Genomic DNA, 56,593 nt, shown 5'->3' with positions numbered 1-56,593 from the left:
CGCTGACGGACAAGGTGGCCTCGCGCCCGCTGGTGATCGTGCCGCCGTGCATCAACAAGCTCTACATCCTCGATCTGCAGCCCGAGAACTCGTTCGTGCGTTATGCCGCGGAGCAGGGGCAGACGGTGTTTCTCGTGTCCTGGCGCAACGCCGACGCCAGCTGCGGCCAGCTGACCTGGGACGACTACATCGAGCAGGGTGCGATCAAGGCGCTCGCGGTGGCGCGCGAGGTCAGCGGCGCCGACAAGGTCAACGCGGTCGGCTGGTGCGTCGGCGGCACCATCCTCTCGACCGCGCTCGCGGTGCTGGCCGCGCGCGGCGATGAGTCCGTGGCCAGCCTGACGCTGCTGACGACGCTGCTCGACTTCCGCGAGGCCGGCGACCTGGGCGTCTTCATCGACGAGCAGGGCATTCAGGCGCGCGAGAACTCGATCGGCAAGGGCGGCATCTACGCCGGCGCCGAGCTGGGCTTCGTGTTCCAGACCCTGCGCGCCAACGACCTGATCTGGCCCAACGTCATCAACAACTACCTGAAGGGCAAGTCGCCCGAGGCCTTCGACCTGCTGTACTGGAACGCCGACACGACCAACCTGCCCGGACCGATGTACGCCTGGTACCTGCGCAACATGTACCTCGAGAACAACCTGCGTGTACCGAACGAGCTGACGATGTGCGGCACGCCGGTTGATCTGGGCCGCATCACGGTGCCCAGCTTCGTGCTGGCGACCAAGGAAGACCACATCGTGCCGTGGCGCTCGGCCTACTACACCACGCAGCTGGTCGGCGGCAAGGCGCAGTTCGTGCTCGGTGCGAGCGGGCACATCGCCGGCGTCATCAACCCGGCGTCGAAGAACAAGCGCAGCTACTGGAGCGGCGGCCAGCAGGGCGACGACGCCGAGGCATGGCTGGCCGGCGCGACAGAGACCCCCGGAAGCTGGTGGACGCACTGGATGCAGTGGCTGCAAGCGCAGACCGGTAAGCCCGTGCCCGCGCGCAAGCGGCTCGGTAACGCGAAGTACAAGCCGATCGAGTCGGCGCCGGGTCGCTACGTCAAGGTCCGAGCCTCCCGAGGTGTCCATGAACTACGAAAACATCCTCACCGCCGAGCACGGCCACGGCGCCTTGCGCACCGGTGTCATCACGCTGCACCGCCCGAAGCAGTTCAATGCGCTGAACGACGCGCTGATGGACGAGCTAGGCGCGGCGCTGAAGGCCTACGACGCCGACGACGGCATCGGCTGCATCGTCGTCACCGGCAGCGAGAAGGCCTTCGCCGCCGGCGCCGACGTCGCGGCGATGGCGAAGTTCGACCACATGCACGTCTACAAGACGGGCTACATCACGCGCAACTGGGAAACGCTGGCGACGATCCGCAAGCCGGTGATCGCCGCAGTGGCCGGCTTCGCGCTCGGCGGCGGCTGCGAGGTGGCGATGATGTGCGACTTCATCATCGCCGCTGACAACGCGAAGTTCGGCCAACCCGAGATCAAGCTCGGCGTCATCCCCGGCGCCGGCGGCACCCAGCGCCTGCCGCGCGCGGTGGGCAAGGCCAAGGCGATGGACATGGTGCTGACCTCGCGCATGATGGACGCCGCCGAGGCCGAGCGCGCCGGGCTGGTCTCGCGCGTCGTGCCGGCCGACAAGCTGCAGGGCGAAGCGCTGGCCGCGGCCGAAGTTATCTGCTCGTTGAGCCTGCCCAGCGTGATGATGGCCAAGGAGGCCGTCAACCGCGCCTTCGAGGCGCCGCTCGGCGAAGGCATCCGCTTCGAACGGCGCCTGTTCCACTCCCTGTTCGGCACCGCGGACCAGCAGGAGGGCATGGCGGCCTTCCTCGGCAAGCGCAAGCCGACGTTCCGGCATCGCTGAAGCCGCGTCGCGCTCGCAGCTCCCTCGCGTTATGCACAGCGCCCAAACCGATCACAGCCACGATGGCAAGCTGGCCCGCGGCAGCGGAGTAAGCTATGTCGCGCTTTCCTTTCGTGGCTGAATTTCCGACGACATGCCCCCCCGCACGCACTCCCGCCTGTCCCTAGCCCGGACCCTGAAACTGCACCAGCTCGCCGTTTTCGACAAGGTCATCGAGGCCGGATCGTTCGTCGCCGCGTCCCGCACTCTGGCGATGACGCAGCCGGCGGTCACCAAGTCGATCCACGAGCTGGAGCGCCACCTCGGCGAGCCGCTGTTCGTGCGCGGCAAGCGCGGCGTCGCGCTCACCACCTTCGGCACGCTGTTCGAACACCATGCGAAGTCGATGCTCGCCGAGGTGCACCGGTTGGCCGACGGTGTCAACTCGTGGCAGACCGGTGCATCGGGGCAGGTCGTCGTCGGCACGCTGCTCACCGCATCGACGACTCTGCTGCCGGAAGCGATCGCCCGGCTGCGCGAGGCTGCTTCCGACGTGGCGATCGAAGTGCGGCTCGGAACGAACGCGTCGTTGTTTCCGCTGCTGGCGAACGGCGAGCTGGACCTCGTCGTCGGCTTTTTGCCGAGGCCGGTTGGTCTGGCCGGACCCCGCAACAACCGTGTCCGACTGACGCACGCGAAGCTGTACGACGAGGCGCTGTGCGCCGTAGTCCACCAGAACCATCCGATGATGCGCAGGCGCAAGCTGAGCCTTCGCGATCTGCATGACCTGGAGTGGATCCTCCCGACACCGGATTCGGTGGCGTACGATACCGCGTGCGCGATGTTCGAGGCGGAGGGCCTCGCGCTGCCTTCGTCTGTCGTGCATTCGGTGTCGGTTCTCACCAACATCGGTCTGCTGGCCAAGCGTCCGATGGTGGCTCTGATGCCCCGCTCGGCGGTCGAGCCGTTCGTCGAGTCCGGCACGGTGTCAGTGCTGCCGTTGGGCGCGCTCGGCAGCTTCGGGACGGTCGGCTACACGTTGCGAGCCGATCGCGACCAGCGCGGGGCGATGCAGCTCTTCCTCGTCGCGCTGAAGGAGGCCAGCCTGGAGGCTAGCCGCTATGCGGTCGGCGGCGTTGCGGCAAAGGTGCGGCGACGCGAGCGTGTCAAGCCACCGCATCCTCACCTTCCTGCGTGACAGCGAGGTCAATCAACGACACAGGCGGTTGCGTGCGCTGGGCCGTCCGTCGGTCCCGTCGAGATGCCTTGCAACAGCGGATGGAACCCCTGCCACCTCGGCGGTGGCTCGACGGTGCGTCTCTGCCCCTTTATGCACGTTCGGCTTTGGCGCCCGACGAAGACCTCAGCAGATCGAGAGCAACGTCGACGATCATGTCCTCCTGGCCACCGACCATCTTTCGCGCACCCAGTTCGACCAGGATGTCCACGGCCTTGAGGCCGTACTTCCTGGCCGCAGCCTCTGCATGGCGCAGGAAGCTCGAATACACGCCAGCATATCCAAGTGCGAGCGTCTCACGGTCTACGCGTACAGGACGATCTTGCAGCGGCCGCACGAGGTCGTCGGCTGCGTCCATCAGCATATACAGATCCGTTCCGTGATTCCAACCCTGCCGTTCCGCGGCAGCGATGAACGCTTCGAGAGGCGCATTGCCTGCACCCGCCCCCATCCCGGTCAGGCTGGCGTCGATGCGGTCGCACCCTTCTTCGACGGCGATCATGGAGTTGGCGACACCGAGGCTGAGGTTGTGGTGAGCGTGGATGCCGGTCTGCGTTTCGGGTTTCAGCACGTCTTTGAACGCGCGGAAGCGGTCGCGCACGTCGCACATCCCCAGCGCACCGCCGGAGTCGACGACATAGACACAGGTCGCGCCATAGCTCTCCATGAGCCGTGCCTGCTCTGCGAGCTTCCTGGGCGTTGTCATGTGGCTCATCATCAGGAAACCGACGGGGTCCATGCCAAGCTCGCGCGCATATTCCAGATGCTGGCGTGAAACATCCGCCTCCGTGCAATGCGTTGCGACGCGCACAATCCGAGCCCCCGCATCAAAAGCGTTGCGAAGATCGTGTGTCGTGCCGATGCCGGGCAGCAGAAGCGTCGCGACCTTCGCCGATTTGACGGTCTCCGCCACCGCCGAGATCCACTCGACGTCCGTATGTGCTCCGAAGCCATAGTTGAAGCTCGAGCCCTCCAGCCCGTCGCCATGGGCGACTTCGATGCTGTCAACGCCAGCGGCATCCAGTGCGGCCGAAATGGCCTTGACGTGCGCGATGCTGTACTGATGGCGGATCGCGTGACTACCGTCGCGAAGCGTCACATCGCTGATATGGAGCTTTTTCCCCACCCCTTGAATGCCATTGCTCACGTCTTCTCCTTCAAACCGCGGGCGATGCCGCTGGCGATACGTCTTTGGGCCATCATGTCTCCGCAAGCAAGCGCGGCCGAAGTCATGATGTCAAGGTTGCCGGCATAGGACGGCAGATAGTGCGCGGCCCCTTCTACTTCCAGATAGACCGAGGTCTTGAGGCCATGGCGCAGACCGAGCTTCGGCACCTTGATCGGCTGGTCCCGAGGGGTCACGTCAAACTGCACCCGTTGCTTTAATCTGTAGCCCGGCACATAAGCTTGGACGCTGGCGACCATCTTCAGGATGCTCGCCTCCACTTCTGCCTCGTCGGCCAATTCGGAGAGGACGAATACAGTGTCCCGCATGATCAGTGGAGGCTCGGCGGGATTCAGCACGATGATGGCCTTGCCCTGCTCGGCGCCGCCCAACTTTTCGATGGCCGCCTTTGTCGTCTCCGTGAACTCGTCGATATTGGCGCGAGTGCCGGGTCCGGCGCTCTTGCTGGAAATCGACGCCACGATCTCGGCGTAGTGGACGTTCGCGATCCGTGAAACGGCTGCGACGATGGGGATGGTCGCCTGCCCGCCGCATGTCACCATGTTCATGTTGCTGGCGTTCTCGGCCTCGAGATTGATGGCAGGAATAACGTACGGCCCGATCGCCGCCGGCGTCAGATCGATCACCTGGATGCCATGCGTCGCGAGGACTTCGTTGTGACGCTTGTGTGCACTTGCGGAAGTGGCATCGAACACGATGTCGATACTGTCGAAGACGTCCATCTTCAGCAGTCCGTCCAGTCCTTCGGCCGTGGTGGCAACGCCGAGGCGGTTTGCACGCGCCAATCCGTCGGATCCAGCGTCCACCCCAACCATCGCACCCATCTCAAGATGCTTGCTGTTGCGCATGACCTTGATCATGAGGTCGGTGCCGATGTTGCCGGGACCGATGATCGCGGCCTTCAGTTTTCTTGTCACAGTGATTCCTTCAGTTTGCTAGCAGCATGGCCGTTGCCTTGGCCAGGGAGGTCTGCGGCGAATCGACAGCGTGTCCATCGCCAGTCAATGAATCGTCGGCAGATTCGTCCACCACGACGTGAACCTGGTGCACGGGGACCTCGAGAATCTCAGCCATCGTGCGCGACACGCAGTCGATCAGCATTAGCTTGGTGCGTGGAGACCGATCGCCGGAGAGCTTGAGCACGGCTGTATTCATGGTCTATTCCCTGACATGAAAGCCGGCACTGCCCATGCCCTCGACTTCGATGGCGACGTATTGACCGGCTTTGATCCACTCCGCCGGCGTCGCGCCGCCAGCCATGACGATCCAACCCGCCTGAAGCGGCTCGCCCGCCGCCGCAGACAGTCGCGCCGCCGCGACAAGCGAGCGAAGCGGGTGACCGAGAATGGCTGCAGTCGATCCGATCTGGACAGTGCGCCCGTCAATGTTCATCGTCAGCCCCAGATTGCTGAAGTCTTGCCGCGGATCGCTCCAGGCCCCCACTACAAAACCGCTGGATGACGCGTTGTCCGCGATCACGTCAGACAAGCTGAACTTGAAATCGCGGTAACGCGAATCGATGATCTCCAACGCCGGAGCCACCGCCTCAACAGCCGCCAATGCTTCGACGGCCGTGACGTTTCCGGCGAGGTCTTTCTTCAGAACAAAAGCGATCTCCGGCTCGACCCTCGGATGGACAAAGCGAGAGTGCTTCACCGTAGAACCCTCTTCGATCTGCATGGCGCTCGAAAGTCGTCCCCAGATCACGTCGTCGATGCCCATCTGGATCATCTTCGCGCGGCTGGTAAAACCCATCTTGACGCCGACTCGGCGCTCGCCTCGCTGGACGCGACGCGCAATGGACGCCGCCTGGATCGCATAGGCATCCTCCGGCGACAACCGGCCGTCGGGATCGATCTGCCGAACCGGTCTAGCGGCGTGCGCCGCGTCGTCCAGCAGTTCCGCGAAATTCTGGATATGACTCATTGCTGCTCCTTGTCGCTGTTCGATGCTTCGAAGACGGCCTTGACACTTCCCAGACCATGGATCCGCGTCTCGAAAACATCTCCGGGCGAGACCGGAACCAACGGGCCCAAGGCACCGGAAAGCACCAGGTCTCCGGCGCGCAGCGGTTGCCCAAGCAATACCATGGTCCGTGCAAGCCAGACGACCGCATTAATCGGATTTCCGAGGCAGGCTGCACCGGCACCGACGGAGACTGGCTCGCCGCGTAGGTTCATGACCATGCCGCACAGGCGCAGGTCGATTTCGGCAAGGCGCCTCGGCGTACTGCCAAGGACATAGGCGCCAGAGGACGCGTTGTCCGCAACGGTATCGACGAACTTGATGTTCCAGTTGGCAATGCGGCTGCCAACAATCTCCAGCGCGGGTAAGGCGTACTCGATCGCACCCATCACATCGATCTGGGACGGCATCGCCGTGTTCAGGTCGCGTCCGAGCACGAAGGCGACCTCCGCTTCGATCTTCGGCTGCTGCAACGCCGACAGTGGCACCGGCTCTCCGTCACCGTAGCCCATGTCTTCGAAGAGCACCCCGAAGTCGGGCTGGTCGACGCCCAGTTGCGCCTGCACGGCGCGCGCGGTAAGACCGATCTTCCGGCCGACGATGCGATGCCCGCCGGCAACGCGGTGCTCCATGTTGATGCGCTGGATCTCGTAGGCATCTCTCGCAGTCATGCCCGGATAGCTGTCGCGCAGCGGAGCGATGTAGTGTCCGGACGCAGTCGCGTCTCGCAGCGACTGCGCCGCGTCGGATAGTTGATCAGGTGTCACTTGAGGCCTTCCATGATTTGGGTCACGCTTCGGTGAGTTCGCTTGACAAAGAAAAGAATTGCTCCGCGTTCCCGGAGAGCATTCCGCAACGGTCGAAGTCGGAAAGAACATCAGCTTCCTCGATCAGCGTCCTTATGCGGGCCTCGCCCAGGGGGAACGGATAGTCAGAGCCGAGGAGGATGCGATTCGCGCCGTGCACCTCGGTCAGCAAGCGCAGCGAACCATGATCGAATACCGCGCTGTCGACATAGAAGCGATCGACGTAGGAAGACGGAAGCTTCGGGCAGTTCTCGCGAACGATGTCACGCTGCCTCCATGCGTTGTCGACCCTGCCCAGCAGGAATGCGAATGCCCCTCCGCCATGTGCGAAGCAGATCTTCAGTGAAGCGGGAATGCGCTCCAGAGCCCCTGAAAGGATCAGGGAAAGCATGCTCAGTTGCGTCTCGGCCGGCATGGCGACCAACCAGGGCAACATCCACTTCCTCATCCGCCCGTCGCCCATCATGTCCCAAGGATGGACGAGGACCGGTATGCCTTCATGGGCGCAGTGCGTCAGGAACGCAACCAGCTGCTCGTCGTCCATGTCCCGATCGCCCAAGTGGTTTCCGATCTGCACGCCCACGTGTCCTGCCCGCGTGGCGCGCGTTGCCTCGAGGCAAGCCAGCTCGAGGTCCTGCAGGGGAACTTGCGCCAGAACCTTGAGCCGCGACGGATCGGCGCTGGCGAACCCGAGCGCGTGGTCGTTCATGCGCGCGCACCAGTCGGCGGCCACGCGGCGCTCGGCGCCATAGCCGAACATGATGGGCGTCGCGCAGCTGATCTGAGTTTCGACGCCTTGCCGGTCGAGGTCCTCGAGACGGGCATGCGCATCCCACAGCACGCGATCGACGGGTCGAAACGGCTGAGCGCCTTGCATGATCTGGCCGTGATCGCCGCCTGCGTCGATGCGCAACCATGGGCCCGACTGGGCGTCGAGCAGCCGTGCCTCCTCACGCGTCAGGCGCGGGAAGTGATGCGCATGCATGTCGATCTTCTTGAGCGTCTTCATGAGAAAGTTTCTCTCCATGTGGGCTATTCGAGCGCGTGGTTGCTGGTGAGCGTGCGGTGCCATGACGTCGCATCGCGTCCGGGATGAACCTCGCCGCAATGCGAACAAGTGCGGTGTGCCAGGTCCGATTCATAGAAGCGTTCGTACGTCGGGGGCAAGTCCGCGACGATGCTCCGCAACTGAACCTCATAGCGCTGCACCAGGTGAGCACAGCGCGCGCAGTTCCACTGAAAGGCGTCAATGTCAGTGTTCGGACGCTGACGCTCGATGACGAGACACATGCTCCCTACCTCCGGTCGTTGGGGGGAGTGCAGCACGTGAGGAGCCATCAGGAACATGTCGCCTTCTTTGAGATCGACGCGCTCGTACTTCCCCCGATCGAGAATCAGCAGGTACGCATTGCCCTTGAACTGATAGAAGAACTCCTCCATCGGGTCGTCGTGGAAGTCACTTCGCTTGTTCGGGCCGCCAACGACCGTGACGAGGAAGTCGCTGTCCTTCCAGATCTGCTGGTTGCCGACCGGCGGCTTCAGCAGATGGGCGTTGTCGTCGATCCAGCGTTGGAAGTTGAGGGGGCGTCCGTATTTGTACATTGGGTGACCTCGTGTGGGCGTGTGACTCGGAAACTTGTTGCGGTGGAAAGCGGCTTCCAGGCGACGACCTGGATCTCGATTAGCAAATGCGGATGTCGGTCGCGACGAACTCGCCGTTCACGTGGTTCATCGTGACGCCGGGCGAGGCGGGGAGCTGGCGTGTGTTTGCATCGTTGAGGATCTCTCGGTGGCCCGCGATCCAACGGATGGGAATGCGGCGGAAAGAAACTTTAATCACGCGAACTGAAACTGGATAATCAAACTCTTGCGATCGTCTATAAGCGTTCTTCATGCCTAGACGCCCTGCGTTGCCTGAACAACGAGGGCAGCCAGCCGCAGGCAGCCGCCAAATTTCTTGAAACTGGCTGTCCGGTCGGGCTTTCGCAGGAACGACCGACCTGGCCAGCTATTAGCGTCTGGAATGTTCAGCTATTGAATTTTCATTTCCGTTCGCTCTGATGAACTCTTAAGCTTCCGCCGAACTGTCATAAATGCAGAGGCCGAAGATGAATTCAGACGAACCTCAAGCACCGGGCGAAGGTGCCACTTCCCTGCCGTCCGGCCCCCACAAGGCCGAGTTGCTGCAGGCGGTATACGACCTCTTGGCGTTCATTGGCGATCAGCCCTTGGGTCCCGAGCTCGAGGCACGGCTCAATGACCACTACGGACCTCGGTCGGAGCGCTATGCGGAGCTCTTGAAGCTCCTTCGCCTTGGGATCGAGGAGGAGTGGGCGTGTTACAGCGAGATCACCGGCCCCGACTATCGCCGTGGCCGCATCGCGGAGGCCTCTGCGCTAACGCACGGCTTCACGGTGGAAAGTGGACGACTCAGCAATGTCCTGGGCAACTACCACCGACATCCTCGCGGCGAAATCAACATGATCGGGCCCGTCGATGCCACCGGGAAGTTCTGCGGAAATGGGGCCGGCTGGAAGGTCTTTCCTCCGAACAGCTCGCACTTCCCAACTGTCACTGGCGGCACGGTGACCATGTTGTTCTTCCTGCCAGGCGGCGAGATCGAATACACGGAGCCGCCTGCTCCGTAGACCTCCCCCGCGTCTCCTGCCCGGTGCTACCGGGACGAACTGCCCCTTGTCACATGCACTGCGGATGGCTCCGCAGGCCTTCACACGCCCATCAGGACCACAAAGAGACCAACATGAAGCCCAAGATTCTCGCCTTTGCCGGTAGTGCGCGTAGCGCCTCTTACAACAAGATGCTTGCCGCAGTGGCAGCCGCACACGGGCGCGCAATAGGCGCCGATGTGACGTTGATCGACTTGCGAGACTTCCCGATGCCGATCTACGACGGCGATGTCGAAGCGGCATCCGGCCTTCCCGCCGCCGCGCTCAGATTTCGTGAGCTGCTGGTCGAGCATGATGGTTTGCTGGTGGCATCGCCGGAGCACAACGGCTCTGTGACCGCCCTGCTCAAGAATACGCTCGACTGGGCTTCGCGTCCCGCCGGTGGCATCGACGGCCTCGCCCTTTTTCGCGGCAAGACGGTGGGATTGATGGCCGCATCGCTCAGTCCTTTCGGCGGCTTGCGCTCGGTCACACACCTGCGAGGGATCCTGAGCAAGTTGGGCGCGAATGTATTGGCGGATGAAGTGCTTGTGGCCGGGGCACAGGGGGCCTTCGACGAGACGGGGGGCTTGACCAACGAGCTCTCGAACAAGCTGACCGCGCAGTTGGTGGCCACGCTTGCCGCGAACGTTCGGAGGATGCATGCACCATGAGCGCACTGTACGAATCGGCGCTACAGCCTCCAGTTCGGTTTCATGCTGTTCCTCCTGGCGGCCGGGTTGACGCTGGTGTTCGGCATCATGGACACGATCAACCTGGCGCATGACTCCCTCTGCATGTTCGGCGCCTACTTGACTGCGACCCTTGTCAATGCAACAGGTTCGCTCCCGATCTCCATTCCCATCAGCCCCGTCACGAGAGTCGGGCCTCTTGTGTACGTCTCTAGTTGGGTTCGAAGAGAGCACCGGCGAACTGGCCCGGGTGGGTATGGAATCAATTGCGGGGTCCGCGCTGAAGCCAAGCAGATCAACCGCGCATGGGACGAGTCTTCGCGGGCATCGAGTTTTAGCTAGCAGTTTGAGGTCCGGCGCTTGCTTCATATGCGAAGGGCACTCTTCGCGTGAGCGGCGTACCGAGCTGCAATACCTGTCGCATCGCGCCAGCGCTCATCAGCGTCGCACCTCTGGTCATTCACTTTCGAGAGCTTCCCCATGTCTGCACTTTTCGAGGCGACCGCACTGGTCGTACCATTTGAAAACCTGAGGATGACCGACGTCGAGGCGGTTGGCGGCAAGAACGCCAGCCTCGGCGAAATGATCTCGCAGTTGCCGCAGGGCGTGCGGGTGCCGACCGGTTTCGCGACCACGGCGCACGCGTTCCGCCAGTTTTTGGCGCACGACGGCCTAGCCGACCAGATCAGCAAGCGCCTGGCTGCGCTGGACACCGAAGACGTGCGCGCGCTGGCCGCGGCCGGCGCTGAAATCCGCGCCATGGTCGAGGCCCAGCCGTTCCCGGCCGACCTGCAAAAGGCCATCGGCGAGGCCTTTGCCTCGCTGGGCGCCGGTAACCCGGCTGCCTCGTTCGCCGTGCGTTCCTCGGCCACCGCGGAAGACCTGCCCGACGCCTCGTTCGCCGGTCAGCAGGAAACCTTCCTGAACGTGGTCGGCATCGACGAGGTGCTACGCAAGATGAAGGAGGTGTTCGCCTCCCTCTACAACGACCGCGCCATCAGCTACCGCGTGCACAAGGGCTTCGAGCACGACGTGGTCGCGCTGTCGGCCGGCGTGCAGCGCATGGTGCGCTCCGACCTTGGCGCCGCCGGCGTGATGTTCACCATTGACACCGAGTCGGGCTTCGACCAGGTGGTGTTCATCACCTCGAGCTACGGCCTAGGCGAGACGGTGGTGCAGGGCTCCGTCAACCCCGATGAGTTCTATGTGCACAAGCCGACCCTCCGTGCCGGCAAGCGCGCGGTGATTCGCCGCAATCTCGGCTCCAAGCTGATCCAGATGGAATTCGCCACAGCGGCAGAAAAGGCTGCCAGCGGCAAGCTGGTCAAGACCACCGACGTCAAGGCCGATCAGCGTAACCGCTACTCACTGAGCGACGCTGACGTCGAGCAACTGGCCCGCTACGCGCTGGTGATCGAAGAGCATTACGGACGCCCGATGGACATCGAGTGGGGCAAGGACGGCACCGACGGCCAGCTGTACGTCCTGCAGGCGCGTCCCGAAACCGTGAAGAGCCAACAGCAAGGCCAGGCCGTGCAGCGCTACAAGCTGCTGGGCAAGGGCGCCGTGCTGGCCGAGGGCCGTGCTATCGGTCAAAAGATCGGCGCCGGTACCGTGCGTATCGTGCGCAGCATCAGCGAGATGGATCAGGTGCAGGCCGGCGACGTGCTGGTCACCGACATGACCGACCCCAACTGGGAACCGGTGATGAAGCGCGCCGCCGCCATCGTCACCAACCGCGGCGGGCGCACCTGCCACGCGGCCATCATTGCGCGTGAACTGGGCATTCCGGCCGTGGTCGGCTGCGGGGACGCCACCGACCTGCTGAAGGACGGCACGCTCGTCACCGTGAGTTGCGCTGAGGGCGACACCGGCTTCATCTACGACGGACTGCTCGAAATCGAAGTCACCGAAGTCCAGCGCGGCGAAATGCCGCCGATCGATGTGAAGATCATGATGAACGTCGGCAATCCCCAGTTGGCGTTCGACTTTGCCCAGCTGCCGAATCAGGGCGTGGGCCTGGCTCGCCTGGAATTCATCATCAACAACAACATCGGGGTGCACCCGAAGGCGATCCTCGACTATCCGAACGTCGACGCCGACCTCAAGAAGGCGGTTGAGTCGGTGGCGCGGGGTCATGCATCGCCGCGCGCCTTCTACGTCGACAAGGTGGCGGAAGGCATCGCGACCATCGCGGCGGCGTTCTGGCCCAAGCCGGTGATCGTGCGGCTGTCCGACTTCAAGTCCAATGAGTACCGCAAGCTGATCGGCGGCAGTCGCTACGAGCCCGAGGAAGAAAACCCGATGTTGGGCTTCCGCGGGGCGGCGCGCTACCTCAGTGAGGACTTCGGCGAAGCATTCGCTATGGAATGCGAGGCGCTCAAGCGAGTGCGCAACGAAATGGGGCTGACTAACGTCCAGATCATGGTTCCCTTCGTGCGCACGCTGGGCCAAGCCGAACGTGTGACCGGCCTCTTGGCCGAGCACGGGCTCAAGCGCGGTGAGAACGAGCTCAAGCTGATCATGATGTGCGAGGTGCCTAGCAACGCGGTTCTGCCGGATGAGTTCCTGGAATACTTCGACGGCTTCTCGATCGGCTCCAACGATCTGACCCAGCTCACGCTCGGTCTCGATCGCGATTCGGGCCTGGAACTGCTCGCGGCGGACTTCGATGAGCGCGATCCGGCGGTGAAGGCCTTGCTAGGCCGCGTCATCAACGCTTGCAAGTCGCAGGGCAAATACGTGGGCATTTGCGGTCAGGGCCCCAGCGACCACCCGGACTTTGCGCTGTGGCTGGCGGAGCAGGGCATCGAATCGATCTCGCTGAACCCGGACAGCGTGATCGACACCTGGCAGCAGCTCGGGCCGCATTGAATTTCAAGAGAAGAGCGAGCGATGAAGCACGTCTCGATGGAAAACTCACCAACATGCAAAAGTACTGGCTCATCACGGGCAGCATAGGTCCGCGGCCGTGAAGTGTAATAAAGATGTGCTTTAAAAGTAGTAAAGTTGTGCTCGCTGCGCATGTACCCAGCCCGCCCCGAAAGCCACGGTCGTTTCGGCCCGCCTAATTCGGTACAATGTTGTCACCACTCCTTCCTTTGCCGGGTTGTTCAATTGACCTAGGCTTTGGACGAAAAGACCGCCTTCGGGCGGTTTTTTCATGGCCAGACGCTTTTGCTTCGAGCTCCGCGAGTTCGGATGAACTTCGACACCACTTCAGCGTAGCAACTCCGGCAGTAGCGCGACGACTCCCCGTCGCCTGATCATGGCCGCCACGAGTTCACGGCTCCGACGCTCAATGAACACCATCGACCGAGGGAGCATCGAGATAACCTCGCGCGGGCTGTTGACCTGCTGTCGAACATCGAATCCGCTCAACCACCGCACGATGCCAGTGGGCGGATGCAGCGGCTCGCAAGCGAGTGCGGCCGGATGTCGGCAGCCCCACCAATGCATCGCCGCGAGCAACCACGCTGCGGCGTCCGCATGGTCTGGCAACACCTTGATCGTCGCGCTGTGCAGATCGAACCGACGTGTTGCCCGTGCGATCGCGCGCCGATGCGTATGCGACAACCGTGCGCGCGACCTGCGCAGCAGCAGTCGCATGAGGCGCGCGCAATCGCCAAGCAACTCCGGCGTGCTCAACTGTGGAGAAGCATCCAGAGCGATTGTCCGCGACGTCGTCACATGCTCCTTCGAGGCACGGCCCCGTCGCCTTGGGGGTCGTGCCACGCGGCGCCAGTGATGAACGAGCTTCGCGCGTTCGCCCATCATGGATTGAACGGGCGCGGGCACACTGCGCGCAGCACCGGCCACGCGGTACCGCGACTGCGCGAGACCGGTTTGCACCCAGAGCGCCTGCGTGATCGTGCTCGCGTGCGCGACCTCGCGTACCGCGGTAGGCGGCACGAGGATGGGGAGCACCATTGCTACACCTGCAGCGGTACGGTTTGCTGCGCGACCACGTAGCCGGACTCCTGAACTGCGCGCTCCCAATGCAATGGCCCGAGTTCCAGGGACGTGGCGTCCCACTGCACGCCGTTGATCAGCATCGACTCGACCGCTCGCGTGAAGTAGTCCATCGGAATCTCGGCCATGCCGTGCAGCTGTGCGGCCGCGTGCGCATGGACGAAGGCGTTCCACAGCGCCCCGGCCGAGTGCTCCAGCCGCAGGCCTGCGTCGTAGGCCAGGGGATAGAAGAACGCAGTGAATGTGTCGCCGGTCACCTCCGGATATCGGCTCAGGTCGTAGCTGGCCAGGCAGGTGGCCGCCTCGGCGGCGTTGGTGATGCCCCGGAAATGCAACTGCTCGATCATGAAGCGCGCCACAATCTGTTCATCGCCAGCCAGTTGGTAGCGTGCCTTGTGTTCCATCAAGTGGGGTTGACCCACCAGGAAGGTGAGCAGCCGGAATCCGTGGTGAGCGAGTTGGTCGTGTACATCGCGCAGCCATTCCAGCGCGTGCCTGGACATTCGCTGCGCCTCGTCGCATAGCAACACCACTATATGGCCCGAGCGCATCTGCAACTGCTCGCTGAGTCGGCGGATCAGCGCGAGGCGCTTCTCCGCAATCGTCCTGCCCTGCGGTTCCCTCAACCCGGTGGCCCCGAGCAGGGTGCTGAAGAATGGACCCTCGAAGTCGCTGCGATGGTGCTCACAGGACATCCGAAGCACCAGGATGTCGGGGCGCTGCCTGGCCAGATGAAGCGCCACGTAGTCGATCGCGTGCGTCTTGCCCATGCGCGGGCGGGCGTGGATAAGAGCCCCGGGAATGAGCACTCGAATGCAGTGTTCAACCAGATCGACAAACGACTCGATGGCGGCGGTGGCCACGCGGTAATGTCGACGGACCAACGGATGGTTGTGGACCGACAGCGGGGCGAGGGTGGACGAAGGGATCGCGGTGGCAGGCGGCGGATCACTGCCTCTGCGATCCCTGCCATCCTTGCCACCTGCGCCGCCACGGCGCACGCGTGTCGCGCTGATTCGTGCCTGTGACGCGACCGGCTCAGTCGCGGATATCTTCTGGTTCATGCCTTGCTCCTTGCGGGCGTGAGCACATCGGCGTGGCCCGCCATGGCCGGCGTGGTCGGGCCCGGCCAGCGCCCCCGCGGCGCACCTGCGCCAACGTTCAGCGTGCGTAGCCGCGCTCGATGCGCAGCCGCTTGCCCCTGACCGGCCCGACAACCAACTGCGAAGAGGCGGGGTCGGGTAGCGCGTCGGCCAATGGCGTCGGCGTGGGAATGGCAGCTGCCTTTGCCTTCGCGCTCGCGGTTTTGCGCTCACGCTGCACCTGAGCGATGTCGCTGGCCGAGCGTCGGCGTTTGCCCGCGTCCTTGCGCCGCAGGGCCAGGAAGGCCTCGATGGGGCTGTCACCCGTGCCGAATTCCAACTGCCGTCTGCGCTTGGCCTTGAAGACCTCCTGGCGCACCCACAGCGAATGTGGCTCGTAGCGCCACGGACCGCTGGCCAGCAGATCGTCGATGATCTGTCCGTCCTCGGTGCTGGCGTGTACCTTCCGCAGATCACTCTCGTCGTAGTGGATGCGCAGGCGTTGCCCGATGAGGCCGCTGCGCCGTGCCAGCCATTCGCTGGTATAGCGCACGTGGAAGAAGGTGATGTAGGGCCGCTCGCCGCGGCCCAAGTTGCCGTGTACGCGGCACAGCACCGGATCGTGTAGCAGTTCGGGGCGCTCGCGCAGCATCTGGGGAATCAACCGCGGTCGCACGGGCTCCCGGCCGATGCCCAGCACATGGCGTTGCATCATTTCCAGCGGCGTGAGACCGCCCAGCCCCGCATGCGGCGTGCCGTGGTAGTTCCACACGGTCAAGTCCAGCAGCTCCTCCAGCTCCTGGGTGGTGACGATCAACCGCAGCGTGTCCTTGGGATCGCGCAATCGCTTCAGGGCGGCTTGGGCCGACCCGCGGCCGGGCAGGGCGCCCGGCAGTCGCCGCGAGAGCGTGGCGGTGACCGTGCCGAAGAACCGTTCGATGAAAGGGCGATCGTCCGGCTGATACGCAGGACCGAAGTCGGCGGCGCAGCCGAGTGCCTCGCACACCACGTCCAGGCTGGTGGCTGCCAGGTGGGCCCGGGCATTGTCCAGACGGATCTGACGCCAGCACGCGTAGCGCGTCTGCTCCAAGGCTTGCGACACGAAGCCGCCCGAGGGCAGCAGGCTCAGGCCCGGTAGCGTCAGTTCCGGCGCGCTGGCGGGTGTGACGGCACGCCGGAAGGTGGCGATCGCTTCGAAGCGGCTGCACTCCCGCTTGAACGACAGCGTATAGCCCAGGATGCAGCGGGTGGCGACGTCGATGATGGCCAGCAGCCACACCCGTTCGGTCTCGAAGCTTTGCTCGCCGCCCAGCGGATCGCAGTCGATGACCCTCAGCCGCACATCCATCTTGTGGGCGTCGAACTCGACCGTGTCGAAGGCGTCGCTGGCACCGCGCTCGGGCAGCTGACGCAGCGCCGACGCCGGCTTCGCGCGGGCCACCGCCACGCGCGCGGCGAGATCGAAATCATCCTGCAGCCAAGCCCGCAGCGTGCGTCCGAGCGAGCGTATGGCCTTGTCCTCCTGGTTCAGTGGGTAGTCGCCCGCGCCGAGGCCGAGCTCCCTGCACGCTTGCTGGAACCGGGCCGCCACGCCCTTGACACCAGTCATGCGACCGCGTTCGCCGGGGTGCAGGACCACGTTGCCTGCCTCGAGTTCACCACGCAACTGGACCTTCAGACTCGAGTGTCGCAGCAGCAATTGGGCAAAGGCTCCCGCGTTGCCGCCCGTCTTGTGCCCCAGAACGAGAGGGGCCTTGCTGCGCACATAGGATCGAACCCGGACGTGCGGTGCCAATGCGCGGTAGCCCCAGAGCCTGCCGTCCGGGTGCGCTTGCTGCGCCCTGAACACGAGCCGTTGGACGGTGTAACCATGAACACCGTACGCCTCGGCGATGCCCAGCAAGGTGTCACCGCGAGCGTAGGCTTCGACCGCCAGTTTGCGCCGTTGAAACACCGTGCGCTGTTCTTCCGGGAGCGCGCTGCCGTCCAGAACCGGCCATTCGGCAAGGCGCAGGGAGCGGGGGCCGCTCGACAGATCGGCAGAGGTCATCGCAATTTCTCAAGGGCGTTTGAAGCGGGTGGCGCCGCTCAGGGGCGCGACGACCAAATCGGGGCACTCGATGCGTCCGCCAGCCAACAGGGCAAAGAGCGATGCCTCGACGCTCGTCGCGTCGTTCGCCGCGAAACGCTCCAGCACGTCGTCGAGCGTCTTCTGCTGTCCCAGGAAGACAACGATGGATTGCTCGAGCAGCGGGTCGCGAAAGCGCCGGTGGCTCACCAGGTAGGGCACGATGCGCGACCAGTTGGCGATCGGAATGGACCACGTCGTCAGGTCTTCCTGACGCACCATTCGTACCGTCTGTTTGTACAGGATGGCAGGCAGGGCAGGGGTGTCGTGCAACGAAGCATCGTCATCACCGTCCAATCGCCTCCTGTCTTCGATGAACCAGAACTCGCCGGAGGGGACGTTGCGAAGTCGGACCCAGAAGTCGATGACTGCGCTGCCCGGCCCGCCGACAAGAGCAGGGCGCTCGGTAAACGAATCGATCGCAGGATTGGCTTCAATCACCAGCCAAGTACGAAAGGCGTCGTAGTTGCCCAAGCTCAGGCGGCGCCCGATCTTCGGGCTGAACACCTCGATGCGTCGGCGCCAGCCACCCCGAGCCAAGGGCAACGGGCGGCTGAATGCGGGCACGCTACCGGAGTGGTTTGCCATCGTAGTAAAGATGTGCATGCGCGCAACACGCGCGAAAGACTCAACATTACTACCGCGCTCCAGCAAAGCACAACATTGCTACTGAAAATTGCGAAGTAATGTTGTGCTCGCTGTCAATCGGCGGCGCGCCAAACCATTGATTTCATTGAGTTTTGCTAAGGAGCAACAAACACACTATTACTACTCCTCACGGCAGCGCGCCCGCCGCGCCAGCGCGGCACTCCCGTGCCGCTTGCGGATCACCGCCTCGAGTTCGTCGCGCTCTTGGTTGGTCAGCTTCATTCTGTGCATGCTCTCCAATATGGAGCATACACAGCCAATTTCAATGATTCAGTGGACTAGTCAGAAAAAATGGAGCTCATCAATTGCTGCCGCAGCTGAAACTTCTGTATCTTCCCGGTTGAGGTTTTTGGCAACGATCCGATCACAACCTTTTTGGGAACCTTGAAACGAGCCAGCTTTGTGCGGCAATGTTCTATCAGTTCGGTCTCGCTGGCAGAGACTCCGTCGACAAGTTCAATGAATGCGCAGGGTGACTCTCCCCATCGGGGATCAGGCTGAGCTACGACTGCAGCGAGCCGCACACCAGGGTGGGTGTAAAGAGCGTCTTCGAGCTCAAGGGAGTTGATGTTTTCACCACCCGAGATGATCACGTCTTTGGAGCGATCACGGATCTGAACGTAGCCGTCCGGACACAACACAGCTAAATCGCCCGAGTGGAACCAACCGCCCTCAAAGGCCTCTTGGGTTGCCTCGGGATTCTTCAGATAACCTTTCATAGTCATGTTTCCCCGAAACATGATTTCTCCGATGGTTTCTCCGTCCATGGGAACAGGCAGCATGGTCATAGGATCCAGAACGGCCATACCTTCCTGAACTGTGTACCGAACGCCCTGGCGGCTCTTGCGCTTGACCAGATCATGCAACCCCAACGATTTCCATTCAACCTGTTCGGCACACACTGCGGAAGGACCGAAGACTTCCGTCAGCCCATAGATTTGAGTGATCTCGATCCCCATTTTCTGCAAGGCTTCGATAACTGGGGCGGGAGCTGGTGCACCGCCAATCAGCCCGCAGACAGCGTGCCGGATACCCCGTTTCTCCTCGTCCGGCGCAAAAGCCAGCATGGCATGAACAACCGGAGCCCCGCAGTAGTGCGTGACTCGATGCTCTCGGATCGCGGACAGGATGGTGGAGGCTTCGACTTTCCGCATACAGACGCTGGTGCCCGCGTTGGCGGCCAACGTCCAGGCAAAGCCCCACCCGTTGCAATGAAACAGCGGCAAGGTCCAGAGAAATACGGCATGCCTTGGCATACCCCAGTCAATCATGTTTGAAAGAGAAACCAGGTAGGCGCCGCGGTGGTGGTACACCACTCCTTTGGGATTGCCGGTGGTGCCCGACGTGTAGTTGAGGGCAATAGACTGCCACTCATCCTCAATTTTGTATCCCTGCCATGTTGGGTCTCCGCCGGCCAGGAACTGCTCGAAGTCACTTTGTCCTAGACGATGTCCTCCAACGAATGATGGATCCACGATGTCGATCACGATGGGCTTTTCCTTCAGCAGGTCCAGTGCCGAACCGACCACATCGGCGTACTCCGTATCCGTAATCAGAACCTTCGCTTCCCCATGCTGGAGCATGAACGATAGGGTGGCCGGATCGAGCCGTACGTTGAGGGTATTGAGTACAGCACCACACATGGGAACGCCGAAATGTAGTTCCAACATTTCGGGCGTATTGGCCGCCACAACAGCCACAGTATCACCCGCACCTATTCCGGCCGCCGCCAGAGCCGAGGCGATGCGACGGCTCCGATCCAGTAGCGTCTTCCAGGACACCCGACGGTCTCCATAGATGATGGCGGTGCGATCTGGATAAACCTCAGCGGTTCGCAACAAGAAGGAGAGGGGAGTCAGCGGGACAAAATTGACTGACGTTTTCTCAAGCACATCGGATGTGCCATTTGGTGATTTCATATCGCTTAGGCTTCGGATCGGATGAGGTTCAGCGCAGGATGGTCCTGGAAATGATCATCCTTTGGATTTCAGATGTTCCCTCGACGATCTCCAAGACTTTTGCATCTCCAAAGGCACGCGACACCGGGTACTCGGTCATGATGCCGTTGCCGCCATGAATCTGCACCGCTTGGTGAGCTGCCTCCATGGCTTTCTCGGTGGCAAAGAGCTTGGCCATCGAAGCCTGCAAGTCGTTGGGACGCCCCTCGTCCTTGGCGACGGCAGCGTCGTAGAGCATGAGTCTGGCTGCATGAGCGTTAGTGGCCATGTCGGCCACCTTGAACTGCAGCGACTGAAACTGGTTGAGCTGTTTGCCGAAGGCTGTGCGTTCGCTCATGTATTTCACAGAGCGTTCGAGTGAGCCTTGCAGAATGCCCAAACCCAGGATGCCGATCAGGATGCGCCCAGTGCTGACCTGCGCCAGCGTCTGCTTCAGCCCCGATCCGACCTCACCCAACAAATGATCAGCCGGAATGGTGCAGTTCTGGAAAAAGAGCTCGCTGGTTGAAGACCCACGCCAGCCAATTTTATGGAGCTTCCTTCCGGTGCTAAAACCCGGCGCATCGTTTGGAACAATGAAATTGGAAAGCTCTTTACGCCCATCAGGGCGCGTGCCCGTGACTGCAGCGATCACCAGCGGGCCGGTGATGCGTGAGCCCGAGTTGCTGATAAAAGTCTTCGAACCATTGATTACCCACTGCCCGTTCTCCAGAACCGCCCGCGTTTGGATGTTGGCAGCATCAGAGCCTGCATTTGGCTCCGTTAAACCGATACATCCCACCTGACTTCCGTCCAGGATGGGACGCAGATAGCGCTGTTTCTGTGCTTCTGTTCCGAAGTTGTTGAGCAGACTGGCCGCTGTCGAGTTGGCCATGATGGAGACAGCCACTGCGCAATCGACGCGGGCAATCTCCTCCAGCACGATGGCGAATCCGAGCCAATCGCCACCGCCACCGTCGTAGGCTTCTGGGTAGGGAAGGCCGATATAACCCAGCTCACCCGCCTTCTTCCATATCTCATAGGGAAATTCCTCGTCTTCCCACAGGGTGTGGGAGTGCGGTGCAACTTCCTGCTCGGCAAAGCGGCGCACCGCTTCACGGATGGTTTCGTGATACTCGCTGACTTGGTACATGTCTCTTGTCCTTAGTAAGATTCTTCGAGCATCTGCCTGTAGTCGTCCACGGTGGCCACCCGCGGATTGGTCGCGTGGCAGTGATCCTTCATGGCTGCAGCGGCAATGTCGGCCAGCACCGAGCGAGGCACCCCCATCGCGCCGAGACCACGCGGCATGCCGATCCGCGAGTTGAGCAGTTCGATGTGTTCGGCGGGATCGGCACCGACGGCCAAACCCATTGACTGGACCAATGCTGCCTGCTTGGATTCAGTGACGCTTTTGTTGAAGCGCAGAACGGCGGGCAGCAACACCGCGTTCAACGTGCCGTGGTGGAGCGAAACGCCAGGGACCGCACCCAGGGGATGCGACAAGGCGTGCACCGCGCCAAGGCCCTTCTGAAAGGCCAGCGCTCCCTCCATTGCAGCCACCATCATGTTCCAGCGGGCATCGCGGTCTGAGCCGTCACGGGTGGCCTTTTCGATGTTGCCAATACCCCGGCGCAGACCATCGAGGGCGATCGCCTCCGCTGGCGGGTTGATGGCGGGTGCCAGAAAAGTCTCGATGCAGTGGGCAATGGCGTCCATGCCAGTGGCGGCGGTGAGCATGGGGGGCAGCCCCATAGTCAGATCTGGGTCGCAGATGGCCACCTTGGGCAGCAGGAAAGGGCTGAGCAAACCCAGCTTGCGGCCCGAATTCATGACGATGACGCTGCCGCGGCCTACTTCGCTGCCGGTTCCCGCTGTCGTGGGTATCGCCACCAGGGGGGCGACACGCTCGGAGATGCGTGATGCACCGCCCTCAACGGCTGCATAGGTCTGGAGGGGATCGGGGTGCGTGGCGAGGAGAGCGGTCGCCTTGCCCAGGTCGATTGAGGAACCGCCTCCGATGGCGATGATTCCGTCGCATTCGCTGTTGACGAACATTTTTGTTGCGGCGACCACGGCCGCTTCTGTCGGGTTCGGAGGAGTGTCTTCGTAGATGCTGAACGCAACGGTATCGCCCAGCGATTCGAGTACTTTGTCCAGGATGCCTGCGGCGCGAATGCCTTTGTCGGTCACGATCAGCGGGCGCTGGATGCCCAGACGGTGAAGCTCCGCACTCAGAAGCTTGATGGCGCCATGGTCAAGTTGTACGGTGGTCAGATAGTTGATGGTGGCCATGTGGTACCTGTGTAGGTCTGTGTCTTGAGTCAGTTGAATGTGGTGGCGCCCAACAGGGCGCCACCGGTGAGGTGGTCAGGGGCGGAAGAGTTGGGCATCCATCAGCCGCAAAGGCGTGGTCACACGGACGGGTGGGAATGCCATGAGGTCCAGCACCTGAGTCTGGACGTCAATGCCCGGTGCCACTTCCTCCAGCACAAGGCCATCAGGTGCGACCGAGAAGACCGCGCGTTCGGTGACGATCCAGGCCTTCTGGCCCCGCTCCATGACGTTGCGTCGGAGCGGGTAGGTGATTTCATCGACCTGCTCGACGAACTTGCGCACCTTGCCTTCGCGCTCGACAGACAAGGTCCCCGCAGAAGCCTCCGCCGCCAGTCCTGCAGTGGTGAAGGTTCCCGTGAAAATCAGTTCACGCGCGTTGTAGGCGATATCGATGAACCCGCCGGGTCCCGGATTGGCAGCGCCGAACCGACTGACATTGATGTTGCCGGAGCTGTCGATCTGGGCGAAAGCCAGCACAGCCATTGGGCAATTCCCACCATCGATGAAGTCGAACTGAGCAGGGCCGTCGATGAGGGCTTCCGGGTATTTATTGGCCGAGAACTGCCAGCCACTCATCACGACACCGCCGAAAGGACCATGCTCTGTGGTGAAGCTGTAGTCTTGCAGGCCTCCATCCTCAAACGCTCCATCTTCCAACATCACGGCGGGTACATCCGAGGACGCACCGAATCCGAAGATGCTGACCTCTCCTTTTCGGATGTACTGTGCGGCACGGCGGGCAATGACTTTGTCGGGCCCTGGCGCGAGTCGGTTCGGCTTCTGGCCGCTGAACAGTTGCCCCCCGAGGTAGGTGTCGTCGTGGCGTACGTCGGTGGTCATCATCGCGTTGGGCTCGACCACGATACGATCCACCAATTCGCCAGGAATGCGCACCGCATGCACGGAGCGTGCATTACGGGGAACGAGTTTGCGAACCTGGGCAATGACCGTGCCGCCCGATGCTTTCACAGCCAGGGCCATGGCCAGCGCACACGAGACCAAGGGTTCGTCCTCGAAGCTCAGGTTGCCATGCTCGTCGGCGCTGGTGGCTCGAATGAACGCCACGTCCAGAGGCCAAGTCGGGTAGAACAAGTATTCCTTGCCGTCCAGTTCCTTGACTTTGACCAGGTCATCTTGGGCACGGGCCGTGTATTTGCCGCCTTGCTGCCGGGGATCGATGTAAGAACCGATGCCTATCGCCGTCAGGTAGCCCGGGCTGCGCCTGGCTACTTCCCGCAGCCAGTGCATGGTGGCCCCTATCGGCCAACAGTAGGCCTCGATCAGGTTCTCCTTGATCAGACGCATTACCTCCGGCCGCTGTCCTGTGGCTGGATTCACGGCATTGATGAAATTGCCGGATACGATGCGCTTCATCAGTCCCTCAATGGCCACATGGTCCATGCCACGGATGTGCATGCCATCCCCGACGCTGACCGGAAAGTAGAAGGTCAGGTCGCGTGGCGTGCCGGTTTCGCGAAAGCGATGGGCCAGAGCCTGAAACAGTGCGTCGGGTGTCAGCCAGCCGATCACCCCGACACTGGCGATGCTCTGCCCAGGTCGGATGTCACCCACCGCCTGCGCGGCGGTACAAATTTTTCTCATGGCAGTTCTCTCAACGTCGCTGGACTTAGGCCTGAAAGTGGATGATGTGGGTCCCCACGCAGACCGTCTCGCCACGCTGGTTGATCAACGTGGCTTCCGCCCATAGCCGCCGTTTTTCGTCATCGGCCCGTGCGATGCGGTAGTTGACCGTCAAGGTATCGCCGATGCGCACGGGTTTGGTGAAGCGCACGTTGTCGTAGCCGTAGGACACCGCTGGTCGTTTGACCATATCGAGGTATTTGGTGACTGCGCCCGCAATGAAGCCCACCATCATGGCGCCTTGAGCGATGCGACCACCGAAGCCCATGCGTTTGCAGTACTCCTCGTCCATGTGGTTTGGGTGGTTGTCTCCGCTGATGCCGGCGAATGCATAGATGTCGTATTCGCCCAGCGTGCGCGTGTAGCTGGTACTGGTGCCTATGAGAGTGGATACCGATCCTTCATGGGGAAATTTCAAATCAGACATGGTGGCCTCTAGCGTGAGTAAAGAAAAATTTCGATTGCGATGAACTCAGGCCTGGGTCGGCTCGAGCGTGCCAGCGAGCGCCAGCAGGCTTTCAAAAAGGAAGTAGTCGCCCCAGATCAATTCGTTTTCCATCGCGACCCTGTTGCGCTTGTTGAAGCACCCGGCGGTGAGGATGCCGGGCTGCCGCAGATCCATCGGCGACACCGGGGTGAGGTAGTGCACGGCGAGCCGCTCGATTGCGGTCTCCGCAGCCTGGCGATATGCCGTTGCTCTGTTTGGGATCAATGCAGCGAGCTTGAGCAGGCTGGCGGCGGCAATCGCCGTGGCCGATGTGTCCCGGTTGGTGTTTGGAATGGAAGGGTCGTCGAAGTCCCAGAAGGCCACACCGTCTGCCGGTACGTGCGCCAACCACCAGTCCGCGACCCGAATGGCATCGGCCTCGAACGTTTTTTCACCCAGCGATAGCGCCTGCGCCAAGCCGAGCATGGCCCAAGCTTGGGCGCGTCCCCAAGTACTGCTGTCGTGAATGCCCTTGTGCGTGTAGCGCTTGATCAGGGAACCGTTTTCAGGATGGAATGTGGCCGACTGGCACACCGACCCGTCGTCGCGCACGCACAAGGCGATGTGCTGACGCAAGTGCTGGCGACCTATCTCTGCACTGTTCAACGTCGGCTCGTGGCTCAGCAACAGGGCTGCCGTACCAGGCAATGCATCAATGTTGGCTTCATGAGTACCGACGCTGGAGGCCTCCTCGGCCTCCAGTCCCAGCGGTATAAGTCGCGCCCGGGGGTTGTACATATCGACAAGGCTCCGGGTACCGGCCGAGGCCAGTGCCTGCGCCTCCTTGTCGGCCAGGAGGGTCGCGCCCAAGTGCGCGCCATACCAGAACAGGAATCCTTTGAAAACGGAATTGGACGACACGCGGGGGGCCAACAGGGCGGACCAGCGTCTGGCGCCCTCGATGTATCGGGCTTGCTCCGTGTGAAGAGCCGCAAGCCAGAGCTGGCCGACCCAGAATCCGCCTGTCCAATCGCCACCCGGGCTGCGCACCCAGGTGCCATCCTCAGGATTTCCATAGTGAGGGAACCCCTCGTGTTGCTGCGCCAAGGTGGCGTCAATGCGTTGGCACATACGCGCGATCGCGTTGTCAACCGTGGTTTTATCCATGCTTTTTTGTCTCCAATCTGAGGGCTCTATGGAATGTCCGGCGTGTTTTTATTGCCGGACCGTGGGTTCTCTGGAGGGCATCGTATGGAGCTCATTACTATGTGTCCAATATATAATTAGTCAATTTTTGAGACCAAATACGTATCAATATGGACCTGCGACACCTGCGCTATTTCGTTGCCGTTGCCGAGGAGTTGAGCTTTACAAAAGCAGCCGAGCGTCTGCACAAGGCCCAGCCTCCAGTCAGCCAGCAAATCCGCCAGTTGGAAGAAGAGATCGGCGTGACCCTGCTCTTGCGCACAAGGCGCCATGTCGAACTGACCGAAGCAGGTCGAGTCTTCCTTGATCAGGCCCGACAGATCCTCCGGTCCACCGACACTGCGGTGGTGCAGGCCCAGCGAGCGCAGCGTGGAGAAATCGGGCGCATCACGGTGGGTTTCTTCGAGCACATGTCCTATACCTTGCTGCCCCCAATACTGCTGGCGTACCGTGAGCGCTTCCCTGCCGTGGAAGTTCAGCTGAGGTGGTTCCCCGTGATCAGCCAGGCGGAAGCCTTGCGCCGCGGTGACATAGATATTGCATTTCTGCGCACGGTGCCCGACATGAGCGATGTCACCTGGGAAACCATTCTGGAGGAGCCTTTTGTGCTCGCGGTCCCCTCCAACCATGCGCTGGCCGGCGCGGAGTCCGTGTCCCTGAAGAGCTGCGCCCAGGAGCAGTTCATCATGTACATAGAGTCATTGGCGCCGGACTTTCGCGCCGCACACATGCGTATGTGTGCCTCAGCGGGTTTCGTGCCGAAGGTGGCTTCGGAGGTAGGTCAGGTCTACACCCTCCTGGGCCTGGTCAGCTCTGGTGCCGGCATCGGCTTCGTCCCGGCGTCGGTGCAGAAGCTGCATTTTGATCTCGTGAAGTACAAGCCCATCCAGGGCAAGCCTGTGACTTACGAAGTGCTTCTGGGCTGGAGTCAGCGCAATCCCACGCCACTCATGAAGGCGTTTGTCGAGACGGCGAAATCGGTGTTGTGAGATGCCCCAATCGGTGGGCATCTCAGCTACCCACATGTTTGGCTGCCTCTTGCCGCTCAATTCGGCAACATGACTTTGCCATCGACCACGCGAGGAATGGCCAGCACATTCACATCGGACAATGCGGCAGGCAACAGGTCGACGGCAAAGTTCTGGTAGCACACCGGGCGGAGAAAGCGATCGATCGCGGCGCTCCCGACAGAGGTGGATCCGCTGTCAGTGGTGGCAGGAAACGGGCCGCCATGCACCATCGCGTGGCTCACCTCGACCCCCGTAGGAAACCCGTTGACGAGAATTCGGCCCACCTTGTCTTCCAGCAATGGCAACAGTCGTCGAGCCAGTGGCACATCTCCAGAGTCCATCTGGAGGGTAGCCGTGAGTTGGCCCTCCAGGCATCCCAGCAAATCCTCCATCTCGTCAATGTCCTGACAACGAACGAGCATCGAACTTGGCCCGAAAACTTCGTCCCTCAACTCAGCGTGACCAAGAAAGCTGGCCGCGTCAGTCGCAAAGAAATGTGCGCTAGCGTCACATCCGCCCGAAGTCGCCTGACCCATGGCGATCGTCTCGACACGCTCGTGCTCAGCTAGGAGCTTCACACCCGCTGCATACGCAGCGGCGATTCCTGGCGTGAGCATGACGCCGACTACCTTGTTGCGCAAAGACTGGGCCGTTGCATCCACGAACTGATCGAGTTCAGGCCCTTCGATTGCGATGACGATACCGAGATTGGTGCAGAACTGGCCTACGCCCAAGGTCAGGGAGTCCGCAAATGCTTGGCCGATACTCTCGGCATGAGCTGACAAGGCTCGCGGCAACAGGACCACCGGGTTGATGCTGCTCATTTCGGCGTACACCGGGATCGGGACATCGCGCGCGGCAGCCCGCCGAGACAGCGCCAGACCGCCGGCGCGGGACCCCGTGAATCCCACTGCGCGAATGGCCTGGTGATCCACCAGGGCCTCGCCCACCGCATTGCCGACACCTTGGATCAACGAAAAAGTCCCTTCTGGCAAACCACATTCGGCCACCGCCGCCTGCACGGCGCGTCCCACCAGTTCTGAGGTTCCGGGGTGAGCACCATGCGCCTTAACGACGACAGGACAGCCCGCGGCGAGGGCCGCTGCGGTGTCGCCCCCGGCCACGGAAAAGGCAAGGGGAAAATTGCTTGCTCCAAAGACTGCCACTGGACCCAGCGCCACATGGCACTTGCGCAGATCGGGCCGAGGGAGTGGAGTGCGGTCGGGTAGCGGCGAATCGAGTGTGGCACCCAGCCAGTGACCCATTCGAACTACGCGCGCAAAGTGACGTAACTGGCCCGTGGTGCGGCCACGCTCACCTTCCAGTCGTGCCGTGGGCAAGGCTGTTTCCAGCGCAGCGCGCTCGATGAGCGAGTCACCGAGTTCCTCGATGCGACGTGCGATCGTTTCAAGAAAATGCGCTCGCTGATGGGGTGTAGTGGCCCGGTAGATCGGGAAGGCCGCCGCTGCCAGCCTGCAGGCGCGGTCCACATCGCCTACTCCACCGGAGCCAAACACCGGGTCGATTTCCACGTTCAAGGCCGGTGAAAAGGCCCTGAACTCCTCGCTCTTCCCCTGAGTCGAGACGGCTCCAATGAGCATGCTTCCTGTGATTTCCATCATTGTTCCTGAACTGCTGCCCCGGCGGACCACCGAAGAGCAATGTGCTGATGCCGGCTTTCGCAGACAACTCGTCCTACCTGATCGGCGGGGATCTTGCCTACCGCGATCCTTCGGGATGGCGGAGGAGACTACGGCGCTTACTTGACAAGCGGACAGTTGCCTTCGGTCATTGGGCGGAAGGCTTCGTTCGCCGGGATGGTGGCGACGTGTTTGTAGAAATCACCGGCATAGCGCGACTCAGAAGGTTTCTTCACTTCAAACAGATAGAGCGGGTGAATCTTGCGACCATCCTGCCGGATGCTGCCTTTGCCAAAAAGTTTGTCCTCGGTTGGTGCGGCTTTCATGTGTGCTACTACGGCTGCGCCGTCACCATCGGCCTTCAGGGCCGCAACCGACTTAAGGTAGTGGATCACCGCGGAATAGACGCCGGCCTGCGCCATGGTCGGGAACTTACCTTTGTTGGCGGCTGCGAACTCTTTGCCGAACTTTCGGTTCTCCTCGGTCATGTCCCAATACCAGGATTCGCTCAGCACCAGTCCTTGGGCCGCTTTCAGGCCCAGCGCCTGAACGTCGCTGATAAAAACAAGCAGGCCAGCAAGCTTTTGTCCACCTTCGGTGATGCCGAATTCTGAGGCCTGCTTGACTGCACCTATGGTGTCACCCCCGGCATTGGCTAGGCCAATGACCTTTGCCTTGGAAGCCTGTGCCTGCAGCAGGTAGGAAGAGAAATCGGTGCCGGGGAACGGGTGACGTACTTTGCCGAGTACCTTCCCCCCGTTCTTGACCACGACACTCTCTGTATCCCGTTCAAGCGCGTGGCCGAACGCATAGTCGGCCGTCACGAAGTACCAGCTGTCGCCGCCCGTCTTGACAACCGCCTGACCGGTGCCGTTGGCAAGAGCCCAAGTATCGTAGGCCCAGTGGATCGAGTTCGGTGTGCAGGCCTTCCCGGTCAGGTCGGATGTACCTCCTCCGGATACGATCAGGACCTTGTTCTTTTCTTTGACGATCTCGTTGATGGCGAGAATCACCGAAGAGGTGGGTACATCGAAGATGGCATCGACTTTGTCCACATCCAGCCAGCGGCGCGTGATGCTCGCTCCGACATCGGGCTTGTTCTGGTGGTCTGCGGAAACGATCTCAACCTTCAGACCGTGTTTTTCTGGGCCGAAATCTTCTACCGCCTTTTTGGCCGCCCAGATTGACCCCAGGCCAGACAGGTCGGCATAGACCCCCGTCTGATCGTTCAACACACCAATGCGAACGACTCCCTCGGTGATCTGGGCGTGCGCCGCTTGGGTGGCCATCAGGGCCGACAGGACCAGCAGTTTGAATCGGGATTTTTTCAGCATGTCTATCTCCTTTGGGGTGGGTTGAAAACGCAGAAGGCCTTTACCCGAGGCTGAATTGCCTGGGTTTGGCTGGGGGACGGAATCGGAAGGGGTTCTGACGAACCTCTCAGGGGTGGGCGACGACTCAGCGTTTTGCCTGGGCTGGTATCGTGGTGGTCGAAGTGACCGGTGATCCGGGTCCACCCTCTGGTGGCCGCTTGGTTTTGCCCTCGCGCGCGCCCACCACGTTTTTGTACAGGGCAGACAGTTCGCCGGCGATGCCGCGGCGGAAGAGCAGGACGCAAAGCACAAAGATGCTGCCAATGATTACGGTGATCATCGAGCCCACTTTGTCTGCAAGTGTGTTCTGCAGGATGACCACTATGGCAGCGCCAATCAAGGGCCCAAATACAGTGCCGAGTCCACCCAGCAAAGTCATCAGAACCACTTCGCCCGAGGTGTGCCAATGGGCGTCGGTCAGGGTTGCGAACTGGAATACCATGGCCTTGGTCCCACCAGCCAGACCGGACAGTCCTGCCGAAAGCACGAACGCCATCAGCTTGTATCGATTCACGTCGTAGCCGAGCGAGATGGCTCGCGCTTCATTCTCCCGGATCGCTTTAAGAATCTCTCCGAAGGGCGAGTGGATGATCCGGCGGATCATCCAAAAGCCAAACACGAAGATTCCGAAGACGAAGTAGTACATGTTGACATCGGAGGAGAGGTCAACCAGGCCCAGGAGTCTGCCCCGCGGAATGTTGTGCATGCCATCCTCACCTCCCGTGAAAGGGGCCTGGAGGAACACGAAGTACATCATTTGCGAGAGCGCCAGAGTGATCATGGCGAAGTAGATGCCCTGGCGACGGATGGCCAGCGACCCGAACACGAGCCCCAGGCCTGCAGCCGCGAACACTGCGACCAGAATTGCGATCTCCGGCGGCAGTCCCCAGGCCTTGGTGCTGTAGCCAACCACATAGGCGGAGGTGCCGAGAAACACCGCATGGCCGAAGGACAGCAGGCCGGTGTAACCGATCAGCAAATTGAATGCACAGGCAAAGAGCCCAAAACACAGCACCTTCATGATCATCGTCGGGTAGACGAGGAAAGGCGCCGCCAAGCCGATCAACAACAAGGCGCCGTAGCCCAAGAAACGTCTTTTCATCTTTGACTCACTTTTCCTTGCCAAATAGACCGGTTGGCCGAAACATCAGAACGATGGCCATGATCACGAAGACCACGGTGGCCGACGCTTCCGGGTAAAACACCTTGGTGAGTCCTTCGACCACACCGAGACTCACGCCAGTGACGATCGCACCCAGAATGGATCCCATGCCACCAATGACCACGACTGCGAAGACGGTGATGATCAGGTTCGATCCCATCAACGGGCTGAGCTGTCCAGTGGGCGCAGCCAGCACACCGGCAAAACCTGCGAGTCCAACCCCGAAACCGTAGGTCAGCATGACCATGACCGGCACATTTATGCCGAACGCCTGGGTAATCTTTGGGTTCTCTGTGGCCGCGCGCAGATACGCCCCCAGTCGGGTCCTTTCAATCACGAACCATGTAAGGAGGCATACAGTGAGGGATGACACCACCACCCATAGCCGGTACTTGGGCAAGAACATGAAGCCTAGGTTGATGCCACCTGCAATTTCATCCGGCACCGAAAAGGGTTGTCCCGATACGCCGTACAGGTGTCGAAAAAAGCCTTCGATGATCAGCGCGAGACCGAAGGTCAACAGCAGGCCATAGAGGTGATCCAGCTTGTAGAGCCACTGCAGTAGGCTGCGCTCAATCGCAATTCCGAAGAGCCCCACCAGAAGAGGGGCCGTGAGCAAGGACCACCAGTAGCTGATGCCCAAGTACTCCATTCCCATCCATGCAACAAACGCGCCCATCATGAACAAGGCGCCGTGCGCAAAATTAATGATGTTGAGCATGCCAAAAATTACTGCAAGCCCCAGGCTCAGGATGGCGTAGAAGGAGCCGTTTACGAGCCCCAGAATCACCTGCCCCGTTAGGGCCTGTATCGGTATGCCAAATAGTGATGTCATCATGTCTCCTTCGCAAACTCAGACGCCCAGGAGGTCCTGGAGCACGTGTTGCTTCTCATTGATTTCGTGCTGATGGATCTCTGCGGCAATCTGACCGTGCTCAATCACATACATGCGGTCGGCCAGCGGTGCGGCAAAGCGAAAGTTTTGCTCGACGAGGAGAATCGTGTAGCCCTTGGTCTTGAGGTCACGGATGACTTGGGCCAGCTTTTGTACGATCACAGGAGCCAAGCCTTCCGAGATTTCGTCCAGCAGCAGCAGCCGGGCGCCGGTGCGCAGGATGCGCGCCATGGCCAGCATTTGCTGCTCCCCGCCGGAAAGCCGGGTACCCTGGCTGTGGCGGCGCTCGTACAAATTGGGGAACATGGCGTAGATCTCGTCGAGGTTCATGCCCCCGCTCGCCACCCGCGGTGGTAACAGCAGGTTCTCTTCACAGGACAGGCTCGCATAGATCGCTCGCTCCTCGGGGCAAAAGCCGACCCCCAGTCTCGCGATATGGTGGGGCGCCATGTCAATAACTTCGCGGCCGTCAAGCATGATTGAGCCTGTTCGCTTGCCGGTCAGTCCCATGATCGATCGCAGCGTAGTAGTTCGACCCGCTCCATTGCGACCCAAAAGGGTCACGCACTCGCCCTGATTCACCCTCAAGTCAAGGCCGTGCAAAATGTGGGATTCGCCGTAAAAGGTGTGCAGATCAGTGATCCGCAGGTATTCATTGATCATGATCAGTGTCTTTCCTAGGAACCAAGCGCTGCCTCGGGGCTACCCATGTAGGCCTCGATCACAAGCGAATTGGTGGACACCTCGGCATAGGTTCCTTGTGCGAGCACGCTGCCGCGGGCCAGCACCGTGATGGCATCGCTGATGCCGGACACCACCTTCATGTTGTGTTCGACCATGAGAATGGTTCGGTTGGCAGCGACCTTTTTGATCAACTGCATCACGCGTTCGACGTCCTCGTGTCCCATGCCCTGGGTCGGCTCGTCCAAGAGCATCAGTTCAGGATCCAGTGCAAGCGTGGTCGCGATCTCCAGTGCTCGTTTGCGTCCATAGGGCATTTCTGCGGTGACCATGTCCGCAAAGTCTGCCAAGCCCACGTGACCCAACAGTTCCATCGCGCGGTCGTTCAGCGTATTCAGGATATCTGGGGAGCGCCAGAAGTGAGATGAGACGCCGAGCTTGCGCTGAAGCGCGATGCGCACGTTCTCCATCACGGTGAGATGAGGGAATACCGCGGATATCTGAAACGAGCGAATAACCCCACGTCGAGCAATTTGTGCAGGCTCGTCTCGGGTGATCTCGACACCGTTGAAATGAATGGTCCCGCGGGTGGGCGACAGGAACTTGGTCAAGAGATTGAAGCAAGTGGTCTTGCCCGCCCCATTGGGACCGATCAGCGCGTGAATGTGGCCTCGCTGAACGCCGAGGTTAACGTCGCTCACGGCAACGAAGCCTTTGAATTCTTTTGTGAGCCCAGAGGTCCTGAGTATGAAATCCTGTGTCATGGTCCGAGCGATGTCTCCGCTTGTTGTGGGCGGAGAATAGGATTCGCTAAGACATACGTCCAATATCTTATTGATCTTATTTTGAGATGTTTTTCGTATAAGTTCGACTGCTTCCCTGCTACGTTGTGCGCTTGGCGGGCTGACGCTTTCAACCGCTAACCTATCTACAAGGACTTCCCCCTTTGTCAAGAGCCGGCTGTTGATTTTGTTTTCGGTGTCATTGCTTTCATTCCGGTGTTAATGCTCGGGTGAAGGTGCGAGGCGACAGAGAACAGACTGCACATCTACAAACGGCCTTGTTGCACCCCGGCGGGTGCGGACCCAGATATGAACCGCTCAGCCGGGCTCCATTCTTTGCTCGGGGTTGGGCACTATTGCCGCCGCGTCGGGATAGTCGAGTTCGCCGGCTGCCGGTCTGACCTGTCAATGCATCTTCGAGAGCACGTCTTCGGTGGAAGAATCGAACGTGGTTGTCGGGTTGATTGATCGGAATTGCACAGCCTCTTCAGCAGGCCATGCAGCTTGTCTGAGTGGGCGCAGCGCTCGGCTGCGCCGGTTGTTTGGCGATTGGTTTGACGCTGACGTGTTTCGGGTCGAAGCCTTGATCGCGCGTCATCACCGCCCACAGAATGCGCGCGTTCTTGTTGGCCATGGCCACGCAGGCCTCCAGTGCGTTTGTGGAGTCGACGGTCAACCAGCTGATCGACAAGCGCATGTCCAAGCCACAGCAGATGCGCTGGGATCCTCGCAGCGCGCACCTGCTGCTGCAGGTACGGGTGCGTGTCGTCGACGGGCAACTGCGCGATGACTTCGCGCGCTGGTATCCAGGATTTCCTTCGAATGACTCAACGCTGTCGCTCTCGGCGTGACCCCACCAAATCCCCAGCAGCGCCGAGCCGAAATTCTGCGCCTGCCGGCGGTGCCCGGGGAGCAAAGCGCCACAAAATACTGAGATGGACCCTGCGCCACCCCGATACGAAACTGAGCGGCTCATCAACCGCTTTGCATTGGAGGTTCGCGATGGACATTGCCATTCTGGGCATTGACTTGGCCAAGCGCGTGTTTCAGCTTCACGGCGCAGACCGCAGAGGTCATGTCCTGCATCGCTCCAAGGTCACGCGCGATGGTTTCGTGCAGGCCGTGCGCTCATTGCGCCCGCGCCTCGTGGCTATATGGAGGCGTGCAGCTCCGCTCACCACTGGGCTCGATGCTTCCGAGCGATGGGCATCGAAGTGCGGCTGATCAGCCCGCAGTACGTCTCGCCGTTTGTCAAGACCAACAAGAACGACCGCAACGATGCGCAAGCGATCGTAGAGGCAGCAAGCCGCCCGACGATGACCTTCGTTACCGTGAAGTCCCTCGAGCAGCAGGACATGCAGGCGGTGCACCGCGTGCGTGAGTTGCTTGTCCATCAACGCACAGCGCTGATCAATCAAGTCAGGGGCCTGCTTGGCGAACGCGGGGTGACGATGGCAAAGTCCCCTGAAGCATTCAAGCGCGCGGTGCCGCAGGTGCTGAGCTCTTGCGAAGGCGAGGTCACCAGCATCTGCCAGGCAATGGTCCTGGAACTCAGCCAGCAGATTCAGGCGCTGGAAGATCGAATCAAACGCGCCGAGACGTGGATCAAGTCGTTCATGAAGTGCTCAGCGCTGTGCAAGAAGATCGCCGTCGTCGGTGGCGTCGGGCCGATCACAGCAACCGCGGTGGTCGCGGCAGTTGGCGAGGCCAAGGAGTTTCGCAACGGCCGACATCTGTCGGCCTGGCTCGGGCTGGTTCCGCGCCAGTACTCGTCGGGCGGCAAATCGCAGCTCAAGGGCATCAGCAAGAGGGGCGACACCTACGTTCGCACCTTGCTCATTCACGGAGCGCGCACGGTACTGCGCTACGTGGTGGGAAAGACCGATGCCCAGAGCCGATGGCTGCAAGACCTGATCGCTCGCCGTGGCTACAACCGCGCGGCCGTGGCGCTGGCCAACAAGAATGCGCGGGTGATCCAGGCGCTGCTGAGCAGCGACACGCCCTACCGCCCGAGCACCGCGACGCTCTGAGCCATCGACTGTCGTAACGCACATTGTTCAGCAGGGAGGAATCACCCACCACTGGTTTGCGAAGCTTTCGGAAGTGATGACAAAACTGGTTGACCCAACATCCTGAAGCCTGCTTTTGGTGCCGGCTGCTCCCTCGGGCTCAAGCCGACAAAATGCTAAGGACGGGGTGTGCGGATCTCATCGAGGCTGCGGGCATGTTTCGACGCGCCCACCGGCAAGCCGTATACATGCATGCAGACCGTTTTGACTTCATTGAAAAGAGCCTTGCAATCGGCGCAGGGTCCATACATGCACGAAAACCGAGATCTCCCCTCGATGACGTGGGCCGCACGCCGATGTCGCCGCACATTGGAGGCGAATCCCGGCGGCTGGACGGATCAAGCCTCCACGGCGGCTGCTTGCGCCTTCGGTGTTGCCGTTGTCGACAGCATCGCGGAGAGCCGGCCGTGGATGATCGCTTCAGCTTCAGCCATGATGCGATCGATGAGTTCCTTCACCGTTGGGATGTCATGGATCAGCCTAACGACCATGCCGCAACTCCAAGCACCGACGTCCATCTCGCCGTCGATCATGACCTTCGGATAGACCCCAGCGACCTGGGGTTGTCGTGCTTTTCGTGCATGTATGGACCCTGCGCCTTTTGCAAGCTCTTTTCGGTGACGTCAAACGGTCTGCATGCATGTATGCGGCTTGCCGGTGGGCGCGTCGAAACATGCCCGCAGCCTCGATGAGATCCGCACGCCCTGTCCTCAGTAAATTGACGGCTTGAGCCCGAAGGCGCAGCCGGCACGAAAAGCAGGTTTGTGGGCGTTGGTCCAACCAGTTCTGTCATCACTTCTGAAAGCTTCGCAAACCAGTGCTGGGTGTGATTCCCTCCCTGAACGATATGAGGGGCTTGCCGACCTCTCGACCAGCTCAGCGCACTGCGGCGCTCGGGCGGTATGGCGTGTCGCTGCTCAATAGGGCCTGGATCACCCGCGCATTCTTGTTGGCGAGCGCCACGGCCGCGCGGTTGTAGCCGCGTCGCGCGATCAGGTCCTGCAGCCATCGACTCTGCGCATCGGTCTTGCCGACCGCATAGCGCAGCACCGACCGTGCGCCGTGGATCAGCAATGTTCGAAGGTATTTGTCGCATCGCTTGCTGTAGAAGTCAGCTAAAACCGCTAGCCAGGTCAGCGAAATGCGCTAGCCGGTCAATGAATTCTGCTAGCGCGCGGCGGGATGACTCCGTAGCGCAAGTCATGCTCGTTGCGACTCACCAAAACGAGCAGCATGTCGAGGTTCTTACACGCGAGCACCCGACTGGCTCTCAGCGTCTGGAACTCGTCACCGTGCGTCGGGCAGGCCGACATATTTTGGTCGAGCCACTCACGCCGCCAGATTGGAGCCGCGACATCCAAAGGATTCAGAAACACGCACCTCGCGCAGTAGAAGAAGTACGGCCTCGGTCCTTCCCATGGTGGCGCAACCGGGATGTCGTGAATTCTTTCAACACTGATCCTCGTCAACGCCGCGAGGCGGACTACCATCTGCGGCTTCAACTTCCGCATCAACAGCCACTCGCACCCGTCAGGCATCTGCAAGTCGAGCTCGCATGCTGTCGCGAACGCCGGCACGGACATCCGATAGCGCGACGCGATACGGCCAATCCATCCACCCAACACCTCGGCCTCAAACGGTCTCGGTGCAAACGGCAGGGGACGTTGGCTACTGATCGGCGAGTGCGACATGTTCCAGGTGAGCAAGTGTGATCTGCTCTGAGCCGTCCAAGATCGCAAGTGCCGCTGCTTCATTGAGAAGCCTCGAGATGTCGCCGGTCAGGCCACCGCTCGCCACCAGGATGAACTGGGCGATTGGCCGCTGCATCAGGTCCGAGGGCTTGCGCAACGGGAGCACTCGCTCGAAGGCGCCCAACAGCCGTCGAAGATCATCGCTCTCGCGCCAGCGCGGCATCTCGAACGGCGTGAAGCGGCTGATCATCTGGGGGTCCGAGGCCAGCGCCAGCGGGGCGTCAGCGGTGCCGACCACGACGATGCTGAACTTCAGGTCGTTGGCAAGGAACTTCAGCAGGTTCAATGACGATCGTTGCTCGCGATAGGTCCCCGCCAGAAGGTGGTGCACCTCGTCGACGACGAGCATGCGCGGAGCGATTCGACGAAGAAGCTCTCGAGCCAGTCGTTCGAGCACCGAGAGACTTGCGGAAGCGCTATGCGGCGCACCAAGCTCGAAGAGTAGGGCGGAGTAGAACCGGTGTTGATCCGGTGTCGCTGGCATCTGCATCACGATGACGTCGCGCCGCTCAACGCCCTTGACTTCATCGAACCTGTCGGGATGTTCGCGCTGGAACTTCGACACGATCAGCGTCTTGCCGATATTCGAGTCGCCGTGAAGCACCATGCAAGGCATCCGCGCCTTTGGCGGCATTTCCAGCAGAGACTCGAGTTTCAAGAGCGCCTGGCTTGCCCTGGGGTAGTCGATCCACCGATCGCGCCGCAGCAATCGAATCCTTGCCGACGCGTCCAGCGAGGCTTCGGCACGGGTGGACGCCTGCAGGTGGGTGAGGATCGCGGTACCCACAACATCACCTCATTCTCTCCAGACTTCCACGTTGAACGGCTTGAGGGGCTTGCCATAGTCGACCTCTGGCTCTGTAAGTGGGTCGGGGTCCGGCGCCGGAGCCCAGGGAGGAGGGCGCGACTTGGGCTTGCGGTGTGGGGTCTCCCGGCGCTGCAGTCGGGTGTCCGATCGCGCCTTCGCGACGATCTGACGTTGCGCTTCGATGGCCTTGAATATGGAAGCTTCCGACACTGGCTGCTTGTCGCCGCGCAGGATGCGGCATATCGCCCGCTGCTCCCACAACGATATGGCCGGACGCCGCAGGTCGGCGCACCGTGCCTCAAGGTACAGTCTTCCGTTGATCGACACAAAGATGCGCGACAGGTCTTCCGGGTGATAGCGCACGAGCACCTTCTTGCGCTCCACGCGCCACGCCGCGAAGATCGGGTGCCAGTAGCGGATGTGGAAGATCGTCACGCCATTGCCTTGAACCGTGCGGTCGGTCAGCGGCATGAAGTGAACCAGCCAGTTCCAGGCTTCTTCCGGGCCCGGGCGCAATTCGCGGGGAGGCTGTACCTCGACCATCGTCTGCCACGCGTTGGCAGGCGTCGCCCCCATGAGCCCGCGATGCGGGCTGTGGTGGTATCGCACTGCGATCTCCACGGCCAACCATCGCTCGAATTCCTTGAGAGTGAGCGCGGCCGTCTCCTCCGGCTTTTTTGCCTTTCGGCCCTTGGTCGAATTGCCCGTTGCGCCTGGCAGGCCCTTCAGGCGCTGCATCAACGTGCGGTTCAGACGTTCGATGTGTCCGCCGAAGTGCGGCCGTCCGACGGGGCGGTACATGAGGTCAATGCCGTACTGCACACAGCCGGCTCTGAGCGCCTTGCTCTTGAACTCGGCAGCGTTGTCCAGATGGAGGATCTTGGGTATCCCCTGCATCGGCCACGATGCGTCCACGCCGAGCGTCTTCAGCCAGGGCGCCTTGGGCAGCGCAATACGGCTGAGCAACAGCGCAACCGTTCCGGCATTCGGGCGCTCCATCCCGACATAGCATCCGACGACACAGCGCGAAGCGACGTCAATCGCGAGCGTCAGCCAAGGGCGTCCGATAGAGCGCCGAAACCACGGGTCCACAACGAACGCATCGGACTGCGTGTGATCGATTTGCACGATGTCGAGTACCGCCTGCGCGATGAAGTTGCCTGGCGCCTGTTGAGCGCTGGGATCATTAGCCAGTAGCGCGGCCTGCTCCTCCCGATAAGCGGCCCATCGCGCAGCCACCGTGTTCCGCGAAGGCGCCTTGATGCCTGCAACCTTGCATCGCCGTCCGATCTCGGTGCACAGGTCCAGGAGCGGGTGTGCAAGCTCCCGCTGCTTGGGCAGCCACTCGTGAAGCGCCGATTGCACAATGGATTCGGCATCAGGAGCGAGGCGGGTTCCGTGCTTGCGGCCCTTTTTGCGCGGCGCGATCGAACTCACGACCGGGCTCGCCAGGAAGCGCTTGCGCAAGCGGTAGACGTGGGTCCAGTGAACGTCCAGGAGCTTCGAAGCCGCCAGCGCCTGTTCGCGGGTGAGTGGGTTCGTACCGAGGGGACGCAGCACGCTCGCAATCTGGATTGCTCGCTCGGTAACCGCTGGCGAACTGGGCATTTCAATGGCTCGAAAGTTGCGCTAGCAACATTTGGCTCCTCAACGCGAGCGCTAGCAAGATTACGCGCCCCAGATTGGCTTCCGTTGCCGTTTGGCAACACTTGTCCGAATTCGCCATAAGCGGAAATTCTTCAATGAAAACAACGATCTGCCGGGTCTCTGGCTAGCATCATTTGTTGACCTGGCTAGCGGATTTAAGTGACTTCTACAACATCTTCACCAGGCAGTTCTTGACGCGGTAGGGGCGCTCTTCAGCGCCACCGGCGCCGCTTCTTTCTGCATCCCGATCCCTGGAACGTCTCCGCCCGTCTATGTGGCTGCCGGCGAGCCTGATGCCATCCGCATGCTGCTGCCGGACTGCGCAAACGACTCCATCGCCTGACTCAACTCGCCATAGCGGGCGTCATGTCGCTGGGCCACAGCAGCATCTCCCTTGGCGAATGTGCATCGCCGGGCTCTCAGGTCCAAAACTTCCACCATGCTCGCCGAGCCGTCCGCAGATGCAGCGGCCGCGTGTCCAATCGGTCAAGCACGATGGCCGCAGCGCCGAAACGCGTCCTTGCTGCGTCATCTTCGCTTGCGGGAGTCATAGCTCGCGCGACGGAACGTTCGCCGTCAGCCGGCAGGGAAGTCGGCTTCAGAACACCTCGTTCGGAAAGCGGGCCAAAGTCAGTCATGACGCCATTTTCATGCCTTTGGCAGGCGACCGGCACAATTGGCAGGATGTCAACGCGGGTCACGCCCCTGGGCGAATGGATGGACGCAGGGAAACTCCGAAAACGGGTTCGACCTTGTGCGCGCACATGCAGCGCCGCCAGATGTGTTCCAAGCGCAGCGAAGGGCCTCTACCCGCGCTGTGCTGGTCGTGGTGTTGAGGAGAAGTTTCATGGGCATGTCGTCGAAGGTGTTTCTCGTCTCGGCGGAGGACATGCCGGAGGCGCTCGCGGCCGCAGCCTTCATGCGAATGCTCCGCCAAGAAAGCCCCTCTCGAATGCCCGACTTCGCGGGCCAGCGCGTCCGCCAAGCCAGCATCACCGTTGAATTGGGGGAGGGAACGCCGTTGCGTGTCGTGCACCGCGCCTTTTCCATGCTCGACATCGGCGCCGACGGCGTGCTCGATGTCGCCCGGTTGAGCACACAGCAGGTCGCCCGCATGGCAGACTTCATGGCACCCGAATCGCAGACACAGGCAACAAAGGCCCCGGTCGTTGACGCGGCCAATCGCTTCATTGCACGGGGTGGCTACTGGCAACCCGATGATCTTCTCTTGCGCCGCATTGATGCCGCAGCGCTGGGGCATCTGCCGTGTCGGAGAGTCCGTGTGCTCAGGTGACTTGCAGAAACGTTCTGGGGCCTGACGATCTGCCCGACGGTGCACCACTACTCTCGCACAATCGGACCATCGCGCACCAACCCGCACCGGCTCGATGCGACGCAACCGGTCTGACCGATTTCACCCGCCAGTCCAAGCGACTACGCTGGTTCAGCGGCTGCGACAGGCGTCATCGCGGCTTCTGTTCCGGCTAAGGCCAGCTTTCTCACCATCTCCTGCGCGAATGCGATGAATGCCTGACTGCCCCTTGCGGCCGGATCGAAAACAACGCCGGGCAGGCCATAGCTCGGCGCTTCGGCGAGCCGGACATTGCGCGGGATCACCGTGTCAAACACCTTGCTGCCAAAGTGCGCCTTGAGCTGGTCGCTCACTTGCTGCTGCAACGTGATGCGAGGGTCGAACATCACGCGCAACAGGAAGATGGTCTGAAGATTCTTGTTGAGATTCGCATGCACCTGCTTGATCGTGTTGACAAGGTCGGTCAGTCCCTCCAGCGCGAAGTATTCGCATTGCATCGGCACGATCACGCCGTGCGCGGCGCACAGGCCGTTGAGCGTAAGCAGGCTCAGGCTGGGCGGGCAGTCGATCAGGATGAAGTCATAGTCGGCGCCAACCGCCGCGAGCGCGGTACGCAGGCGTTTCTCCCGGCGCTCGATCGAGACCATTTCCACTTCGGCGCCAGCCAGTTCACGGTTGGCGCCGAGCACGTCGTAGCCGCATTCATCGGCCGTCACGCGGGCCTCGGCCACGGTCGCCGACTCAAGCAGCACATCGTAGACAGTGAGATCAAGCTGGCGCTTGTCGATGCCCGACCCCATGGTCGCGTTGCCCTGCGGGTCGAGGTCGATCATGAGCACGCGCTGGCCAACCTTGGCCAGGCCCGCGGCGAGATTGACTGTCGTGGTCGTCTTGCCGACGCCGCCTTTCTGGTTGGCGATGCAGAAGATGCGAGCCATGTATTCCTCGTGAAGAAGCGGTAAGTTTGACGCCAAGGCGATCAAGCGCGTCGCAGAAAGTCAACGTTTCAAGGCGTGCGCCATGGCCTTGAAGAAGTGGGAATCGGAGGGTCGAGAGAATCCAGGCGGCCTGCGCGCCACTTGGTTCATTTCAGCTCGACCCGAGTGCGGCGGTTCGTGTCGACAGGCACCGGCAGGGATCTTGGCGGAGCCGATCCATGCCGCAGTCGACAACTAGGCCGCAGCGTTCACGGCATCCCTGAGCGCCTTGCCGGCCGCGAACTTCGGCGATTTGCTCGCCTTGATCGTCATCTGCTCGCCAGTCGACGGATTGCGCCCCGTTCGCTCGGGGCGGCTCGCCACCGTGAAATTGCCAAATCCGATCAACTGCACGGCCTCCCCACGCGCCAGGGCCTTTGTCAGGTTCTCGAGCAGTGCTTCCAGAAGGCGAGCCGCCTCGGCCTTGCTGAGTTCTACATCGCCCGCGATCGCGGCCACCAGTTCGGTCTTGTTCAATCTGAGATTCCTCGGAAAAGTTAAACAAAAAGGATAGCTTATGCGAGTCACATGGCTTGCGTGTGCAATCAGCGCGCACATCTGACGGGGCTCTTGCCACAGGTTGCGCACTCTACTTCACGACTTGGCGGGGCGAACCGCACGGCCATGTCGCACGAAGCGCATGTGCGATCACGGACAATTCGCAAATGGAGTTGCCGCCTTGATCGTCACAGAGGACATCGTTCGCGCCACCTGGTCGCCCGAATACCAGGCCATCCGGACGCACTATGCCGACCGCATCGCAAAAGGCTCAGGGGTCGCGCTCCTGCAGCGCATCGACGAGGGACTGATCATCCTGAGCGAGCTCGATGCCACCGAAGCCGCGATGCGCGCGTTCTGCCTGCACCCACTGTTCCAGGCAGACGAAGACCTGATTCATCATGGTCAGGATTTCATGAACAGTGTCGACGCCGACCCGTTCGTGATCCTGCTGGTCATGGAATTCCGCAGCCGGGCCAACGCCTGGCCAGTCGACAGGGTGCATCGTTCGCCGGACGGACTTCGCATGGTGGCCGATGGCTGTCCTTCCACCGGACCCCTCGAAGCCGTGAAGCACATGCTCATCGCCGACAAGGTGCAGCAGCGCAAGGACTTCATCCGTCACCACCGCGGCAAGCATCCCGGCAGCGACGCACTGGACCTTTACTTCGACCGGTGGCTCGAGGCCCTGGACGTGAGCCTGACCGAGTACGAAGAACTCTGCGCGGCCATCGACATCGTCAGGGCCAGAAGGTGATTGTTCTCCGATGGGTATCGCGCGGACGGCACACGATTGGGAGTGCCTGATCGCCGGACGAGAGAGCGTCCAATTGTGGGCAACCTTGCGCGGATGTTGTCGGCGCCAGCATTCGAGCAGGGGGGATAGCCCCGAACCGAAAGGCGAACCTTGAGGACGGGCCCGTCCGCGGCATTGGTCGTCTTGCTTGGAGCCCACTTTCACTGCGGCCGTTGCCGTGCAATGTCCAGCGGTGCATGGGCTCGTTCACCTGAATGAATTGGCGCTCGCTGGGTCGGCGGGAAGACTACGGCAGTGTCTTGCCGCCAGCCGACACCACCGCATCGCCCGTGGCCGGGGGCTTTCAGCACCTCCAGCCCAATCGAGCGGTGAATCAGGCTCTGTAGCGAGGCGCGGCCTGACGATGCGCTGGCCTGGAAAACACCGGGAATTGCTCATCTCAAATTTTCGGCCGGCGCCGAAGACCACGTTCATTTCCGGCGCCCGCAATTCTTTGCAGTCCAGAAACTCCAAGAGCTGCGGCGTGTCCCGCGAGGTGTTGCTCAATCGCATCGTTAAGACAAATTCGGAGCGCAGTTCGTGCTGAAACGCCCTCTGCGTAAGGATGCGATGCTATAAAATAGATAGCGCGCCGGTACTGAGTTGCGGCGCAGGGGAACATCATGCTCATCTTCGTGAAGAGTGCCCCACGGGCGGTTCGAAGGGACATCGTCGTCGCGTGCCTGCGAGCTTGCGTTTGGGCGCGCGTCGAGGGTCGACCGTTCTGCCTCGTGAGATCGTGACTTTCGCGACTCGTCACATTTCCTACCGGCTGCGTGTCAAAAAAGAGAGCCATCGGTGGGTGGCCCACTCCTGATGGCTCTGGAGAGCCGCCGACCGAGGGAGAACGATCGACGTACTTGCAACTTCGCAGGTTAGAGCGCGACGAGCGGCAGTCGTTCCCTCGCATCGGATCACGCGCTCGTCCTCCCGACGGTTGGCTGTGGCGACGTTGCCATGCGAAACATGTACTTCCGTTGGCCGGAGCCAAGACGGTGACTGCGATGGACCTTTTCGCCGGTTGTGAGTCAAACCCTCCCGCGCGTCGGCACGGCACGCGCCCGTCGCGGGAGTCCGATGCGATCCAACCCAAGAGTTTTACCGTCCAGCAACTGCGCCAATTCTTCGTAGTCTTGCCGTGATGATCCTGAAGAGAAGGGCACTTGATACGGCACATGCACCCACGCGAGTCTTGACAATAATTTTTGTCAAGACTACGCTTCTCCCATGCTTGGCATTCAAGTCATCGACGATCCGGCGGCAGCGTCGGTGGCTCTGGAGCCCGTTCGCAGTCGGCTCCTCTTGGAACTGGCTGCGCCCGCCTCGGCAGCAACCTTGGCAGCGCGGGTCGGCCTGGCCCGCCAGAAAGTCACCTATCACCTGAATGCCTTGGAAGCGCACGGATTGGTGCGCTTGGCCGAAGAGCGCAAATGGGGTGGGCTGACGGAACGGCTGCTAGTGGCGACAGCGGCGTCCTATGTAGTCTCGCCGCGTGCTCTCGGCGCGGTTGGTGCCGATCCGGCGCGTGAAGTCGACAGGCTTTCGGCGACCTATCTCATTGCCTTGGGGGCACGGATCGTTCGGGAGGTGGGAGAACTGGTTCGCCGCGCGAAAGATTCAGGCAAGCGCCTGGCCACTCTGGCAGTCGATACCGAAATCCGCTTTCGTTCAGCGGCGGACCGGGCCGCTTTCAGTCTCGAACTGACCGAGGCCATCGCGACGCTGGTTTCGAAGTATCACAACGAATATGCGCCCGGCGGTCGCGCCCACCGACTCGTGGTCGTGGCGCACCCGTTGATCAAGACAGCGGATCTCAAGGAGCCATCATGAGCGTGAAGAAGGATGCCTCCGGGCGCCGTTCGGTCCAGACCGAGTTCGAAGTCCACGGCACGCCAGAGGAGGTATGGAAGGCCATCGCTACCGGCCCGGGCATTTCTTCCTGGCTGATGCCGGCCGAGTTCGAGCAACGCGACGGCAAGCCCGTCGCATTGAAGCTGAAGTTCGGCTCCGGCATGGAGCCGCGCTCCGCGGTGACAACCTGGGATCCGCCCCGTGTGTTCGCCGCGCAGTCAGATGGCCTTGTCCCCGGCTCGCCCCCTGTCGCGACCGAGTGGCACATCGAAGCGAAGGCAGGAGGCACCTGCACGCTTCGCATCGTTCACAGTCTCTTCGCCAGCACGGACGATTGGGACGACCAACTTGAACACGTCGAATCCGGTTGGTCTGCGTTCTTGCGCACCTTGCAGATCTATCTCACGCACTTTCGTGGCCAACGCTCCACGTTGGTGAATTGGATGATCCCCGTCGCAGGGACAGAATCTGAAGCTTGGGCGTCGCTGACCGCCGCAGCAGGGCTGACAGGCGCGAGCGTTGGGCAGCGTTGGACGGCGCCCGCGGGGGTGCCGGAACTCGGCGGCGTTGTGGAGTACGTGAGCGAGCGCCCATACGACATCCTGGTACGCGTCGACAACCCGGCGCCGGCCGTCGCGGCATTTGGCGCCGTCGACATGGGCGGCTCGAGCATGGTGGGGCTGAACATCTACTTCTACGGGGACCAGGCGGCCTCAAATGCGGCTCGCTACATGCCGCTTTGGCAGGCATGGATTCAAGCTCAATTTCCGATGCTGTCGCAGGCGCAGGCGCACGCGACCGGTTGAACCATGCACGCGCCAAGGCATGAGGCGCCGATTGCGCTGGCTCCGCACAGGACCTGGTGCCGGCTGCTGCAACCTGGCTGCAGCAGCCATCGAATGCCGAACTGAGCGATCTCAGGCAACGTCTGGCCGCTGCCGTACCCAGCCGTGCGGAACCGTCGAAATCAACCTGGGTTCGTACGAATCGTTTCGCACGACATGGTCGCGCGCTATTTGGAGGTCGCGCGTACGGTTGACTTCATTCACACGCTGGCGCCGAGCGACATCGCCAGCGGTTCGACAGAATGCGTTTCGATCAGGGGCAATCGTATTTTTTCGGCAAATTGACACCGTCTCCTTCGAAACACATCAATTGCGACAAGCACTTGCAAATGCGCCGTTGGGGCGCAGGGCGTTGGGTCAACTACGATTTGCGGGCGCTGGATCTGGTGCTTCGTAGGCTGGGACAGCATTGCCTGTCTGAGTCATGCCCAACATCGTACAGACCATGAGCGATTTCCCCGCTACCTACGGCGAAGTGATGAAGCCGCTGGACCTCGATGCGCTGTCCGGGGAACTGGCTCAGCGCTGCAGCACGAGCCCAACGATCCGCGAATGGGTTCGCTTGTACGACAGGGTCCAGCGTGCCGAGAAGGTCTCGAGCCCGACGCAGTGGAGCCCAGTGGAAGTGGTCGCCTACGAGCACGAGGACTGGACGTTGTTCTCGCGGTTGCGTGGCTACACCACTCGCGAGATTGCGGACTTCAAGGCCTACCTTGCTCTCTGCGAAAGCATTAAGCGCTCAGAGCCCGATGGCGAAGACTTCCTCTTGCAGGCCTCGCTGGAGATCCAGCGCATGGTGAGCACCGAGGCCTTCAGGCAGGTCGAAGCGCGTTTGCTTGCGATGTCGTACGCCCAGCAGCGCAGATGCACGGTGACGAAATGACCGGCGACCATCACGTGATCCAATTCGGCTCTGGGAGCAGGCACGGCTAGCTCTGGCGACGAATTTCGTCCTAGCCCGGCATCGGCCGACGGAGGGCGCGCGGGGCGTTCAGAGCCCGGCGCGTCGGGCGAGGCGTGCCGGATCGACGATGCAGATCTGCGAGTACTGCAGTTCGAGCAGGCCTTCGCGCCTGAGTTGTTGGACTGCAAAGTTCGCGCGCTGGCGGCTGACCCCAAGAAAATCGCCGATGTCGGGCCTGCGAGAGCATGAGGCTCACCGAGCCGCCGGCGGAGTTCCTGCCGTTGAGTACCGAAAGGATGTGCAGCGGGCGCGCCAACCGCGTGTCCAACGCCGTGCCGTCGCCAGCCACGCGCTCGTGCATCAGGCGGCTGCGGTAGGCCATCTGAAGCTCCATCGCAAGGCTGGGATGAAGCGATGCCGGCCGAGATCGGAAAGCCAGCTCTCGAACGGGGCGTCTATCCCTTGCGCGACCGGACGCAGAGTAAGTGGACTGACCTGGTGGCAGTGGAGTGGGACGGGCGCCCCCAAGTAGCACTGGCCTAGCGCGGGAGCTGCAGCGCCACAATCGCAGCCTGATCACAGGATTCCCGCAATGCTGCCAAAACAATACCTTCTACTTTCACTTGCCAAACACGGTTCGGCATTGCTGGAGCATCGCGATCACGGCGGCCCGGCAACGCTCTACATCCGCTATCTCAACATCGATGGACGGTGGGCTGTGCACGGGACACTACATGCGCCGTTGCTCGTGTGGGACATGTCGCAGGCCTCCTCAGCGCAGGTCGCAGCGCAGACAGCCTCCAAGGCCCGCGGCCGAGCCGTTCAGGTGATGACCCGGGGCGACTCGAGTTGGGAAGAGGGGCGCCAGATCAGAGTCTTCTCGACCTCGAATGGCGCCGCGCTCCTCGGGCATGTAGCGCAAGGCGAGGCGAAGGCACGCCGGCTGCGACTCGAAACCGAAAAGCTCGAGGCCTACTGCACAGTGGTGCGCGCGGCCACGGCCGCCGAGGACCACGCTGCGTTCGCGGCGATCAGCCGCGCGGCGGCCACCGCCCTTCGTGCCAAGTTCGGCGGCGGGTCGGTCAGCGCTTCATCGTCCTGGCTGGCGGGGAAGAAAGGACGCGCCGCGCTGGACAGCGTGCTCGCCGGAGAGGTCGAACTCATGGGGCCGCTTTCAATCCAGCAAGTCGTCGAGACGGTTGAGCACGCGAAAGAGGCAGAGCGGCATCGCGCGTCTTCGTAGCAGGTTCCCGATTCGAGAGCTGCTGCCCCGGTATGAACACGACAACCTCTTTGATTCCACGAAATTCAAGCGGCGGTTTCCGGGTTTTAAGGTGACCACAGCAGGGGCTTGAAGTGATTCGCTGGGACAACGTCGACGTCTAGGTTGAGCAAATGAAGGTGTTGCTTCGCCGCTTTGCCCCGTCACAGCCCGATTCTGGTTATCCAACTGGCAAGAACCCGTTGCAACGAAGGCCCGGTCACAGCGTGATCAAGTACATAGCCCGTCGCTTGATCGATCAGCTCGCCGAGCATGTCGGGACGAGGGGTCATTCGTCACCGCATGGCTATTCCGGTACGGAGAACGTGCCGAAGGTTGACGCTGACCGTCTTGAGAGGCGGGCGGCAGAGAACTTGGCGCGTCAGGCTGTGCGGCGAATCGGTTCGACGCCCGGCGCCATGTTGTCGGCCAACCTGTCCCTGTTGCACCGCCGGCCTTGATCTGGTGGCCGCCGACCTCGCGTTTTCAGTCTCCGCCGTAGCGCCCAGAGTCAGGCTGCTTTTGCCGTACGCAAGTCACGGGCTTCCGCCACGAACGCCTCCAGCAGCCGCCGTGCAGGTAGGGTCAAAGGCGTGTCAGCGCGATGCAGGGCGTAGATCGTGGTGTTGGGCAGTGCGTCCACGATCGGCAAATGGACGAAGTCCATGCGAGGCCCGTATCGGTCGAAGAAGCCCTTGGGCATGATCGCAATCACGTCGAGCCTGGCCATCAGTTCCAGCAGTGTGGAGAAGGACTCGCATTCCAGGCGAACCTGCGGCGTGCGTCCGTCCTTCGCGCCGAAGCGCAGATTGTGCGGATCACCGGGTCCGCCTGCCGGGCCGGTGAGCACCCAGGCGGTGTCCATCAGGTCGACGAGCCTTTTGGCGCGTGCGAGAGGATGGCTGCGACGCGCGACGATAACTGCCTGGCTGTCGAAGAGTGGCTGAACGACCAGGTCACGCCCGATGCCATCGGTGGGCAGAGGGCCCAGCGCCATGTCGAGCTCGCCTGCGCGCACCTGCTCCAGCGCTCTGGGGTAGAGCGCATCGCGCAGGCGAACCTTGACCTGGGGCCACCTCGCGCCGAAGCGGTCCGCCGCGCCGGGTGCCAACAGGATCGCCGCCACCGGCGAAACGCCCACCGTCACCTGCGCCTCGGCATGCCGCAAATGCCAGGCAACTTCCTCCCTTGCGCGTTCGATCTCGCGCACGACGGTTGCAGCTCGCGTGGCGATCAATTCGCCCGCTGGCGCGAGCCGCACGCCCTTGGGCGTGCGCACGACCAGCTCGGTGCCGAACTCGTCCTCGAGCTGGCGCAGCGCCTTGGTCAGCGCGGGCTGGGAGACGTTGAGGATTTGAGCGGAGGCACGCAGGCTCCCGGTCTTTGCAAGGGTCAGAAGCAGGTGTAGGTGCTGCAGCCGCAAGTAAGGCCTCCGATGCGATAACCCATGGTAATCGACATCAGAACATGTGATGCGACTTCTCGCAAAGCCACAACTACGATGACCTGACCTCACCGTATCAACTGGAGTGCCGCATGACCCGCCGCGTGAAGAACATCCTCTTCGTTATGTGCGATCAGCTTCGCGCCGACCACCTTTCCTGTTTCGGACATCCCACTCTGAAAACGCCGAACCTCGACGCGCTGGCGGCGCGCGGCGTCATCTTCGACCGTGCTTACGTGCAGTCGCCCGTGTGCGGGCCGTCGCGAATGAGCTACTACACGGGACGCTACGTCCACTCGCACGGTGCCAGCTGGAACTTCGTGCCGCTCAAGGCGGGCGAGATGACGATCGGCGACCACTTGCGTCCGTTGGGCGTGCGCTCGGTGCTGGTCGGCAAGACCCACATGCGCGCCGACCTGGCGGGCATGTCGCGCCTGGGCATCGACCCCGCATCGACCATCGGCATGCGCATTGCAGAGTGCGGCTTCGACCCCTACGAGCGCGACGATGGCATCCATCCCTATTCCGGCCACGACCCTGACCCGAACTACAACGACTACCTGCGCAAGCAGGGATTCGACGGCGACAACCCTTGGGAGAAATGGGCCAATTCAACGGTCGATGACGAAGGCCGGATCCGTTCGGGTTGGTTCCTGAAGTACTCGAATCGTGCGGCGCGCGTCCCCGACGAGCACTCCGAGACGCCTTACATCACGCGCCGGGCCATGGACTTCATCGCCGAGGCCGGCGAGCAGCCCTGGTGCATGCACCTGTCGTACATCAAGCCGCATTGGCCGTACATCGTCCCCGAGCCCTACGCCAGCATGTACAAGCCCGAAGACGCATTGCCGGTGGTGCGCTCGGAAGGCGAGCGGCGCGACCCACACCCCGTGTATGGCGCGATGATGAACCACCGCGTCTCGCGGACGTTCTCGCGCGAAGGCGTGCGCGATGCCGTGATGCCCGGCTATATGGGGCTGATCAAGCAGATCGACGACCAGCTCGGCGAACTGTTCCGCTTCATGGAAGCGCGCGGCCTGATGGAGACGACCATGATCGTCTTCACATCCGATCACGGCGATTACCTGGGCGACCACTGGATGGGCGAGAAGGACCTGTTCCATGAGCCGGTCATCCGCGCCCCGCTGATCGTCTACGACCCCGATCCGCGCGCCGACGCTACGAGAGGGTCGCGCTGCGACGCGCTCGTTGAAGCGGTTGACATCGCGCCGACCTTTCTCGATGCCTGCGGTGGCGTCGCGGTGCCGCATGTCATGGACGGCCGCTCGCTGCGGCCACTTCTGTTCGGCAAGCACCCGAGCGACTGGCGCAAGCATGTGGTGTGCGAATATGACTATGCTTTTCAGGATTCGCGCATCGAACTGGGAACCCCGTCGCGCGATGCCTGGCTGCGCATGATCTTCGACGGCCGCTGGAAGTACGTGCTGGCCGAAGGCTACCGCCCCATGCTGTTTGACCTTGCGTCCGACCCCCACGAATTTGTCGACCTCGGCGCCGCGCCCGAGCACGAGCACGAGCGGCAGCGCCTGCATGAAGCGCTCTTCCGCTGGGCGCGACAGCCACGACAGCGCGTGACGATTCCGGACGGCGCCATCGAGACGATGGAAATCCAGCCGCGGATCTCGGAGGGCGGCATCCTGATCGGCTACTGGGACGAGGAAGACCTCGCCGAGGCGCGCAAGCACTTCAAGCCGCGTTTCGCATCGACCAACCCGCTGGTAAAGCCCACGCTCGACCGCCTCATCCACCCCGAAGGAGCCACCCATGACCAGTGAAACCCCCGACATCACGCGCGCGCAGACCGGCATCGACGGCGTCTCGTGGAACATCCTCGGCCAGGTGTACGTGCCCAAGCAGGCAAGCGACGATAGCTTCTCCTGGCATGCGACCTTCCCGGTCGAGACATTTGTGCCGCCGCACGTGCATCCCTACCAGGACGAGTACATCTTCGTGCTCGACGGGCGCATCGACCTGTTGCTGGCGGGAAAAAAGACTTCGGCGGGCGCGGGCGACCTGGTGCGCATGCCGCGCGGGATTCCGCATGCCTTCTTCAACAACACAGGGGAGCCCGTGACGGCGCTGTTCTGGGCCACCCCGGCCGGCAAGCTGCAAGAGCTCTATCGGCGCATTCACAATATGTCGAGCCCTGCCGAAGTGGTCGCCGCGGCACGCGAGTACGACGTCCTCTTTGCACCGCCCGTTTCATCGGCGGCATGAACATCATGATCAATCGCAGAATGATCTTGGGCGCGCTCGGTGCGGCGCCGCTTGCCGCCGCGACGCTTTACGCCAGGGCACAAGGCTATCCCTCCAAGCCGATCAGGATCGTGGTGCCCCTGCCGCCCGGCAGTCCCCCGGACGTGCTGGCCCGCGTGGTGGCGGAGCGCCTGCAGGACGCGTGGAAGCAGCCGGTGATCGTCGAGAACCGGCCCGGCGCTACCGGCATGATCGGCATGGAAGCAGTGGCCAAGTCCGCGCCCGACGGCTACACAGTCGGCGTGATGTTCCTCACCCACACCGTGCTGCCGGCGCTCTTCGGAAAGGTGTCCTACGACACCAACAAGGACCTCGTGCCCATTGCAAACCTGGCATGGATCTACAACGTGCTGGTGGTTCCGACCTCGGTGCCGGCGCGCAGTGCCAAGGAGTTGGCGGATCTGGCGCATGCCCAACCGGGCCAACTTACGTATGGCTCGGGCGGGAACGGCTCACCGGCCCACTTGGTCGGTGAATCCTTCAAGCAGGCGACGAAGGCCGACATGCTGCACGTTCCTTACAAGGGGCCGGCAGAAGCGGTGCAGGCGCTGCTCGGGGGGCAGATATCGGCCATGTTCGCCACCACCTCTGTGGCCGTTCCGCTGGTCAATGCGGGCAAGCTGCGTGCCCTGGCCGTCACGAGTCCGACTCGTCTTGCGGCGCTTCCCTCGGTCCCGACGATGGCCGAGAGCGGCGTCCCCGGATTCGACCTGAGGGAGTGGGAAGGGATGGTGGCACCGGCCGGCACACCACGCGACATCGTCTCCAAGTGGAACGAAGAACTCGCGCGTATCATGCGCCTGCCGGCCGTGCGAGAGAGATTGTCGGACCTCGCCATGGAAGCGGCGCCGCCGAATTCGTCGGAGCAGTTTGCGTCGTTGGTGCATGACGAGTTGCAGCGCTGGACGCGCTTCGTCAAGGCGACCGGACTCAAGGCCGACTGACCCGGAATGGACGACCCGCAATTCCAGTACGTGCAAGGCCAGTCGCGACCCGGTTTTCCGTCGCTACTGGCTGACTACGAGGCGCAGAGCTTGGCAGCCGTGGCCGCCGGGCCCTGCGCACTCGACCAGCGCTATGGCCCGGCGGAGCGCCAGACCTTCGACTTCTTTCCAGCACGCGGGAGCGCACACGGGACGCTGGCCTATTTTCACGCTGGTTACTGGCAGTCCCGGGACAAGTCGACGTTTCGTTTCATCGCGCCAGCCTTCGCGGACATTGGCATGAACGTGGCGCTGGTGAACTACCCGCTGTGCCCAACCGTCTCACTGCCCGCGCTCGTCGTCGCGGCGAGCGCCTGCGTCCGCCCGATACGGCATCTTGCGAATGAAGGCGTCACGGACGCGCTGCCTCTCTTTCTGGTTGGGCACTCCGCCGGCGCGCACATTGCGATAGAGCTTGCATTGGCAGACGCGCACGCAGACACGAAGGGTCGCACGATCGACGGCGTGATTGCGATGAGCGGCATATTCGACCTCGCGCCCCTAGTGGAAACTTCGCTCAACGACAAGCTGCAACTGGACGCCGCAAGTGCTGCGGCGTGTTCGCCGTTGCATCGCGTGCGAGCGCACGCGGCACCGATACTCGTCGTCGTAGGCGAAGAGGAGACTCCCGCATTTATCGATCAGAGCCACCGACTGCACGAGGCGTGGAGCGATGCAGGCAACCGCAGCGCTCTCCACCTCGCGCCGCGAGCCGATCATTTCAGCCTGCTGCAGCATTTCGCGTCACCCGGCGATCCTCTGTTCGAAGAAGTCAATTGCCTGATAGCGAGCGCCGGTCGTCGACGCGCAGCTTAGACGGTCGTGGCCTCATGCACCTAGGACATGAAGACGCCAAGCCGGTATTGGTACCAGAGGTGTCATGCACCTCCAGCAGGAGCCGATCGTCGTTTCACGGGAGGCCGATGCGAGGCCAAGCACGGTGGATCGTCCAATGTGCTCGACGTATGCACCGCAATGACATGGAAATAGTTGACGTGGGTTTGTCCCTGGTTGTACCTTGAGTCCAAGAGATGGACGAGGACAACCATGCGACTTTTCTACTCGGTGCCTCAGTCGCGACGGAGGCTATCCGATTTATGTAAAACGCCGCCGCGTACGCCGCAACTGCCTCGCGAAGAGGCTGAGACGAGATCTCCTGATAGCGAATTGAGCGCCGAGTGGGCGACCGTGCTTTGTACGGCAGAGCAATATGGAGTGTCGCAAGCTCCTGGCGAATGGGCATTCGAAGTGTCGCAGATGGCCCATCTCTGCCAGTCAGTATCGACCGCCGTCCGGCGAGTCCGCGGCGAAAGCGGGCCTTCAGATAGGCAGACACACAAGACTCCAACGTGGCGCTCCGCGGAAGTTTCAGCGCCCTGTTCCTTTGGCGCCGCCAGAAGTCGCGTTGGGGGCATACGGTAGCGGAAACGGGACGTCGTCGAAGGAAAATTGTTCGGGTCGTCGGGTATGTGCATGGCCGGCGACTATGAGTGGCCCGTACAACCGCTGCTCGGCGCGCAAACCGCGGCGCCGCGCCGGCAGTGGCAGTGGCAGTGGCAGCTGGATCGTCTAGCAGCGCGATGGCCTGCGCGCCGGTGCTGTCGGCGGTGCTTTGCAGGCGCCTCCGCGAGGCTTGCAAACGTCGACCTGCGTTTTTTGGCCCTCGACATCGGCCCCGAACCCGCTGGGCATCCCATGGATGCCGGGCTTGATCCCGAGTTGCGCAAGGTGCTTCAAGACCTTCTCAACAAAGCTGGGCTGGCACCCGAAGGTCCGCCCAGAGGAGAGGTCATGCCCGAGCAGCAGGCGCCATCCACCCTCCGGCATGAACGCGTTGCGACCGAAGTAATAGAACTCCGAGGCGACCAGCGCGTTCCGCCCGCCCGTGTCGTGATCGGTTTCGCCGGGCGGATGGTGCTCATTTCGCAGTTGAAGGTAGTGCCGCCCGCTCGGCTCGCGATAGTAGATGTTGTCGCCACACCGCTCGACCAACGTCCCGCGCCCTTCCTTCGGTTGCTTCGATCGGAATCGGGGGTCGTGGAAGTAGTCGTGCAGAGGCATCACCTCTTCTACGCGCGCCAGGTAGATCAGCCCCTGAAAAGGCAGGTCGATGCCGTCACGGCTGGATCGGTCGACCAGCTCCTTGGACGCGAAGCCGGCCACCCACTCACCGCGCTGGCGCGCGCGGCGCACGGCGGGCTTGCAGGTGGCCAGGGTCAGGTAGCCGTGAAAGGGGTTGGGCGCGAAGCCCGAGTCATGGGTGAGCTTGTAGCCAATGTGTCCCGACATCTTTGCCTTTCAGGCGTGCGTTGCGATCAGCTGGGAGAGCCAGCGGTGGCCCGCGGCCGAATCCACTTCCCGGACGAACTCCTGCCCCTTCGCCACGGACTTCAGGTGCGGGAGGCCGTCGACGGTCGACCAGCGTTCGGGATCCGCGTGATAGGAAAGCGCGGGCCCGCCGGCCTTCGGCGCCATCCACTTGGGCATGCGCCAGATCGACTTTGTCGAGGCACCCGGCGCGGTGAGCTGCAAGCCCTTGGACCAGCGGGTGAAGCCCCCTGCCCCACCCACCACCACGTCCGCCCCGTTGATCGTCAGCCGGTCGTTGGCCACATAGAGAGTGTTCCCGTCGCCAATGTCCGAAGCGTGCACCACGTGCGGATGATCGTGCAGCCAGACCGGTGTCTTGGATTTCGCATCGAGGGCTATCACCTCGCCCACCTGCAGCCAGCCGAACAGGCTGTGGATCTCTGGCGCTCCAGGCACGTAGCGCCAGGTGCCCTGATGCTGCTCGGCCGGACGGAACCACCCGAAGAAAAGGAAAACGTCGCCCACCGTCACGTTTTGGCGGCGCAGGTGCCCCTGCGCGCTTCCGACCTGACCCAGGCTCGCACGCCAGCCTTCAGCGCGCGGCGCCGCACTGGACCACAGGTCCGGGTCTAGGTGGACATTCGTGCGCGCGTTGATCTTGCCTCGACTCAAGTCGGCGGCGACCGAATGCATGCTCCCCACGGGGGATTCAATATCGGCCAACGGGCGGCCGTATCGCGACGGGATGGGAAACGAGAGGATGCTGCCGTTCGGAAGGATCGGGCTGGGGACCCCGCCGTACTGTGAGTCGAAGCCCTTCCGACTGAGGATGATCTTCACGCGACCGGACTCCGTGATTCGAAGCCGAGCAGTCTAGATGCCGCCTGTGGAATCGCAAAGCTCTGAACGCGCAACGCATTCCCGACCGCGGACATACTTCGCGCGCATAGACAGTATTTGGGCGATCGCGCGTCGTCATCGCCTTGGAGGCCACCCGGGTGCCAAGCGTGCGGCGATTGATGCTGAAAATTGGCAAGGTCACGGCGCTCGCCGCGGGAATATCGGGCATCCGAGTCGCCGATACTTCCGCACCGATGTCCTGCGACTTCGCGACGGTACCCAATCGATCGATTTTCTCACCACCAGAACGATGAAGGTCGGGGATTCGGCCGAGCTTCAACTGGTCGATGACACCGGAAGAGCCGTGACTGCCTCCGGCTCTGGCACCCAGCGGGCCATCGACGCGCCGTGGATTGCGGACTTCGATGTGCTTTCCAGTGCTCTGTCGGTAAAGGCCGTCGCGGCACGCTCGAGCACACGCTGCAGAACCTGATCCAGACCGCGCATTCCCTCGGTCCGATTACTCTCGCCCCGGCAACAGCTAACCGCCCTGATCTACCCAAGAGGGAGGACATGACGCACATTTGGCCAACTTAGAACTTATCCGTAAATAGGTAAACTGTCGATCCGAGCCGCATTGGGCGCGGCGATGGATCGAGATCTTGGCGAAACGTGTTGAGTCGTGGGTGGTGACCGATGAGT

At 61.9% G+C, this 56,593-nt stretch carries 53 protein-coding genes and 3 pseudogenes (1 of these 56 cut by a window edge); 20 read left to right on the top strand and 36 right to left on the bottom strand.

The annotated features are described in order from the left end of the window. The 3 genes and pseudogenes from phaC to WKW79_RS31675 all read left to right on the top strand — a co-directional run. Positions 1-1,064 (top strand): annotated as a pseudogene (phaC, locus tag WKW79_RS31685) (class I poly(R)-hydroxyalkanoic acid synthase); its annotated part reaches 619 nt to the left of the window's first position; the annotation flags it as partial. A 13-nt stretch (positions 1,065-1,077) separates the two neighbouring features. Further along, positions 1,078-1,866 (top strand): enoyl-CoA hydratase, encoded by a 789-nt coding sequence (locus WKW79_RS31680; RefSeq protein ID WP_340339206.1) that lies wholly within the window; start codon positions 1,078-1,080, stop codon positions 1,864-1,866. Between the two features lie 133 nt (positions 1,867-1,999). Continuing rightward, a complete protein-coding gene (locus tag WKW79_RS31675; RefSeq protein ID WP_340339205.1) occupies positions 2,000-3,043 on the top strand; it encodes a LysR substrate-binding domain-containing protein in 1,044 nt (347 codons plus the stop codon). Positions 3,044-3,173: 130 nt separating this feature from the next. On the opposite strand, the gene dmpG is transcribed toward WKW79_RS31675, so the two are convergent. The 8 genes from dmpG to WKW79_RS31635 all read right to left on the bottom strand — a co-directional run bounded on the left by dmpG (position 3,174) and on the right by WKW79_RS31635 (position 8,933). Continuing rightward, on the bottom strand, positions 3,174-4,229 hold the full coding sequence (gene dmpG / locus WKW79_RS31670) for a 4-hydroxy-2-oxovalerate aldolase (protein ID WP_340339204.1): 1,056 nt from the start codon (positions 4,227-4,229) through the stop codon (positions 3,174-3,176). Beyond that, the gene (locus tag WKW79_RS31665) at positions 4,226-5,185 is read right to left on the bottom strand and encodes an acetaldehyde dehydrogenase (acetylating) (RefSeq protein WP_340339203.1); all 960 of its coding nucleotides are present in this window, start codon (positions 5,183-5,185) and stop codon (positions 4,226-4,228) included. Before WKW79_RS31665 ends, dmpG begins: the two co-directional genes overlap by 4 nt. A 10-nt stretch (positions 5,186-5,195) precedes the next feature. After that, positions 5,196-5,423: a hypothetical protein gene (locus tag WKW79_RS31660; protein ID WP_340339202.1), complete on the bottom strand. Its 228-nt coding sequence runs from the start codon at positions 5,421-5,423 to the stop codon at positions 5,196-5,198. A 3-nt stretch (positions 5,424-5,426) separates the two neighbouring features. After that, a complete protein-coding gene (locus WKW79_RS31655) occupies positions 5,427-6,194 on the bottom strand; it encodes a 2-keto-4-pentenoate hydratase (protein WP_340339201.1) in 768 nt (255 codons plus the stop codon). Continuing rightward, a complete protein-coding gene (mhpD, locus tag WKW79_RS31650; protein ID WP_340339200.1) occupies positions 6,191-7,000 on the bottom strand; it encodes a 2-keto-4-pentenoate hydratase in 810 nt (269 codons plus the stop codon). Before mhpD ends, WKW79_RS31655 begins: the two co-directional genes overlap by 4 nt. A 22-nt stretch (positions 7,001-7,022) precedes the next feature. Further along, the gene (locus tag WKW79_RS31645) at positions 7,023-8,048 is read right to left on the bottom strand and encodes an amidohydrolase family protein (protein ID WP_340339199.1); all 1,026 of its coding nucleotides are present in this window, start codon (positions 8,046-8,048) and stop codon (positions 7,023-7,025) included. A 23-nt stretch (positions 8,049-8,071) separates the two neighbouring features. After that, on the bottom strand, positions 8,072-8,641 hold the full coding sequence (locus WKW79_RS31640) for a 3-hydroxyanthranilate 3,4-dioxygenase (RefSeq protein ID WP_340339198.1): 570 nt from the start codon (positions 8,639-8,641) through the stop codon (positions 8,072-8,074). 79 nt (positions 8,642-8,720) lie between these two features. Then, a complete protein-coding gene (locus WKW79_RS31635; RefSeq protein WP_340339197.1) occupies positions 8,721-8,933 on the bottom strand; it encodes a hypothetical protein in 213 nt (70 codons plus the stop codon). 214 nt (positions 8,934-9,147) lie between these two features. On the opposite strand from WKW79_RS31635, the gene WKW79_RS31630 reads away from it, so the two are divergent. The 4 genes from WKW79_RS31630 to ppsA all read left to right on the top strand — a co-directional run bounded on the left by WKW79_RS31630 (position 9,148) and on the right by ppsA (position 13,271). Further along, on the top strand, positions 9,148-9,687 hold the full coding sequence (locus WKW79_RS31630; protein ID WP_340339196.1) for a 4-hydroxylaminobenzoate lyase: 540 nt from the start codon (positions 9,148-9,150) through the stop codon (positions 9,685-9,687). A gap of 113 nt (positions 9,688-9,800) precedes the next feature. Then, the gene (locus WKW79_RS31625) at positions 9,801-10,379 is read left to right on the top strand and encodes an NADPH-dependent FMN reductase (protein WP_340339195.1); all 579 of its coding nucleotides are present in this window, start codon (positions 9,801-9,803) and stop codon (positions 10,377-10,379) included. Positions 10,380-10,421: 42 nt separating this feature from the next. Then, positions 10,422-10,739 carry an ABC transporter permease subunit gene (locus tag WKW79_RS37105; protein ID WP_422823993.1) on the top strand — a complete coding sequence of 106 codons (318 nt, stop codon included), beginning with the start codon at positions 10,422-10,424 and terminating at the stop codon, positions 10,737-10,739. A 138-nt stretch (positions 10,740-10,877) separates the two neighbouring features. Beyond that, on the top strand, positions 10,878-13,271 hold the full coding sequence (ppsA, locus tag WKW79_RS31615; RefSeq protein ID WP_340339194.1) for a phosphoenolpyruvate synthase: 2,394 nt from the start codon (positions 10,878-10,880) through the stop codon (positions 13,269-13,271). Between the two features lie 345 nt (positions 13,272-13,616). Here ppsA and WKW79_RS31610 read toward each other — a convergent pair whose 3' ends face one another. The 10 genes from WKW79_RS31610 to WKW79_RS31565 form a co-directional block, all read right to left on the bottom strand. Next, positions 13,617-14,327 carry a hypothetical protein gene (locus WKW79_RS31610; RefSeq protein ID WP_340339193.1) on the bottom strand — a complete coding sequence of 237 codons (711 nt, stop codon included), beginning with the start codon at positions 14,325-14,327 and terminating at the stop codon, positions 13,617-13,619. Between the two features lie 2 nt (positions 14,328-14,329). Next, on the bottom strand, positions 14,330-15,433 hold the full coding sequence (locus WKW79_RS31605) for an AAA family ATPase (RefSeq protein WP_340339192.1): 1,104 nt from the start codon (positions 15,431-15,433) through the stop codon (positions 14,330-14,332). 97 nt (positions 15,434-15,530) lie between these two features. Continuing rightward, positions 15,531-17,501, bottom strand: a complete 1,971-nt coding sequence (locus tag WKW79_RS31600; protein ID WP_340339191.1) for a Mu transposase C-terminal domain-containing protein — start codon at positions 17,499-17,501, stop codon at positions 15,531-15,533. Positions 17,502-17,510: 9 nt separating this feature from the next. Next, entirely contained in the window at positions 17,511-18,146 is a 636-nt protein-coding gene (locus tag WKW79_RS31595; RefSeq protein ID WP_340339190.1) for a hypothetical protein, read from the bottom strand. 359 nt (positions 18,147-18,505) lie between these two features. After that, positions 18,506-20,146: an acyl-CoA synthetase gene (locus WKW79_RS31590; RefSeq protein ID WP_340339189.1), complete on the bottom strand. Its 1,641-nt coding sequence runs from the start codon at positions 20,144-20,146 to the stop codon at positions 18,506-18,508. Positions 20,147-20,174: 28 nt separating this feature from the next. Then, complete coding sequence (locus WKW79_RS31585) at positions 20,175-21,317, bottom strand: acyl-CoA dehydrogenase family protein (RefSeq protein WP_340339188.1); 1,143 nt, start codon at positions 21,315-21,317, stop codon at positions 20,175-20,177. Positions 21,318-21,328: 11 nt separating this feature from the next. After that, positions 21,329-22,459 (bottom strand): iron-containing alcohol dehydrogenase, encoded by a 1,131-nt coding sequence (locus WKW79_RS31580; RefSeq protein ID WP_226464776.1) that lies wholly within the window; start codon positions 22,457-22,459, stop codon positions 21,329-21,331. A 75-nt stretch (positions 22,460-22,534) separates the two neighbouring features. Beyond that, a complete protein-coding gene (locus tag WKW79_RS31575; protein WP_340339187.1) occupies positions 22,535-24,103 on the bottom strand; it encodes a CoA-transferase in 1,569 nt (522 codons plus the stop codon). Positions 24,104-24,128: 25 nt separating this feature from the next. Then, on the bottom strand, positions 24,129-24,569 hold the full coding sequence (locus WKW79_RS31570) for a MaoC family dehydratase (RefSeq protein ID WP_059401462.1): 441 nt from the start codon (positions 24,567-24,569) through the stop codon (positions 24,129-24,131). Between the two features lie 45 nt (positions 24,570-24,614). Beyond that, positions 24,615-25,736 (bottom strand): glycosyl hydrolase, encoded by a 1,122-nt coding sequence (locus tag WKW79_RS31565; RefSeq protein ID WP_340339186.1) that lies wholly within the window; start codon positions 25,734-25,736, stop codon positions 24,615-24,617. A 149-nt stretch (positions 25,737-25,885) separates the two neighbouring features. On the opposite strand from WKW79_RS31565, the gene WKW79_RS31560 reads away from it, so the two are divergent. Beyond that, a complete protein-coding gene (locus tag WKW79_RS31560) occupies positions 25,886-26,764 on the top strand; it encodes a LysR family transcriptional regulator (RefSeq protein ID WP_340339185.1) in 879 nt (292 codons plus the stop codon). A 56-nt stretch (positions 26,765-26,820) separates the two neighbouring features. On the opposite strand, the gene WKW79_RS31555 is transcribed toward WKW79_RS31560, so the two are convergent. From WKW79_RS31555 to WKW79_RS31525, 7 genes are all read right to left on the bottom strand, one after another. Next, a complete protein-coding gene (locus WKW79_RS31555; RefSeq protein ID WP_340339237.1) occupies positions 26,821-28,404 on the bottom strand; it encodes an aldehyde dehydrogenase (NADP(+)) in 1,584 nt (527 codons plus the stop codon). Positions 28,405-28,544: 140 nt separating this feature from the next. Continuing rightward, complete coding sequence (locus WKW79_RS31550; RefSeq protein ID WP_340339184.1) at positions 28,545-29,759, bottom strand: ABC transporter substrate-binding protein; 1,215 nt, start codon at positions 29,757-29,759, stop codon at positions 28,545-28,547. A 124-nt stretch (positions 29,760-29,883) separates the two neighbouring features. Next, on the bottom strand, positions 29,884-30,900 hold the full coding sequence (locus WKW79_RS31545; RefSeq protein WP_340339183.1) for a branched-chain amino acid ABC transporter permease: 1,017 nt from the start codon (positions 30,898-30,900) through the stop codon (positions 29,884-29,886). A 7-nt stretch (positions 30,901-30,907) separates the two neighbouring features. After that, a complete protein-coding gene (locus WKW79_RS31540; RefSeq protein WP_340339236.1) occupies positions 30,908-31,795 on the bottom strand; it encodes a branched-chain amino acid ABC transporter permease in 888 nt (295 codons plus the stop codon). Positions 31,796-31,813: 18 nt separating this feature from the next. Next, positions 31,814-32,518, bottom strand: coding sequence for an ABC transporter ATP-binding protein (locus WKW79_RS31535; RefSeq protein WP_340339182.1), 705 nt, complete (start codon positions 32,516-32,518; stop codon positions 31,814-31,816). A gap of 14 nt (positions 32,519-32,532) precedes the next feature. Beyond that, positions 32,533-33,300 (bottom strand): ABC transporter ATP-binding protein, encoded by a 768-nt coding sequence (locus WKW79_RS31530; RefSeq protein WP_340339181.1) that lies wholly within the window; start codon positions 33,298-33,300, stop codon positions 32,533-32,535. Positions 33,301-33,805: 505 nt separating this feature from the next. Further along, positions 33,806-33,952 carry a hypothetical protein gene (locus WKW79_RS31525; RefSeq protein WP_340339180.1) on the bottom strand — a complete coding sequence of 49 codons (147 nt, stop codon included), beginning with the start codon at positions 33,950-33,952 and terminating at the stop codon, positions 33,806-33,808. 13 nt (positions 33,953-33,965) lie between these two features. Between WKW79_RS31525 and WKW79_RS31520 the strand changes: the two are divergent. Both WKW79_RS31520 and WKW79_RS31515 read left to right on the top strand, forming a co-directional pair. Continuing rightward, positions 33,966-34,169 (top strand): annotated as a pseudogene (locus WKW79_RS31520) (ISKra4 family transposase); the annotation flags it as partial. A gap of 279 nt (positions 34,170-34,448) precedes the next feature. Continuing rightward, complete coding sequence (locus WKW79_RS31515; protein WP_340339235.1) at positions 34,449-35,348, top strand: IS110 family RNA-guided transposase; 900 nt, start codon at positions 34,449-34,451, stop codon at positions 35,346-35,348. A 377-nt stretch (positions 35,349-35,725) separates the two neighbouring features. Here the strand turns inward: WKW79_RS31515 and WKW79_RS31510 are convergent, their stop codons facing one another. The 5 genes and pseudogenes from WKW79_RS31510 to WKW79_RS31490 form a co-directional block, all read right to left on the bottom strand. Then, complete coding sequence (locus WKW79_RS31510) at positions 35,726-35,920, bottom strand: hypothetical protein (RefSeq protein ID WP_340339179.1); 195 nt, start codon at positions 35,918-35,920, stop codon at positions 35,726-35,728. Between the two features lie 343 nt (positions 35,921-36,263). Then, positions 36,264-36,491: pseudogene (locus WKW79_RS31505) on the bottom strand (IS110 family transposase); the annotation flags it as partial. Positions 36,492-36,541: 50 nt separating this feature from the next. Then, positions 36,542-37,093, bottom strand: a complete 552-nt coding sequence (locus WKW79_RS31500) for a TniQ family protein (RefSeq protein WP_340339178.1) — start codon at positions 37,091-37,093, stop codon at positions 36,542-36,544. Next, positions 37,056-37,925 carry a TniB family NTP-binding protein gene (locus WKW79_RS31495; protein WP_340339177.1) on the bottom strand — a complete coding sequence of 290 codons (870 nt, stop codon included), beginning with the start codon at positions 37,923-37,925 and terminating at the stop codon, positions 37,056-37,058. Before WKW79_RS31495 ends, WKW79_RS31500 begins: the two co-directional genes overlap by 38 nt. A 9-nt stretch (positions 37,926-37,934) precedes the next feature. Continuing rightward, entirely contained in the window at positions 37,935-39,554 is a 1,620-nt protein-coding gene (locus tag WKW79_RS31490; protein ID WP_340339176.1) for a Mu transposase C-terminal domain-containing protein, read from the bottom strand. An 886-nt stretch (positions 39,555-40,440) separates the two neighbouring features. Here WKW79_RS31490 and WKW79_RS31485 point away from each other — a divergent pair. Next, positions 40,441-40,887 carry a hypothetical protein gene (locus tag WKW79_RS31485; protein ID WP_340339175.1) on the top strand — a complete coding sequence of 149 codons (447 nt, stop codon included), beginning with the start codon at positions 40,441-40,443 and terminating at the stop codon, positions 40,885-40,887. Between the two features lie 140 nt (positions 40,888-41,027). Here WKW79_RS31485 and WKW79_RS31480 read toward each other — a convergent pair whose 3' ends face one another. Together WKW79_RS31480 and WKW79_RS31475 are read right to left on the bottom strand one after the other, a co-directional pair. Next, positions 41,028-41,843, bottom strand: coding sequence for a ParA family protein (locus WKW79_RS31480; RefSeq protein WP_340339234.1), 816 nt, complete (start codon positions 41,841-41,843; stop codon positions 41,028-41,030). 234 nt (positions 41,844-42,077) lie between these two features. Further along, complete coding sequence (locus tag WKW79_RS31475; protein WP_340339174.1) at positions 42,078-42,359, bottom strand: HU family DNA-binding protein; 282 nt, start codon at positions 42,357-42,359, stop codon at positions 42,078-42,080. Between the two features lie 202 nt (positions 42,360-42,561). Between WKW79_RS31475 and WKW79_RS31470 the strand changes: the two genes are divergently transcribed. The 4 genes from WKW79_RS31470 (at position 42,562) to WKW79_RS31455 (ending at position 46,755) form a co-directional block, all read left to right on the top strand. Beyond that, complete coding sequence (locus WKW79_RS31470) at positions 42,562-43,137, top strand: hypothetical protein (RefSeq protein ID WP_340339173.1); 576 nt, start codon at positions 42,562-42,564, stop codon at positions 43,135-43,137. A gap of 1,266 nt (positions 43,138-44,403) precedes the next feature. After that, the gene (locus WKW79_RS31465; protein ID WP_340339172.1) at positions 44,404-45,006 is read left to right on the top strand and encodes a helix-turn-helix domain-containing protein; all 603 of its coding nucleotides are present in this window, start codon (positions 44,404-44,406) and stop codon (positions 45,004-45,006) included. Next, positions 45,003-45,833, top strand: a complete 831-nt coding sequence (locus WKW79_RS31460) for an SRPBCC family protein (RefSeq protein ID WP_340339171.1) — start codon at positions 45,003-45,005, stop codon at positions 45,831-45,833. Before WKW79_RS31465 ends, WKW79_RS31460 begins: the two co-directional genes overlap by 4 nt. A 463-nt stretch (positions 45,834-46,296) precedes the next feature. Beyond that, positions 46,297-46,755: a hypothetical protein gene (locus WKW79_RS31455; RefSeq protein WP_340339170.1), complete on the top strand. Its 459-nt coding sequence runs from the start codon at positions 46,297-46,299 to the stop codon at positions 46,753-46,755. A 108-nt stretch (positions 46,756-46,863) separates the two neighbouring features. Here the strand turns inward: WKW79_RS31455 and WKW79_RS37100 are convergent, their stop codons facing one another. Beyond that, positions 46,864-47,004, bottom strand: a complete 141-nt coding sequence (locus WKW79_RS37100) for a helix-turn-helix domain-containing protein (protein WP_422823994.1) — start codon at positions 47,002-47,004, stop codon at positions 46,864-46,866. 364 nt (positions 47,005-47,368) lie between these two features. Here WKW79_RS37100 and WKW79_RS31450 point away from each other — a divergent pair, with 364 nt between their 5' ends. Then, a complete protein-coding gene (locus WKW79_RS31450) occupies positions 47,369-48,019 on the top strand; it encodes a hypothetical protein (protein ID WP_340339169.1) in 651 nt (216 codons plus the stop codon). Between the two features lie 529 nt (positions 48,020-48,548). Here the strand turns inward: WKW79_RS31450 and WKW79_RS31440 are convergent. Next, positions 48,549-49,460 (bottom strand): LysR family transcriptional regulator, encoded by a 912-nt coding sequence (locus WKW79_RS31440; protein WP_340339168.1) that lies wholly within the window; start codon positions 49,458-49,460, stop codon positions 48,549-48,551. A 113-nt stretch (positions 49,461-49,573) separates the two neighbouring features. Here WKW79_RS31440 and WKW79_RS31435 point away from each other — a divergent pair, with 113 nt between their 5' ends. The 4 genes from WKW79_RS31435 to WKW79_RS31420 are packed head-to-tail and all read left to right on the top strand — an operon-like array spanning position 49,574 to position 53,557. Beyond that, positions 49,574-51,277 carry an alkaline phosphatase family protein gene (locus tag WKW79_RS31435; RefSeq protein WP_340339167.1) on the top strand — a complete coding sequence of 568 codons (1,704 nt, stop codon included), beginning with the start codon at positions 49,574-49,576 and terminating at the stop codon, positions 51,275-51,277. Continuing rightward, positions 51,267-51,719, top strand: coding sequence for a cupin domain-containing protein (locus WKW79_RS31430; protein ID WP_340339166.1), 453 nt, complete (start codon positions 51,267-51,269; stop codon positions 51,717-51,719). Before WKW79_RS31435 ends, WKW79_RS31430 begins: the two co-directional genes overlap by 11 nt. 5 nt (positions 51,720-51,724) lie before the next feature. Continuing rightward, entirely contained in the window at positions 51,725-52,702 is a 978-nt protein-coding gene (locus WKW79_RS31425; RefSeq protein ID WP_340339165.1) for a Bug family tripartite tricarboxylate transporter substrate binding protein, read from the top strand. Positions 52,703-52,708: 6 nt separating this feature from the next. Then, positions 52,709-53,557 (top strand): alpha/beta hydrolase, encoded by an 849-nt coding sequence (locus WKW79_RS31420; RefSeq protein ID WP_340339164.1) that lies wholly within the window; start codon positions 52,709-52,711, stop codon positions 53,555-53,557. 753 nt (positions 53,558-54,310) lie between these two features. Here the strand turns inward: WKW79_RS31420 and WKW79_RS31415 are convergent. Both WKW79_RS31415 and WKW79_RS31410 read right to left on the bottom strand, forming a co-directional pair. Beyond that, a complete protein-coding gene (locus tag WKW79_RS31415; RefSeq protein WP_340339163.1) occupies positions 54,311-55,030 on the bottom strand; it encodes an Nmad2 family putative nucleotide modification protein in 720 nt (239 codons plus the stop codon). Positions 55,031-55,039: 9 nt separating this feature from the next. Continuing rightward, positions 55,040-55,891, bottom strand: coding sequence for an Nmad3 family putative nucleotide modification protein (locus WKW79_RS31410; RefSeq protein WP_340339162.1), 852 nt, complete (start codon positions 55,889-55,891; stop codon positions 55,040-55,042). Between the last annotated feature and the right edge of the window lie 702 nt (positions 55,892-56,593).

The sequence above is a fragment of the Variovorax robiniae genome, from assembly GCF_037889955.1.
Lineage (GTDB): Bacteria > Pseudomonadota > Gammaproteobacteria > Burkholderiales > Burkholderiaceae_C > Variovorax > Variovorax robiniae.
This window is presented reverse-complemented; position numbering and strand designations above follow the sequence as displayed.

What these genes read in the sequence shown, in the direction of transcription:
- WKW79_RS31530 (WP_340339181.1), bottom strand. Translation starts at nt 33,300, where the DNA reads ATGACACAGGATTTCATACTCAGGACCTCTGGGCTCACAAAAGAATTC.
- WKW79_RS31625 (WP_340339195.1), top strand. Translation starts at nt 9,801, where the DNA reads ATGAAGCCCAAGATTCTCGCCTTTGCCGGTAGTGCGCGTAGCGCCTCT.
- WKW79_RS31525 (WP_340339180.1), bottom strand. Translation starts at nt 33,952, where the DNA reads ATGGCCAACAAGAACGCGCGCATTCTGTGGGCGGTGATGACGCGCGAT.
- WKW79_RS31425 (WP_340339165.1), top strand. Translation starts at nt 51,725, where the DNA reads ATGATCAATCGCAGAATGATCTTGGGCGCGCTCGGTGCGGCGCCGCTT.
- WKW79_RS31550 (WP_340339184.1), bottom strand. Translation starts at nt 29,759, where the DNA reads ATGCTGAAAAAATCCCGATTCAAACTGCTGGTCCTGTCGGCCCTGATG.
- WKW79_RS31585 (WP_340339188.1), bottom strand. Translation starts at nt 21,317, where the DNA reads ATGTACCAAGTCAGCGAGTATCACGAAACCATCCGTGAAGCGGTGCGC.
- WKW79_RS31590 (WP_340339189.1), bottom strand. Translation starts at nt 20,146, where the DNA reads ATGAAATCACCAAATGGCACATCCGATGTGCTTGAGAAAACGTCAGTC.
- WKW79_RS31460 (WP_340339171.1), top strand. Translation starts at nt 45,003, where the DNA reads ATGAGCGTGAAGAAGGATGCCTCCGGGCGCCGTTCGGTCCAGACCGAG.
- WKW79_RS31510 (WP_340339179.1), bottom strand. Translation starts at nt 35,920, where the DNA reads ATGATCGACGGCGAGATGGACGTCGGTGCTTGGAGTTGCGGCATGGTC.
- WKW79_RS31480 (WP_340339234.1), bottom strand. Translation starts at nt 41,843, where the DNA reads ATGGCTCGCATCTTCTGCATCGCCAACCAGAAAGGCGGCGTCGGCAAG.
- WKW79_RS31420 (WP_340339164.1), top strand. Translation starts at nt 52,709, where the DNA reads ATGGACGACCCGCAATTCCAGTACGTGCAAGGCCAGTCGCGACCCGGT.
- WKW79_RS31535 (WP_340339182.1), bottom strand. Translation starts at nt 32,518, where the DNA reads ATGATCAATGAATACCTGCGGATCACTGATCTGCACACCTTTTACGGC.
- ppsA (WP_340339194.1), top strand. Translation starts at nt 10,878, where the DNA reads ATGTCTGCACTTTTCGAGGCGACCGCACTGGTCGTACCATTTGAAAAC.
- WKW79_RS31465 (WP_340339172.1), top strand. Translation starts at nt 44,404, where the DNA reads ATGCTTGGCATTCAAGTCATCGACGATCCGGCGGCAGCGTCGGTGGCT.
- WKW79_RS31580 (WP_226464776.1), bottom strand. Translation starts at nt 22,459, where the DNA reads ATGGCCACCATCAACTATCTGACCACCGTACAACTTGACCATGGCGCC.
- WKW79_RS31605 (WP_340339192.1), bottom strand. Translation starts at nt 15,433, where the DNA reads ATGAACCAGAAGATATCCGCGACTGAGCCGGTCGCGTCACAGGCACGA.
- WKW79_RS31540 (WP_340339236.1), bottom strand. Translation starts at nt 31,795, where the DNA reads ATGACATCACTATTTGGCATACCGATACAGGCCCTAACGGGGCAGGTG.
- WKW79_RS37105 (WP_422823993.1), top strand. Translation starts at nt 10,422, where the DNA reads ATGCTGTTCCTCCTGGCGGCCGGGTTGACGCTGGTGTTCGGCATCATG.
- WKW79_RS31635 (WP_340339197.1), bottom strand. Translation starts at nt 8,933, where the DNA reads ATGAAGAACGCTTATAGACGATCGCAAGAGTTTGATTATCCAGTTTCA.
- WKW79_RS31450 (WP_340339169.1), top strand. Translation starts at nt 47,369, where the DNA reads ATGCTGCCAAAACAATACCTTCTACTTTCACTTGCCAAACACGGTTCG.
- WKW79_RS31645 (WP_340339199.1), bottom strand. Translation starts at nt 8,048, where the DNA reads ATGAAGACGCTCAAGAAGATCGACATGCATGCGCATCACTTCCCGCGC.
- WKW79_RS31610 (WP_340339193.1), bottom strand. Translation starts at nt 14,327, where the DNA reads ATGGTGCTCCCCATCCTCGTGCCGCCTACCGCGGTACGCGAGGTCGCG.
- WKW79_RS31575 (WP_340339187.1), bottom strand. Translation starts at nt 24,103, where the DNA reads ATGAGAAAAATTTGTACCGCCGCGCAGGCGGTGGGTGACATCCGACCT.
- WKW79_RS31630 (WP_340339196.1), top strand. Translation starts at nt 9,148, where the DNA reads ATGAATTCAGACGAACCTCAAGCACCGGGCGAAGGTGCCACTTCCCTG.
- WKW79_RS31570 (WP_059401462.1), bottom strand. Translation starts at nt 24,569, where the DNA reads ATGTCTGATTTGAAATTTCCCCATGAAGGATCGGTATCCACTCTCATA.
- WKW79_RS31560 (WP_340339185.1), top strand. Translation starts at nt 25,886, where the DNA reads ATGGACCTGCGACACCTGCGCTATTTCGTTGCCGTTGCCGAGGAGTTG.
- WKW79_RS31655 (WP_340339201.1), bottom strand. Translation starts at nt 6,194, where the DNA reads ATGAGTCATATCCAGAATTTCGCGGAACTGCTGGACGACGCGGCGCAC.
- WKW79_RS31660 (WP_340339202.1), bottom strand. Translation starts at nt 5,423, where the DNA reads ATGAATACAGCCGTGCTCAAGCTCTCCGGCGATCGGTCTCCACGCACC.
- WKW79_RS31485 (WP_340339175.1), top strand. Translation starts at nt 40,441, where the DNA reads ATGGGCATGTCGTCGAAGGTGTTTCTCGTCTCGGCGGAGGACATGCCG.
- WKW79_RS31675 (WP_340339205.1), top strand. Translation starts at nt 2,000, where the DNA reads ATGCCCCCCCGCACGCACTCCCGCCTGTCCCTAGCCCGGACCCTGAAA.
- WKW79_RS31415 (WP_340339163.1), bottom strand. Translation starts at nt 55,030, where the DNA reads ATGTCGGGACACATTGGCTACAAGCTCACCCATGACTCGGGCTTCGCG.
- WKW79_RS31600 (WP_340339191.1), bottom strand. Translation starts at nt 17,501, where the DNA reads ATGACCTCTGCCGATCTGTCGAGCGGCCCCCGCTCCCTGCGCCTTGCC.
- WKW79_RS31555 (WP_340339237.1), bottom strand. Translation starts at nt 28,404, where the DNA reads ATGGAAATCACAGGAAGCATGCTCATTGGAGCCGTCTCGACTCAGGGG.
- WKW79_RS31680 (WP_340339206.1), top strand. Translation starts at nt 1,078, where the DNA reads ATGAACTACGAAAACATCCTCACCGCCGAGCACGGCCACGGCGCCTTG.
- WKW79_RS31545 (WP_340339183.1), bottom strand. Translation starts at nt 30,900, where the DNA reads ATGAAAAGACGTTTCTTGGGCTACGGCGCCTTGTTGTTGATCGGCTTG.
- WKW79_RS31490 (WP_340339176.1), bottom strand. Translation starts at nt 39,554, where the DNA reads ATGCCCAGTTCGCCAGCGGTTACCGAGCGAGCAATCCAGATTGCGAGC.
- WKW79_RS31565 (WP_340339186.1), bottom strand. Translation starts at nt 25,736, where the DNA reads ATGGATAAAACCACGGTTGACAACGCGATCGCGCGTATGTGCCAACGC.
- WKW79_RS31435 (WP_340339167.1), top strand. Translation starts at nt 49,574, where the DNA reads ATGACCCGCCGCGTGAAGAACATCCTCTTCGTTATGTGCGATCAGCTT.
- WKW79_RS31430 (WP_340339166.1), top strand. Translation starts at nt 51,267, where the DNA reads ATGACCAGTGAAACCCCCGACATCACGCGCGCGCAGACCGGCATCGAC.
- WKW79_RS31640 (WP_340339198.1), bottom strand. Translation starts at nt 8,641, where the DNA reads ATGTACAAATACGGACGCCCCCTCAACTTCCAACGCTGGATCGACGAC.
- WKW79_RS31455 (WP_340339170.1), top strand. Translation starts at nt 46,297, where the DNA reads ATGCCCAACATCGTACAGACCATGAGCGATTTCCCCGCTACCTACGGC.